57 protein-coding genes and 3 pseudogenes (1 of these 60 running past the window's edge) are annotated in these 55247 nt (G+C 57.9%); 40 read left to right on the top strand and 20 right to left on the bottom strand.

Annotated features, from left to right (window positions below):
- The 6 genes from AS026_RS13510 to AS026_RS13485 form a co-directional block, all read left to right on the top strand.
- A protein-coding gene (locus AS026_RS13510; protein WP_062369911.1) for an ABC transporter substrate-binding protein crosses the window boundary here: on the top strand, positions 1-1503 show its 3' portion. 438 nt of this gene lie to the left of the window's left edge; the window shows 1503 of its 1941 coding nt (coding positions 439-1941); the start codon falls outside the window, past its left edge; the stop codon is at positions 1501-1503.
- A gap of 66 nt (positions 1504-1569) precedes the next feature.
- On the top strand, positions 1570-2556 hold the full coding sequence (locus AS026_RS13505) for an ABC transporter permease (RefSeq protein WP_018855673.1): 987 nt from the start codon (positions 1570-1572) through the stop codon (positions 2554-2556).
- Positions 2553-3707, top strand: a complete 1155-nt coding sequence (locus AS026_RS13500) for an ABC transporter permease subunit (protein ID WP_062369908.1) — start codon at positions 2553-2555, stop codon at positions 3705-3707. Before AS026_RS13505 ends, AS026_RS13500 begins: the two co-directional genes overlap by 4 nt.
- A complete protein-coding gene (locus tag AS026_RS13495) occupies positions 3704-5404 on the top strand; it encodes an ABC transporter ATP-binding protein (protein WP_062369906.1) in 1701 nt (566 codons plus the stop codon). Before AS026_RS13500 ends, AS026_RS13495 begins: the two co-directional genes overlap by 4 nt.
- Before the next feature lie 3 nt (positions 5405-5407).
- A complete protein-coding gene (gene manD / locus AS026_RS13490; protein WP_062369903.1) occupies positions 5408-6616 on the top strand; it encodes a D-mannonate dehydratase ManD in 1209 nt (402 codons plus the stop codon).
- Between the two features lie 13 nt (positions 6617-6629).
- Positions 6630-7784, top strand: coding sequence for a mandelate racemase/muconate lactonizing enzyme family protein (locus AS026_RS13485; RefSeq protein WP_025658560.1), 1155 nt, complete (start codon positions 6630-6632; stop codon positions 7782-7784).
- Positions 7785-8065: 281 nt separating this feature from the next.
- Here the strand turns inward: AS026_RS13485 and AS026_RS13480 are convergent, their stop codons facing one another.
- From AS026_RS13480 to AS026_RS13470, 3 genes are read right to left on the bottom strand one after another with little or no spacing between them, the layout of a single operon-like run.
- Entirely contained in the window at positions 8066-9220 is a 1155-nt protein-coding gene (locus AS026_RS13480) for a M20 aminoacylase family protein (RefSeq protein WP_062369901.1), read from the bottom strand.
- Positions 9221-9224: 4 nt separating this feature from the next.
- Positions 9225-10469 (bottom strand): Zn-dependent hydrolase, encoded by a 1245-nt coding sequence (locus AS026_RS13475; protein ID WP_062369898.1) that lies wholly within the window; start codon positions 10467-10469, stop codon positions 9225-9227.
- Positions 10466-11674, bottom strand: coding sequence for a diaminopropionate ammonia-lyase (locus AS026_RS13470; RefSeq protein ID WP_062369947.1), 1209 nt, complete (start codon positions 11672-11674; stop codon positions 10466-10468). The genes AS026_RS13475 and AS026_RS13470 overlap by 4 nt, the downstream gene beginning before the upstream one ends.
- A gap of 113 nt (positions 11675-11787) precedes the next feature.
- Here AS026_RS13470 and AS026_RS13465 point away from each other — a divergent pair, with 113 nt between their 5' ends.
- The 3 genes from AS026_RS13465 to AS026_RS13455 all read left to right on the top strand — a co-directional run bounded on the left by AS026_RS13465 (position 11788) and on the right by AS026_RS13455 (position 14980).
- Positions 11788-12270 carry an Lrp/AsnC family transcriptional regulator gene (locus AS026_RS13465; RefSeq protein ID WP_062369896.1) on the top strand — a complete coding sequence of 161 codons (483 nt, stop codon included), beginning with the start codon at positions 11788-11790 and terminating at the stop codon, positions 12268-12270.
- A gap of 354 nt (positions 12271-12624) precedes the next feature.
- Positions 12625-13440 carry a PDZ domain-containing protein gene (locus tag AS026_RS13460; protein WP_245307487.1) on the top strand — a complete coding sequence of 272 codons (816 nt, stop codon included), beginning with the start codon at positions 12625-12627 and terminating at the stop codon, positions 13438-13440.
- Positions 13441-13768: 328 nt separating this feature from the next.
- Positions 13769-14980: an adenylate/guanylate cyclase domain-containing protein gene (locus AS026_RS13455; RefSeq protein WP_245307484.1), complete on the top strand. Its 1212-nt coding sequence runs from the start codon at positions 13769-13771 to the stop codon at positions 14978-14980.
- A 28-nt stretch (positions 14981-15008) separates the two neighbouring features.
- Here AS026_RS13455 and AS026_RS13450 read toward each other — a convergent pair whose 3' ends face one another.
- Positions 15009-15425 (bottom strand): hypothetical protein, encoded by a 417-nt coding sequence (locus tag AS026_RS13450; RefSeq protein WP_062369894.1) that lies wholly within the window; start codon positions 15423-15425, stop codon positions 15009-15011.
- A gap of 330 nt (positions 15426-15755) precedes the next feature.
- Positions 15756-16628, bottom strand: a complete 873-nt coding sequence (locus AS026_RS13445) for a LysR family transcriptional regulator (protein WP_062369946.1) — start codon at positions 16626-16628, stop codon at positions 15756-15758.
- Between AS026_RS13445 and AS026_RS13440 the strand changes: the two genes are divergently transcribed.
- The 5 genes from AS026_RS13440 (at position 16567) to pmtA (ending at position 19973) form a co-directional block, all read left to right on the top strand.
- The gene (locus AS026_RS13440; protein WP_245307492.1) at positions 16567-17625 is read left to right on the top strand and encodes a DMT family transporter; all 1059 of its coding nucleotides are present in this window, start codon (positions 16567-16569) and stop codon (positions 17623-17625) included. The genes AS026_RS13445 and AS026_RS13440 overlap by 62 nt on opposite strands.
- 166 nt (positions 17626-17791) lie before the next feature.
- Complete coding sequence (locus AS026_RS41700) at positions 17792-17989, top strand: hypothetical protein (RefSeq protein WP_131815317.1); 198 nt, start codon at positions 17792-17794, stop codon at positions 17987-17989.
- Between the two features lie 35 nt (positions 17990-18024).
- Positions 18025-18378 (top strand): hypothetical protein, encoded by a 354-nt coding sequence (locus AS026_RS39890; protein ID WP_082728523.1) that lies wholly within the window; start codon positions 18025-18027, stop codon positions 18376-18378.
- 491 nt (positions 18379-18869) lie between these two features.
- On the top strand, positions 18870-19325 hold the full coding sequence (panD, locus tag AS026_RS13430) for an aspartate 1-decarboxylase (RefSeq protein ID WP_062369891.1): 456 nt from the start codon (positions 18870-18872) through the stop codon (positions 19323-19325).
- 57 nt (positions 19326-19382) lie between these two features.
- Positions 19383-19973 (top strand): phospholipid N-methyltransferase PmtA, encoded by a 591-nt coding sequence (pmtA, locus tag AS026_RS13425; protein ID WP_062369890.1) that lies wholly within the window; start codon positions 19383-19385, stop codon positions 19971-19973.
- 96 nt (positions 19974-20069) lie between these two features.
- Here the strand turns inward: pmtA and AS026_RS13420 are convergent, their stop codons facing one another.
- Both AS026_RS13420 and AS026_RS42025 read right to left on the bottom strand, forming a co-directional pair.
- Complete coding sequence (locus AS026_RS13420) at positions 20070-20402, bottom strand: DUF982 domain-containing protein (RefSeq protein ID WP_062369889.1); 333 nt, start codon at positions 20400-20402, stop codon at positions 20070-20072.
- A gap of 805 nt (positions 20403-21207) precedes the next feature.
- A complete protein-coding gene (locus AS026_RS42025) occupies positions 21208-21357 on the bottom strand; it encodes a hypothetical protein (RefSeq protein WP_160330112.1) in 150 nt (49 codons plus the stop codon).
- 104 nt (positions 21358-21461) lie between these two features.
- Here AS026_RS42025 and AS026_RS13410 point away from each other — a divergent pair, with 104 nt between their 5' ends.
- Complete coding sequence (locus AS026_RS13410) at positions 21462-21734, top strand: hypothetical protein (protein WP_018855691.1); 273 nt, start codon at positions 21462-21464, stop codon at positions 21732-21734.
- A gap of 372 nt (positions 21735-22106) precedes the next feature.
- Here AS026_RS13410 and AS026_RS13405 read toward each other — a convergent pair whose 3' ends face one another.
- Positions 22107-22643: an Lrp/AsnC family transcriptional regulator gene (locus AS026_RS13405; RefSeq protein ID WP_062369887.1), complete on the bottom strand. Its 537-nt coding sequence runs from the start codon at positions 22641-22643 to the stop codon at positions 22107-22109.
- Positions 22644-22744: 101 nt separating this feature from the next.
- Here AS026_RS13405 and AS026_RS13400 point away from each other — a divergent pair, with 101 nt between their 5' ends.
- The 4 genes from AS026_RS13400 (at position 22745) to AS026_RS13385 (ending at position 26656) form a co-directional block, all read left to right on the top strand.
- Positions 22745-24244, top strand: a complete 1500-nt coding sequence (locus AS026_RS13400; RefSeq protein WP_082728526.1) for an aminotransferase class V-fold PLP-dependent enzyme — start codon at positions 22745-22747, stop codon at positions 24242-24244.
- On the top strand, positions 24231-25109 hold the full coding sequence (locus AS026_RS13395; protein WP_062369886.1) for an MBL fold metallo-hydrolase: 879 nt from the start codon (positions 24231-24233) through the stop codon (positions 25107-25109). The genes AS026_RS13400 and AS026_RS13395 overlap by 14 nt, the downstream gene beginning before the upstream one ends.
- 28 nt (positions 25110-25137) lie before the next feature.
- Complete coding sequence (locus tag AS026_RS13390) at positions 25138-25896, top strand: sulfite exporter TauE/SafE family protein (protein ID WP_245307491.1); 759 nt, start codon at positions 25138-25140, stop codon at positions 25894-25896.
- Positions 25897-26443: 547 nt separating this feature from the next.
- A complete protein-coding gene (locus AS026_RS13385; RefSeq protein WP_062369884.1) occupies positions 26444-26656 on the top strand; it encodes a DUF982 domain-containing protein in 213 nt (70 codons plus the stop codon).
- 128 nt (positions 26657-26784) lie between these two features.
- Here the strand turns inward: AS026_RS13385 and AS026_RS13380 are convergent, their stop codons facing one another.
- On the bottom strand, positions 26785-27273 hold the full coding sequence (locus tag AS026_RS13380; RefSeq protein ID WP_205634467.1) for an SRPBCC family protein: 489 nt from the start codon (positions 27271-27273) through the stop codon (positions 26785-26787).
- Positions 27273-27608 carry an ArsR/SmtB family transcription factor gene (locus tag AS026_RS13375; RefSeq protein WP_025662250.1) on the bottom strand — a complete coding sequence of 112 codons (336 nt, stop codon included), beginning with the start codon at positions 27606-27608 and terminating at the stop codon, positions 27273-27275. The genes AS026_RS13380 and AS026_RS13375 overlap by 1 nt, the downstream gene beginning before the upstream one ends.
- 146 nt (positions 27609-27754) lie before the next feature.
- Here AS026_RS13375 and AS026_RS13370 point away from each other — a divergent pair, with 146 nt between their 5' ends.
- Positions 27755-28396: a dihydrofolate reductase family protein gene (locus AS026_RS13370; protein ID WP_062369883.1), complete on the top strand. Its 642-nt coding sequence runs from the start codon at positions 27755-27757 to the stop codon at positions 28394-28396.
- A gap of 159 nt (positions 28397-28555) precedes the next feature.
- On the opposite strand, the gene AS026_RS13365 is transcribed toward AS026_RS13370, so the two are convergent.
- Complete coding sequence (locus AS026_RS13365) at positions 28556-29551, bottom strand: Lnb N-terminal periplasmic domain-containing protein (protein ID WP_425349795.1); 996 nt, start codon at positions 29549-29551, stop codon at positions 28556-28558.
- A 387-nt stretch (positions 29552-29938) separates the two neighbouring features.
- Complete coding sequence (locus tag AS026_RS13360; RefSeq protein ID WP_062369881.1) at positions 29939-31021, bottom strand: LacI family DNA-binding transcriptional regulator; 1083 nt, start codon at positions 31019-31021, stop codon at positions 29939-29941.
- Positions 31022-31270: 249 nt separating this feature from the next.
- On the opposite strand from AS026_RS13360, the gene AS026_RS13355 reads away from it, so the two are divergent.
- The 7 genes from AS026_RS13355 (at position 31271) to AS026_RS13325 (ending at position 38379) form a co-directional block, all read left to right on the top strand.
- Positions 31271-32245, top strand: a complete 975-nt coding sequence (locus tag AS026_RS13355) for a substrate-binding domain-containing protein (RefSeq protein WP_062369880.1) — start codon at positions 31271-31273, stop codon at positions 32243-32245.
- A 115-nt stretch (positions 32246-32360) separates the two neighbouring features.
- The gene (locus tag AS026_RS13350) at positions 32361-33851 is read left to right on the top strand and encodes a sugar ABC transporter ATP-binding protein (RefSeq protein WP_062369879.1); all 1491 of its coding nucleotides are present in this window, start codon (positions 32361-32363) and stop codon (positions 33849-33851) included.
- Entirely contained in the window at positions 33844-34860 is a 1017-nt protein-coding gene (locus tag AS026_RS13345) for an ABC transporter permease (protein ID WP_062369878.1), read from the top strand. The genes AS026_RS13350 and AS026_RS13345 overlap by 8 nt, the downstream gene beginning before the upstream one ends.
- Complete coding sequence (locus tag AS026_RS13340; RefSeq protein ID WP_062369877.1) at positions 34857-35852, top strand: ABC transporter permease; 996 nt, start codon at positions 34857-34859, stop codon at positions 35850-35852. The genes AS026_RS13345 and AS026_RS13340 overlap by 4 nt, the downstream gene beginning before the upstream one ends.
- 2 nt (positions 35853-35854) lie before the next feature.
- Positions 35855-36703, top strand: a complete 849-nt coding sequence (locus tag AS026_RS13335) for a sugar phosphate isomerase/epimerase family protein (protein WP_062369937.1) — start codon at positions 35855-35857, stop codon at positions 36701-36703.
- Positions 36704-36772: 69 nt separating this feature from the next.
- Positions 36773-37420: a nucleoside triphosphate hydrolase gene (locus AS026_RS13330; RefSeq protein ID WP_062369876.1), complete on the top strand. Its 648-nt coding sequence runs from the start codon at positions 36773-36775 to the stop codon at positions 37418-37420.
- A gap of 89 nt (positions 37421-37509) precedes the next feature.
- Entirely contained in the window at positions 37510-38379 is an 870-nt protein-coding gene (locus tag AS026_RS13325) for a D-psicose 3-epimerase (RefSeq protein ID WP_062369875.1), read from the top strand.
- Positions 38380-38727: 348 nt separating this feature from the next.
- Here AS026_RS13325 and AS026_RS13320 read toward each other — a convergent pair whose 3' ends face one another.
- A complete protein-coding gene (locus AS026_RS13320) occupies positions 38728-40665 on the bottom strand; it encodes an elongation factor G (protein ID WP_062369874.1) in 1938 nt (645 codons plus the stop codon).
- Between the two features lie 449 nt (positions 40666-41114).
- Between AS026_RS13320 and AS026_RS13315 the strand changes: the two genes are divergently transcribed.
- From AS026_RS13315 to AS026_RS13290, 7 genes and pseudogenes are all read left to right on the top strand, one after another.
- Positions 41115-42218, top strand: coding sequence for an NADH:flavin oxidoreductase/NADH oxidase (locus AS026_RS13315; protein WP_062369873.1), 1104 nt, complete (start codon positions 41115-41117; stop codon positions 42216-42218).
- 113 nt (positions 42219-42331) lie between these two features.
- Positions 42332-42610, top strand: a pseudogene (locus tag AS026_RS13310) (ATP-binding cassette domain-containing protein); the annotation flags it as partial.
- A gap of 85 nt (positions 42611-42695) precedes the next feature.
- Positions 42696-43127 (top strand): hypothetical protein, encoded by a 432-nt coding sequence (locus tag AS026_RS13305; protein ID WP_062369871.1) that lies wholly within the window; start codon positions 42696-42698, stop codon positions 43125-43127.
- 129 nt (positions 43128-43256) lie between these two features.
- A complete protein-coding gene (locus AS026_RS13300) occupies positions 43257-43598 on the top strand; it encodes a hypothetical protein (RefSeq protein WP_062369870.1) in 342 nt (113 codons plus the stop codon).
- Positions 43583-43723 carry a PAN domain-containing protein gene (locus tag AS026_RS44530; RefSeq protein WP_425349793.1) on the top strand — a complete coding sequence of 47 codons (141 nt, stop codon included), beginning with the start codon at positions 43583-43585 and terminating at the stop codon, positions 43721-43723. Before AS026_RS13300 ends, AS026_RS44530 begins: the two co-directional genes overlap by 16 nt.
- Before the next feature lie 261 nt (positions 43724-43984).
- A complete protein-coding gene (tkt, locus tag AS026_RS13295) occupies positions 43985-46018 on the top strand; it encodes a transketolase (protein WP_062369869.1) in 2034 nt (677 codons plus the stop codon).
- Between the two features lie 193 nt (positions 46019-46211).
- Complete coding sequence (locus AS026_RS13290) at positions 46212-47261, top strand: LLM class flavin-dependent oxidoreductase (RefSeq protein ID WP_062369868.1); 1050 nt, start codon at positions 46212-46214, stop codon at positions 47259-47261.
- Between the two features lie 501 nt (positions 47262-47762).
- Here the strand turns inward: AS026_RS13290 and AS026_RS13285 are convergent.
- Complete coding sequence (locus AS026_RS13285) at positions 47763-48401, bottom strand: DUF1684 domain-containing protein (protein WP_062369867.1); 639 nt, start codon at positions 48399-48401, stop codon at positions 47763-47765.
- A 208-nt stretch (positions 48402-48609) separates the two neighbouring features.
- Here AS026_RS13285 and AS026_RS41205 point away from each other — a divergent pair.
- Positions 48610-48863, top strand: a pseudogene (locus AS026_RS41205) (oxidoreductase); the annotation flags it as partial.
- Here AS026_RS41205 and AS026_RS13280 read toward each other — a convergent pair.
- Positions 48820-49152 (bottom strand): nickel-binding protein, encoded by a 333-nt coding sequence (locus AS026_RS13280; protein WP_280950884.1) that lies wholly within the window; start codon positions 49150-49152, stop codon positions 48820-48822. The pseudogene AS026_RS41205 and the gene AS026_RS13280 overlap by 44 nt on opposite strands.
- 57 nt (positions 49153-49209) lie before the next feature.
- Between AS026_RS13280 and AS026_RS13275 the strand changes: the two genes are divergently transcribed.
- Positions 49210-50196 carry an MBL fold metallo-hydrolase gene (locus tag AS026_RS13275; protein WP_062369866.1) on the top strand — a complete coding sequence of 329 codons (987 nt, stop codon included), beginning with the start codon at positions 49210-49212 and terminating at the stop codon, positions 50194-50196.
- An 18-nt stretch (positions 50197-50214) separates the two neighbouring features.
- Here AS026_RS13275 and AS026_RS43345 read toward each other — a convergent pair whose 3' ends face one another.
- Positions 50215-50502, bottom strand: a complete 288-nt coding sequence (locus AS026_RS43345) for an ankyrin repeat domain-containing protein (RefSeq protein ID WP_342587563.1) — start codon at positions 50500-50502, stop codon at positions 50215-50217.
- Between AS026_RS43345 and AS026_RS43340 the strand changes: the two genes are divergently transcribed.
- The 3 genes from AS026_RS43340 (at position 50425) to AS026_RS13260 (ending at position 51414) form a co-directional block, all read left to right on the top strand.
- The gene (locus AS026_RS43340; RefSeq protein WP_245307494.1) at positions 50425-50589 is read left to right on the top strand and encodes a hypothetical protein; all 165 of its coding nucleotides are present in this window, start codon (positions 50425-50427) and stop codon (positions 50587-50589) included. The genes AS026_RS43345 and AS026_RS43340 overlap by 78 nt on opposite strands.
- A 277-nt stretch (positions 50590-50866) precedes the next feature.
- Complete coding sequence (locus tag AS026_RS13265; protein WP_062369864.1) at positions 50867-51127, top strand: CopG family ribbon-helix-helix protein; 261 nt, start codon at positions 50867-50869, stop codon at positions 51125-51127.
- On the top strand, positions 51124-51414 hold the full coding sequence (locus AS026_RS13260; protein ID WP_062369863.1) for a type II toxin-antitoxin system RelE/ParE family toxin: 291 nt from the start codon (positions 51124-51126) through the stop codon (positions 51412-51414). The genes AS026_RS13265 and AS026_RS13260 overlap by 4 nt, the downstream gene beginning before the upstream one ends.
- 222 nt (positions 51415-51636) lie before the next feature.
- Here the strand turns inward: AS026_RS13260 and AS026_RS44525 are convergent.
- From AS026_RS44525 to AS026_RS13250, 3 genes and pseudogenes are all read right to left on the bottom strand, one after another.
- Positions 51637-51993, bottom strand: a pseudogene (locus tag AS026_RS44525) (hypothetical protein); the annotation flags it as partial.
- A gap of 80 nt (positions 51994-52073) precedes the next feature.
- Positions 52074-52433, bottom strand: coding sequence for an HVO_A0114 family putative DNA-binding protein (locus tag AS026_RS13255; protein ID WP_062369862.1), 360 nt, complete (start codon positions 52431-52433; stop codon positions 52074-52076).
- Positions 52430-52678: a toxin-antitoxin system TumE family protein gene (locus AS026_RS13250; protein ID WP_425349792.1), complete on the bottom strand. Its 249-nt coding sequence runs from the start codon at positions 52676-52678 to the stop codon at positions 52430-52432. Before AS026_RS13250 ends, AS026_RS13255 begins: the two co-directional genes overlap by 4 nt.
- A 521-nt stretch (positions 52679-53199) precedes the next feature.
- Here AS026_RS13250 and AS026_RS13245 point away from each other — a divergent pair.
- Positions 53200-54195, top strand: coding sequence for an IS30 family transposase (locus AS026_RS13245; RefSeq protein WP_028744438.1), 996 nt, complete (start codon positions 53200-53202; stop codon positions 54193-54195).
- Positions 54196-54294: 99 nt separating this feature from the next.
- Here AS026_RS13245 and AS026_RS13240 read toward each other — a convergent pair whose 3' ends face one another.
- Positions 54295-55032, bottom strand: a complete 738-nt coding sequence (locus AS026_RS13240; protein ID WP_028744439.1) for a hypothetical protein — start codon at positions 55030-55032, stop codon at positions 54295-54297.
- Between the last annotated feature and the right edge of the window lie 215 nt (positions 55033-55247).

Here is a 55247-nt window from a genome sequence, read left to right as displayed (position 1 = left end):
TTCTGGTATGAAGACGTGTTCATGAACGACGCGCTTTCGCCGGCCAAGAACCCGACCTTTACGGTCGCGGGCAAACCGGTAAAAGTGCGCAAGATCGACGACCTGACAGTCGAATTCAAATTCGACAGCCCCTATGGCCTGTTCCTGCAGCAGCTCGCCTACGGCCAGGGTCATCTGCCGGTCATCTACCCCAAGCACTACCTCAGCCAGTTCCACGAGAAGTATAACAAGGACGGCATCCCCGCTCTGCTGAAAGCCAATCCGGCTGCAGGCGATTGGGTGGCGCTGTTCAACTCGAAGGTCTCTCTGACCTTCCAGCCGCCATACTGGCAAAACCTTGAGCTGCCAACGATGAACCCGTGGATCCTGACGGTACCCTATGCCGACAGCGAGCGCGTCGTCGCGACCCGCAATCCCTACTATTGGAAGGTGGATCCTGAGGGCAACCAGCTGCCTTATATTGACGGCGTCACTTGGGCAAAGCTCGACGACCCACAGCTGATGGCGCTGAAGATGACATCAGGCGAGTTCGATTTCGCGTTCCGCCACATCAATAATTCGACCTTCAAGTCGGTGCTCTTCGACGGCCAGGAAAGCGGCAATTATCGCTTTGTCGACGTGAAGGACCTGCCGGCGAATGATGCCGTCATCCTGCTCAATCTCAACTCGACCGACGATACCAAGCGCAAGCTTTTCCAGAACAAGGATTTCCGCATCGCGCTCAGCCACGCGATCAACCGGCAGGAGATCATCGATCTCGTCTATGTCGGCCAGGGCGCCCCGGCGCAGGTGGCGACGCAGCCCGAGCACGAGCTTTTCAACGAGCGTGAAGCCAAGCAATACACGGAATTTGATCCGAAGCTTGCCAACGACATGCTCGACAAGATCATGCCCAAGAAAGACGCGGAAGGTTTCCGTCTCGACGACAGCGGCAAGCGCTTCACCATCAACTTCATGGTGGCGGACGTTTTCGGGCTCTCCTATCCCGACGTGATGCAGATGGTGCAGAAATACGCCAAGGACGTCGGGATCGACATCCAGCTGCGGACCACGGATCGCGCTCGCTTGAACACCATGTGGGCAGCAAACGAGCAGGACGCCTATATCTGGAACTGCGTTGGCGGCCTGTCTGAAGTCTATACCGACCCGCGTTGTTACATGCCGTTCCAGAAGGCAGACATCTTCTTCGCGATGAAGTGGAGCGAATGGTATTCGAACCACGCCACGGGCGAGGAACCTCCAGCCGAGATCAAGGCTCTCATGGCAGCCTACGACAAGGTCAACGCTGCCGTAGGCGACAACGATCGTCGCGAGAAGATGAAGGAATTCCTCAATCTTTCCGCTGACAACTTCCTCAACATCGGCATTTCGCGCCCCATGCCGAAATACATGATGGTGTCGAAGAATCTGAAGAATGTCGTCAACGGCATTCCGATCACCGGCAATCTCTGGCATCCGGCCCCGACGCTGACCCAGTGGTACTTCGACAAGCCGGCTAACTAAACTCCTCCGGGCCGGCGGGAAACTTCCCCCGGTCCGCCCTTCGATCCTATCGAGCGGTCAGAAATCATGCTCCGTTATATCGCCAAACGGCTGGTGTTCGCGATACCGACACTCCTTGCCGTTTCCATCATAGCCTTCATCATCATCCAACTCCCGCCTGGTGATTATCTCACGACTCTGATGGCCGACTGGGCAAGCCAGGGTGGGGCGGTCGAAGAGGGCACGGTTGCCGCCATGCGCGAGCGCTACGGTCTCGATCAACCGATGTATTTCCAATATTACAAATGGATGGCCGGGATCCTCATGCATGGCGATTTCGGGATTTCATTCGAACTCGGCAAGCCGGTTACCGAATTGATCTGGGGCCGCCTTGGCTTCTCGCTCCTCCTGTCCTTCCTGACGCTTTGCTTCGTATGGGCGATCGCCATTCCGATCGGCATCCTGTCGGCCGTGCGCCAGTATTCGATCTCCGACTATTCAGCGACCTTCCTTGCCTTCTTCTTTCTCGCCGTGCCTGACTTCCTGATGGCGCTTTCGGCGATGTACGTCATGTCGGCCTATTTCGGCCAAAGTGTCGGCGGCCTGTTTTCGCCCGCTTTCGTCGACGCGGCCTGGAGTTTTGCCAAGCTTGGCGACTTTGCCAAACACGTCTGGCTGCCCGTGCTCGTCATCGGCCTCGGCTCGCTTGCAGCGCTCGTTCGCATCATGCGCGCCAACCTGCTCGACGAATTGTCCAAACCCTATGTGACGACCGCCCGCGCCAAGGGCATGTCCGAATTCGAGCTTCTCATTCGCTACCCGGTGCGCCTTGCACTCAATCCGCTGATCTCGACGCTCGGCTGGATCCTGCCCGCCGTTATTTCGGGTGAGATCATTGTCTCGGTTGTCATGAGCTTGCCGACGACGGGACCGCTGTTGCTGCGCGCCTTGCTTGCACAAGACATGTATCTCGCTGGCTCGCTCATCCTGTTGATTTCGGTGCTTACCATTATCGGCACGCTGATTTCCGACATCCTGCTCGCCATCACTGACCCGCGGATCCGGTTCCAATGACAGACATCACTCACCTCCCGCCGGAGACCGGCACATCGATCGACCTTCACCGCAGTGATATTGCCGTTGCCGGCCAATGGCGGCTCTTCTGGCTAAAATTCAAGAAGCACAAGATCGCGCTGGCAAGCCTTGTCGTCATCGTGTTCATGTATCTCGTCGCTGCCTTCGCGGATTTCATCGCACCGTTCGATCCCAACGCGACCAATGCGCGTTTCACCTACGCCCCTCCACAGGGCATATCGCTTCTGCTGGACGGCTCCTTGCGCCCGCACGTCAATCAGCTGAAGATGACGCTGAACACAGAATCCATGCGGCGTGAGTTCACCCCGGATCCTGCCAAGCCGATCCCGGTCGGCTTTTTCGTACCTGCGGCGCAACCATACACTCTTCTTGGCTTCATCCCTATGAGGACCAAGCTCTTTGGCCTCACCAACCCGATGCCGGGAGACAGCATGTACATCTTTGGCGCAGATCGCCTCGGACGAGACATCTTCTCGCGCGTGGTCCACGGTGCCAAGATCTCCCTCTCGATCGGCCTTGTCGGGGTCTTCATGAGTCTCATCCTTGGCGTCACGATCGGCGGCATATCCGGATTTTTCGGGGGCTGGGCCGATATCGCCATCCAGCGTTTCATCGAGCTTTTGCGCTCGATCCCGACGATCCCGCTATGGATGGGGCTGGCGGCAGCAATCCCCGTTGGCTGGCCACCGCTCAGGACGTATTTCGTCATCACCCTGATCGTTTCACTGATTGGCTGGACGAGCCTGGCGCGGGAGGTGCGTGGCAAGTTTCTCTCTCTGCGCAATGAGGACTTCGTGATTGCCGCACGTCTCGACGGCATGAGCGAGCTCGGCATCATCTTCCACCATCTGGTGCCGTCCTTCATGAGCCACATCATCGCCACACTGACGCTGGCGATCCCCTCGATGATCCTGGCTGAAACCGCACTCTCGTTCCTCGGCGTCGGTCTACAGCCGCCGATCATTTCCTGGGGCGTGCTCCTTCAGGAGGCGCAGAACATCCGCGCGGTCGCTCAAGCGCCCTGGCTCCTGTTCACGCCGGCTGCCGCAATTGTCATCTCGGTGCTTTCCCTCAACTTCCTCGGCGACGGCCTCCGCGATGCCGCAGATCCCTACGAGTCGGTGTCATGACCATGAACAACGATACACTCCTCAAGGTCGATAACCTGAAAACCTACTTCCCGACGCGCACGGGTCTGTTCAAAGCGGTCGACGACGTGTCCTTCGAGCTGAAGCGCGGAAAGACACTCTGTGTTGTCGGCGAATCCGGATCCGGGAAGTCGGTTACGGCGCGCTCCATCCTGCAGATCGTCGATAAACCCGGTCGTATCGAGGATGGTTCGATCGTATTGACGCGGGGAGACGGCTCATCGGTCGATCTCGCCAAGCTCGACCCGCGCGGCAAGGAAATTCGCGGCGTTCGCGGCAAGGAGATCGCCATGATTTTCCAGGAGCCGATGAGTTCACTGTCGCCCGTCCATCGTATCGGCGCGCAGATCGGCGAAGCGCTGCGCATTCATTTCGGCATTCGCGGCAAGGCGCAGCGCGACCGCGTTCTCGAGCTGCTTCGCCAGGTCGAAATACCGCGCCCTGAAACCGCAATCGACCGCTACACTTTCGAATTCTCCGGAGGCATGCGCCAGCGGGTCATGATCGCCATGGCGCTCGCCTGCAATCCCCAGGTTCTGATCGCCGATGAGCCGACGACAGCACTGGACGTCACGACCCAGGCCGAAATTCTCGATCTGATCAAACGGCTGCAGCACAGCCACGGCATGGCCGTGCTCTTCATTACCCACGACATGGGTGTCGTTGCCGAAATCGCCGACGAAGTCTTGGTGATGTATCGGGGCAAGGTGATGGAGCGTGGCTCCGTGGAGCAGATTTTCCACGCTCCAAAGGACGACTATACGCGCCGCCTGATCGGTTCGGTCGTCAAGTTGGAGAAGAAGGCGGAAGTTCGGCTGACACGATCCGAAATCCCCGTTGGCGCGCCACCGCTACTCGCGGTCAAGAACCTCTCGCTGACTTTCCCATCCGGCCTGAAGGCAGTGGACGACGTGTCGCTGATCGTTCGTGCCGGTGAAACCCTCGGCATCGTCGGTGAATCCGGCTCGGGCAAGACGACAATGGGACGTTGCTTGCTGCGCATTTACGATCCGCAAGCCGGCGCTATGAATTACCGCCGCGCTGACGGCAGCACGGTCGATCTTTGCTCGGCCGACAAAACGACATTGAAGGATGTTCGCCACGATATCCGGATGATCTTCCAGGATCCGGTCGGTTCGCTAAGCCCACGCAAGACGGTCGGCCAGATCATTGCCGAGCCGTTGAAGCTCGCTGGCGTGAAGGGCAGATCCCTCGATGATCGGGTCTCGGAACTCATGCAGCAGGTCGGCCTCGAACCGGCTTGGCGTGAACGCTACCCGCATGCTTTTTCCGGCGGTCAGCGACAGCGTATCGGTATTGCGCGGGCAATTGCGCTCAAGCCGCGGCTGATCGTTGCCGATGAGGCAACCTCGGCACTCGATGTGTCGTTGCGCTCACAAATGCTTGACCTCATGATGAAGTTGCAGGACGAGCTCGGTCTCTCCTACGTCTTCATCTCGCACGATATATCGGTTATCCGCTACATGTGCGACCGCGTTGCTGTGATGTATCGCGGCAAGATCGTCGAGGCGGGCGAGACCGATCAGGTCGTCAACAATCCGGCGCATGACTACACCCGCGCGCTGCTCTCCGCCATTCCTCATCCCGACCCGCGCAACCGGCGCATTCACAACCGGTTCCGCTACGACCCCGCACGTACAGTTTCAGCCAACGGATAAGTCATGAAAATTACCGACGTCAAAATCATTGTCTGCTCGCCCGGGCGCAATTTCGTCACCGTCAAGATCTTCACCGACGAGGGCCTGACAGGGGTCGGCGACGCAACCCTGAACGGTCGTGAAAAGGCCGTCGTAGCCTATCTTCAGGATCATCTTGCACCATTACTCATCGGCCGCGATCCAAGCCGCATCGAGGATATCTGGCAGTATTTCTACAAGGGAGCCTATTGGCGCCGCGGTCCTGTGACGATGGCGGCGATCGCCGGTATCGATACCGCACTTTGGGACATCAAGGCGAAAGCCGCCAACATGCCGCTTTACCAGCTGCTGGGCGGCGCCAGTCGCGAGAAGGTGCTGTGCTACACACACGCGCAGGGCACTGATATTGCCGAAGCGGTCGAAGCGGTCGGCAAGCGAATTAAGCAGGGCTACAAGGCGATCCGCGTTCAGGTCGGCATTCCCGGTCTGCCTGACGTCTATGGCACCGGCAAGAAGTCGGTCACCAACAACGCTGCAGACGATGCCATTCCTCACGAGGAAACATGGTCCACGTCGAAATATCTGCGCTATGTTCCCGAACTCTTCAAGGCGGTCCGCGAGGCGCATGGCTGGGACATTGAGCTCCTGCATGACAGCCACCACCGCCTCACGCCGATCGAAGCAGCGCGGTTGGGTAAAGATCTCGAATTTGCACGGCTCTTCTGGTTGGAAGACACGGTGGCGGCCGAGTATCAGGAGGGCTTCCGTCTGATCCGCAAACACACCACGACACCGCTCGCCGTGGGGGAAGTCTTCAACACCATCTGGGACGCGCGGCTGTTGATGGAAGAGCAGCTGATCGACTACATCAGGACGACCACGGTACATGCCGGCGGTGTGACCGCCCAAAGGCGCATCATGGATTTCGCCAGCGTCTACAATGTCCGCACTGCCTGCCACGGCGCAATGGACATGTCGCCGATCTGCCTCGGCGCCAACCTGCATCTCGACCTCTGGGTGCCGAATTTCGGCATCCAGGAATATTCGGGCTACCTGCCGGAAATCCTTGAGGTGTTCCCGAGTGCCTGGAGCCTGGATGACGGTTATCTCCATCCGGGCGATGCGATCGGCCACGGTGTCGATATCGATGAAAAGCTTGCCGAGAAATATCCATATCAGCGCGCCTATCTGCCTGTGAACCGTCTCGAAGACGGCACGCTCTGGCACTGGTAACCGGAGAACGGACATGAAGATCACAGCAATCAAGAGCTACGCCGTCAAGGTTGGCATTCGCAACCAGCTTCTGGTGAAGGTCGAGACCGATGACGGGATTTTCGGCTGGGGCGAAAGTGGACTCTCGGGCCGCGAGAAGGCGGTCGTCGGTGCGCTGGAACATTATGCGGAATTCTTGCGTGGCCGCGACCCGTTCAAGATCGGAGCGCTCTGGCAGGAGATGTATCGCAGCCAGTATTTCGAGGGCGGTCGCGTATTGCAGGCCGCGATCTCGGCGATCGACATCGCGCTCCACGACATCAAGGGCAAAGCGCTTGGCGTGCCCGTCTACGAGTTGCTCGGCGGCAAGCAGCGCGACCGGATACCGACCTTTGCGACGACCTTCGCGGAGCCGGGGCCAGCGATGATCGAGCAGGCACAGATGCTGGTCGAGCATGGATGGAGGGCCATGCGACTTTCACCCTCGGGTCACGAGCACAAGGAGATTTACGAGCCCCGCGAACATATCGCGATGACAGCGAAATGGTGCGTCAAAGCTCGGGAAACACTGGGCGAGGAAATCGTGCTGGGCATCGACTATCACCACCGCCTGACGGTCGCTGAAGCGGCAAGCTTCTGCCAGAAGATGCCGAAGGGCACACTCGACTTCCTCGAGGAGCCGATCCGCGACGAAACACCGGGCGCCTACGAGGCGCTGCGTCGAATGACCGATGTTCCGTTTGCGATCGGCGAGGAGTTCTCGTCGAAGTGGCAGTTCCTGCCCTTCATCGAGCGCGACATTCACCAGTTCAATCGCCTTGATGTCTGTAATGTCGGCGGTCTGACTGAATCGATGAAGGTCGCCGGCTGGAGCGAGGCTCACTATGTCGACATGATGCCGCACAATCCACTCGGCCCGGTTTGCACGGCTGCCACGATCCACTTCTGCGCCGCTGTTGCGAATTTTGCCTGGTTGGAAACGCGGGCGAGCCCCGCGGAGACGCATCTGGGCTTTGACAATTCTGACTTCTTTCCGGTCCAGCCACGGCTTGAGGCTGCCTGCTATCCAGTTTCCGATGCGCCAGGCCTCGGGGTCGAAGTGAACGAGGAGTTGATTGCCAGGCAGAGTTTTGAATTCTGGGAGGCGCCTCATCTGAAACGCCGGGATGGCTCGGTGACGAATTGGTGAGAAAGGGAAGCGAGCCGACTTGAACGGGCTAGAAATTGCGCGCTGGGTTCATCGTTCCTCGCACATGGCGCAAAGCGCACTTTTCACCGATCCTTTCTCGGTCCAGGCAGAGAACGACCGCAGGGCATTTGGCTCGATTTTTGGGATTGAGGTCGCCCGTGTTGGGCTCGGAAAGACCAGCGGGCCAACGTCACTTCGTCGCACGTTGCGATGATCGTCTAGTGTGGCAAGGCGCTAGATCCTGGATGGCGAAAATTTGCCTGCAACTGCCGTCGCTTTGGTCAATTTGCCAGGCGTCGACGCGTTATTGCCACATGAAATCGCATGCCATGGACAAGGCCGTTGTCATTGAAGTCATAATTCGGATTGTGGAGAGGAGCCGATGTCTCGCCATTGCCGAGGAAGACGAAGCACCCAGGCACCCGGCTGAGGAACTGTGCGAAATCTTCTGATCCCGTCATCGGTTTTGATGCGACCCTTGCATTCGACGCGCCATATAATTCCACCGCCACGGCCATGGCTTCGTCAGCCAAGGCGGTGTCGTTCATGAGTGGAACGAATTCACGCGTGTAACGGACATCGGCCTCGACATTATAGGCAAGCGCAGTGCCTTGCGCGATAATCCGCATCTGCTGCTCGATGCGCTCGCTGATCTCCCTGCGGAAGCTGCGGGCATCACCGAGAATGCGTGCCATGCCGGGCAGGGCATTCCTGGTACCGTCGGTGATGAGCTCAGTGACGGATACGACGCCGATGTCGGCCGGGTCGATGCGGCGCGCGACGATCGTCTGCAGATTGGTGACGATGGCGCAGGCGGCGACCAGGACTTCGCTGCCCCAGTGCGGTCGGGCGGCGTGTCCCCCGACGCCCTTGAGCGTGATCTCGAAATTGTCCTCCGCCGACATGAATTCTTCGGGTTTTGTCTCGAAATAACCAACAGGAAGACCCGGCATATTGTGGATGCCATAGATTTCATCAAACGGATATTTCTCGAAAAGACCATCGGACATCATCGCGAGTGCGCCTTTACCCCATTCCTCGGCCGGCTGGAAAATGAAGCGGACCGTTCCGTCGAAACCGCCTTCTGCGGCAAGCATCTTCGCGGCTCCGAGGAGCATAGCGGTGTGACCGTCGTGACCACAGGCGTGCATGAGCCCACAGTTGCGGGATTTATGTTGCATGTCACCCTGCTCGGTGATGCGCAGGGCGTCCATGTCGGCTCGCAAGGCGATGGCGCGGTTGCCGGTCCCTCGCTTGAGGGTTCCGACAACCCCGGTACCACCGACGCCTTCGGCGACCTCATCGAGGCCAAATGTTCTAAGTTTGTCGGCGACAAACGCAGCCGTGGCTTGCTCCGCAAAACCGAATTCTGGATTGGCATGGAGGTGTCGCCGCCACTCACTCATTTCGGCATGGAGCGTCTCAATGTCGGTCATCAGATCAGTTCTCCGGTGCGGTGAGATTGCGGACCACGTCAAGCAACACATTGGCTCCTGCCACCAGATCGGTGTCGGGCGTGAATTCCTTGGGATTATGGCTGATGCCGCCGATACTGGGTACGAAAATCATCCCCGAGGGTGCGATCCTGGCGATCATCTGAGCATCGTGCCCTGCACCGGAAGTCATCCTTTTCGATTTCAATCCGCGGGCCGTCGCAGCCTCCACGACCGCCGCCACAATGCCGCTGTCGAAAGTCACCGGCTGAAATCTTGCCAGACATTTCGTGGTGATTGTAACCTGCTCATCGTCTGCAATCGTATCGAGGTATGTTGCCAAGGCAGCTTCTTCCGCCAACAATTTCTCCTCATCGGGATCGCGCAGGTCAACCGTGAATGTCGCTTTCGAGGGGATCACGTTGATTGCGTTTGGCTCGAACTCCATGCACCCGACTGTGGCGACGGTAGGGGTATTCGAGGCCGTCGCCCGGTCGCGCAGAAAGGTGATGACACGCGCTGCTGCCAAGCCGGCATCGCGGCGCATGGAAATGGGTGTCGTGCCGGCATGGTTGGCATCTCCTTCGATGGTTACTCGCTGCCAGGAAATGCCCTGCAGGTTCTCGACGGCCCCCACCGGGGTCTCCTCGCGCTCGAGGATCGGCCCTTGTTCAATGTGGAGTTCGATATAGGCGTGCGGTTGCAGGAAGCCGGGCTGATGTGGTCCGGCATAGCCAATTCTGGCAAGCTCCTCGCCAAGGACAGATCCATCGGTGCCCACGGTGGCAAGCGCTTCATCGGCATCAAGTCCGCCGACATGGACCAGCGACCCCATCATGTCAGGCGCATAGCGCACGCCTTCTTCGTTGGTAAATGCAGCAATCGCGATAGGTCGGCTTGGATTGAAGCCCTCTGATTTCAGAGTTTCTACGACTTCCAGTCCCGAAAGGACACCGTAACAGCCGTCAAGCACCCCTGCATTGATCACAGTATCGATATGAGACCCCAGCATCAGCGGTTTTGCTGTATCGTCGGCCTGTATCGGCGCCCAGATGCCGAAGATGTTGCCGATGCGATCGACTGCGACATCGAGCCCGGCTTCCTGCATCCAGGCGATCAAGCGATCCCGGCCGTCCTTGTCCGCGTCGGACGCCGCAAGCCTGACAAGGCGGCCATCCTTGTCCCTGCCGATGGAGCCGAGTTCACGCAGACGTCCGAGCAAGCGTTCCTCGTTTACCGATGATCCAGTCATGCCGCCGCCCCTGCGTTTCTCGACAAAACTGATCCGGGTGCTTCCCCGACAATCGCCTCATACTTGAGCGGATCGGTCGCTCCTTCGGTGTTGATCACAAGGACGCGCGATTGATCTCCAAGCCGCAAATGAGCCTTGATATGCCGATCACCGATGGCCCTGATCAATCCCGCCAGGCCAACGCCACCGCTTTCGCCCGCCACGACGGCGGGGTCTCCCCCGACCGGATGGGCCAGCCTCTTCATGACGGTGACTGCGTCCTGTTCGTCTACGGTCATGAACGCGTCTGCCACACGCGAGAGGATGCGCCAGGCTACCAGGGACGGCTGGTAGCATTCGAGCATGGCCATGATTGTCGGCTCACCGTGGTCGACCGTCACCGGATGCCCGGCCCTGGCGCTCTCGACAATGCATGCTGCACGTTCGGGATCAACAACTGTGAAGATCGGGCGTGTGTCCCCCATGACAAGCGCGAGATGGCCGGCTGCTGCAGCAGCGATGCCGCCAACCCCTGACTGAACGAAAACATGGGTCGGTGGATCCTGCAACTCCCGGAGCGCCTCGCGGAATATCGCGGTGTAGCCCTGCATTACAAGGCTTGGAATGCGCTCATAGCCAGGCCATGACGTATCCGACACGATTGTCCAGCCACGCTCGATCGCAACCCTGGATGCTTCCCTGACAGAGTCGTCGTAGGTTCCCTCGACGCGGCGCACGTCGGCGCCAAATCCTGCGATAGCCGCCACCCGTTGGTCGCTGACGCCCGAGTGAACGAAAATCACGGCACGTGCGCCGACGGTCTGCGCCCCCTGGGCCACGGAACGTCCGTGGTTGCCGTCGGTGGCACAGGCAACCGTCATGGTTTTTGCCAGGGCCAGGACCTCCGGTGAACGAAGTTCAGTTACATCGACTTGCCTGGAAAGGCGTTTGCTTGCCTCCTCGAGCACAAGACGCATCACCGCGTAGGCACCGCCAAGCGCCTTGAAGCTGCCAAGGCCGAGCCGGAAGCCTTCGTCCTTCATATGGATGCTCGACACCCCGAGTTTGCGGGCAAGGCCGCCGAGGGACACCAAGGGCGTCTTCGCGTTGTTTTGGCGGTGCGACAGGAACCTCTCGACCTCCGCGGCAGCCACCGGGCCAAGAGCTTCCGCGTCCCGTGGGTCCAGTGGAGACTTGTAGGCGCTATTCGAATTTATGAGAAACATGGGGGCCTCGCTCGGGTTCGAGGTGAAAATATATTGCATTGCCTCCGCATCGTGCGCTGAATATTGGGGTCTGATTTGCAAGTTTGTTTCGTCCAAGGGGAGAGCGAAGAAGTATGGGTGCGTTGTCGCAGAAGATCATTTTGGATGACTTCGACCGCAAAATCCTCGCCCTCCTCCAGAGGGACAACCTCACGCCGCAGAGGATGATCGGCGAAGCCGTCAATCTGTCGGCTCCAGCCGTTCAGCGCCGGATCAAGAAGATGACGGAAGCCGGTGTGATCAAGGCAAATGTTGCGATCGTCGATCCCGCAGCGCTGGGGCATCCGATCACAATCTTCGTTGAAGTGGAGGTGATCAGCGAGACCGCGGAGCAAATCGAAAGCGCCAAGCGGGAATTCGCGGCGACCCCCGAAATCCAGCAATGCTACTATGTGACGGGCGAAGCGGATTTTGTCCTCGTCGTCGTCGTACCATCCATGAAGGAATATGAATCCCTGACCCGGCGGCTCTTTTTCGGAAACAATAACGTCAAACGTTTCCGGACGTTTGTCGCGATGGACCGCATCAAGGCTGGACTGGAAGTCCCGGTTCCGTGAATTCGGCAAAACTCGTGCAGCGGGGATCAGGACAACGAGGCAGTCGGAGGTCGTCTGGCTTGGCTGTGGGCGGTCAACGGCGACCGCACCGTCTTGGAGGTGACCGCCCCTTGTGGCGAAAACCTTGCGACCGGGGCGGATGGTGAAGCACCAGATTCCTAAAGGCTAATACATCGCTCCAGTTGCAAAAGCTTTCCATCAAGTAATAAACTATTTTGGTACATTACTTATTGGCAATGAAATTGTAATATACTTTTAATTTGCAAACATAATTGGCTGGCTTCATATCCTGACCAAGCGTTGAGCTTCACTGAGAGGCTTTACGCGGTGAAGCAATTTAATAGGACTAGAATCGTGACAAGCATTGTCAATCGCCGCAGAACTGCGGCTCTTCTGGGCGTGGCCATTATGATCGGCGCGGCCTCCATTTCCCTCGAAACGTCATCTGCATTTGCCGCATCCGCAATTCCCGCCGATCAGGCGAAGGTGGTTGTCGCAAATTCTCAGAACGCCGGTTCCGTCGATCACGGCTACCTCGGTGTCCAGATCCAGCCGGTGACGCAGGAAGTTGCGAACGCGATCGATCTGGCAAATCCGGCTGGTGCGCTTGTTGCAAACGTCTCGAAAGACTCGCCCGCCGCTCGGGCCGGTATCAAGCAGGGCGACGCCATTACTGCGGTTGGCGAAAAGCCGGTGTCGACACCGAAGGACCTGTCGCAGCTCGTGGCGGATCTTACCCCTGGTGACAAGAAAACCGTTACGGTCTGGCGTTTTGGCAAGAGCGTCGACCTCACGGTCGAGATCGGCAGCAGCGATGACGGAATGGCTAAGCTTGCTGCTCCCAAAGGCTCAGAACAGGCAATCCCAGCCGGTCCGCGGATTGGTGTCGCACTTGTCGACCTGACGCCGGAAGTTCGTGAGCGGCTGGACCTCTCCCAGGACGTCCAAGGTGCGGTCGTTGCCAATGTATCGCCTGACAAACCGGCAGCCTCGGCGGGGCTGAAAGCCGGTGACGTCATTCTGTCGGTCAATGACAAGACAATCCAGAATGCCAGTGGAGCCAAGAACGCAGTTGCGGATGTTGCGAAGGCCAAGAAGAAGTCAGTGCTGCTGCTGATACAGCGCGGCAATAACACGACCTTCGTAGCCGTGCCGTTCACGACGGCTTAACCGGCAGACTGGGGCCGACGCGACAGACGCGTCGGCCTTTTTGCTTTGGCCGACCGCGCAGCCATTAGCAAACCGCGCGACCCGCCAATCAATCTCGCGAAGAGACGCGCATCCCTATGAGGCGGAAGCAATAGGCGAGGAAACCTGGTTCTAGCCTTCCACGACTGTAAACCAAGGGCCCGCACGCGCGGAGAACTTTCGAAGGGTGGCTTCTATGACCACCCGCCTCGTCGGAAAGCCTCCTTTTTTTCCTTTGGATTTCGTTTGCCTTCTCGACCGGGCATCCAGTGCCAGCCTATGGTGGATGCGCGATGATGGAGGATTTTTAGTGCAGGGTTTGCAGGAGCTGATCGACTGGATCATCGGGGAGGGCCTATCCAGCCGGAGCGTCGAGCAGATCATGGAGGGACTTGGGCCAAGATTGGTCGCTTTAGGTTTTCCGATTGTCCGCGCCTCGATTGCAATGCCATCCATCGACCCGATGCAGAAGGGATTTTCGGTCGCTTGGTCGCCACACTCGGTCATGTCCGTTGACATCCAAGGGCATGATGACGCGGGACAGGAGATGTTCGAGCGCTCACCGATCTTCCATCTGCTGTCGAATAACCTTCTCTACGGCCGGTGGAGCCTGCCGCCGAACGAAACCAATAGCTTTCCGTTGTTCGACGAATTGGCACAGCTCGGCGCGACTGAGTACTTGATCAAGCTTGCGGAGTTTCCTGGAGAGACTGCCCTTGGTGGCGTGGGCTTCTCGATAGCAGTCGATGGACCCGGCGGATTTTCAGAACAGCAAATTGCAGACGTCGAACGCCTGATGCCCGCGTTGGCACTGACTTGCTGCCGAGTTGCAACCACCCGCGTTGCGACCGACATGCTTGCCGTCTACACCGGGACGCGAACCAGTGGCCGCATTCTCAGCGGACAGACCCGTCGGGGAGATGGCGCCTCGATATACGCAGCAATCCTGCTCGCCGATCTAAAAGACTTCACGTCCTTGAACGAACGGTGGCCACCGGAGCGGATCGTCGGCTGGCTGAACGAACACTTTGAGGCGATCGCCGGGCCGGTGGAGGAGAATGGTGGCGAGATCCTCAAGTTTATGGGTGATAGCCTGCTGGCGATTTTCCCTGCTGACATCGACGATCCCTCCGAGGCTTGTGGCCGTGCTTTGTCGTCGGCTCGGATGGCCGTGAAAGCCAATCAATTGCTGAATGCAAGGCGCAACGATGAAGAGGAGCCGCAGCTGTTGGTCGATATCGCTCTGCACGTTGGCGAGGTTTTCTACGGCAACATAGGCGCCTCCCGCCGCCTCGATTTCACGGCGATCGGCCGCGCAGTCAACGAAGCGGCCCGGATCGAGAAAGTTGCAGATACGGTCGGCTACAGCCTTCTGGCATCAAGGCCATTCGCAGCACAGGTACCGAAAGGGTTTAGGAATGTTGGTTCATTCGTGCTTAAGGGGTGTAGCAGAGCCAGCGGACGTATACGCATGGACGGGCTGATAGGCCTGACAGTTTATCGCCCATCTTCCGCGGTATGACGATTAACTTCCAAGTGTGAGAGCCACCCTAGATTGGCGGATGGATGACGTTCACACCGGGCCTGCCTTTAGGCCCGTTCAGTAGGCTGTCTGCTGGGTGTCGCCCCCCATTGGTCTGCTGAAGCACGAGTATCGCCTCACCGAAAACCTCCCGGCGCCGGAGTGTTCGCGCGTTTGCCGCGCGTGTCCTTTCCACCTCTGACATTGTGGTTGCGTCGGCTAGCGAAGCCTCGTTTTCCACCATGTCGATCAGCAGGTTGCGCATCACTCCGTTCTCTTCCCGCAGGCGGTGCAGCTCGGCGCTTATTGGGGATGTCGACAGCTTACGCTCAATCGTTTCCTCAATTGCCTTTTCGACCAACCGGGTCTTTGCGGCGTAGAAACGTCCGACGAAGTATGTGCTGGTCAAAATGCAAAAGGTGAGGGCGAGAGTTAGGTATAGCATCCGTCAGGCTCCAATCATCACTTTGAGATTGTGATTTTGAACGCCGTTTTCAATAAGGCGTGGCAATCGCTGGAAGGCAATCGGTGCTCTGACCTGACGATGACCGGGTGGTCACCGGTCATCACAAAAGTTGCGCCGAAGCGACCATGTCTCACACGCTTCTTGAGGCTTTGGTCAAAAGGCAGGCGGGTCCATCATGTCATGGTTATCGATGGTCCTTCGATCACGTTGTGGTTAAACACTCCAGCCCCATCGGAAAAAGCCGCCATCGAGCCACAGCACCTCTCGGGGGCGTCATCCCGGCGCCATGCTGCCAACGGACAAGGAAAATCAAGGCTGGAAATTCAACACTTGAAGGACCTCGCTGTGCATAGCGTCGACCGCCGCAGAGCGCTTAGAGTCTTTGCTGCGAACCAAGGCTACCTCCATTTTAGGCAGCTCCGGCAGACCATGGCGAGTATCCAGTAACTTCAAATGACTGGGAACGCTGGATCGTGCGAGCGCGGCAACGGCCAAACCTGCCTCTACTACCGCCAACTGCCCCGTCAGGTTATGTGAACTATAGACGACACGGTAGTCACGCCCAAGTGCCGCGATGCCTGCCAAAACTTCGCCACGGAAGCGGTTTCCCAGTTCGTGCAAAGCCAAGGGCAGTGGGTTTTTCCGCCACGCCTCATGTTGGTCTGACGCAACCCACACCAAGGGTTCGTAGAAAAGGAATATGCCGCGATTTGGCTCCCCTCGGGTCGCCATATCGCGTGTCACGAGTGCCAAATCCAAATCACCACGGTCGATCCTTGGCAATAGCGAACTCGACGGCTCGCAAACGACTGATATTTCAACCTCAGCGAAACGGTTGGCGAAGGTCCGCAAAATTGGCGCGAAGTAACTCGCGACGTAGTCGTCGGGGACACCGACGGCGACCTTCCCAGAAACCGTTGATCCGCGCATCGCGATCTGGGCGCGGCCGTGCAATTCGATCAGTTGGCGGGCGTAAGCGAGTAAATCGAACCCGGGAGGCGTCAGAGACAGGTGGCGTGGCCCCCGGTTTAGCAAAGAACTCCCTACGCATTCCTCGAGCTTCTTGAGTTGCATACTAACTGCCGACTGGGAACGGGAAACCTGACGGGATGCTGCCGTGATGGAGCCCGTGTCGACAACCGCCACGAAGGTTCTAAGCCAATCAATCTGGAGATCGTTCATCTCACCGACCATTCGATTATCGAATGATGCTTGTAACAGATATTCGCTTTTCTGGATATCGATCCAGCGCCATTATTTTCCAATGAACACACGGGGTCTCACATCACTTGCAACATCTGCCGGTCTGGCCGTCCCGGGTGACGCGCAGGAACGCCAGGGCACGATCCTTATGGTCCTCGGCGGGCTGATCCTTGGGACGGTCGGCATCTTCGTGCTCCAGGCGAACCAAGACCCGCTCACTACGGTAGCATTCCGATGCTTTTTTGGGTTTCTTGCTCTGCTTTCCTGGGGCGTGTTGAGTGGGCGGTTGGCTGAAATCAGGCTGCAGGCACGGGACCTACTCGGCGCTGTCGCGACGGGCGTTCTGATGATAATTAGCTGGGCGCTCCATTTCGCCGCGATTCCACGTACGTCGATCGGCGTTTCCACTGTCGTATTCCACATCCAGCCATTCTGGACGATGGCGCTCGGTGTGTGGCTTCTTCGGGAAAAGGTGTCCCGAAAGCAGGTGGGCGCGGCGCTCCTGGCATTCGCGGGATTGGTGCTGACGACCGACGTGATGGGTACGGGCGCGCGGCATCAAGAGTATTTCTATGGTTTGCTGATGAGCCTGTCGGGCTCGTTTGTCTACGCCTGGGTTCCATTGCTGACGAAGGTGATGAGATCCGTAAGTTCATTCGCCCTCGCTTGGTGGCAGTGTCTAGTTGGCACTGTCCTTACATTTTGGTGGCCAGTTCTACACGGGTGGCCCAGCCATTGGGACACAATTGCCTGGCTAGCAGGGCTAGGTGCGATCCATACGGGTCTTGCCTATGTCGTAATGTTTGCCGGGTTTGCTCGCCTAAGCACCGGTCGAACTGCCGCACTGCAGTTTGTATATCCCATGACGGCTTTTGTGATCGATTGGAAGATTTACGGCCATTCGCTTTCACTCGTTCAAATGACCGGACTTGCTTTGATGGCTATTGCAATCTGGTCTGTCAAAAGCAGCCGCTAGGTCGAGAGGTCGGTTGGTGCTTGCATCGTTTCGACATCGGGATGCGGCGGAGCGGTGGATCACGGCCCACAGCAGGCGGGAGAGGGTAGTTGCGATCACACGCAGCTAATACTCCGCTCACCTCATAGAGCCTGCGTTTGGAATCGCCCCACTCGGACCGGAATTCATGCTGGAATACCCGCCGCTCTCCACCGCGAACGAGCAGATGCTGCCGGAAGCCCTTTCTCTGTTCGTCGACCGCTTAGAGGGTGGCGAAAACCTCTCGTCGGGGTGGAGCAAGCTTATTCCGCCCGGCTGGTCCAACCGGATCCCGGAGCTCTTGCGCACAGGATATGGAATTGTTCGTTCTCCATCTTGGGCGTAAAATGCGATGTTCTGAACGATCGGGGGGAGGGTCAGATGACCGCGTCGTCGTTCACAATGATAGCTGCAACCATCCTCATCGGTGCAACGTCGAGTATTTCTTCCGACGCGCACGACGCCGTGTCCGGCTGGACCTACCCTCCAGCTTGCTGCAGGGGGCGTGGCCAGGGTGGCGACTGCGATGCTATTCCGCGCGAACGCGTTCGAAAGATGCGCGGTGGCTTCTCAATTATCCTGCATCCGGGCGACCACTTCCTCGCCAAACGACCACACACGTTTTTCGTGCCCTACGGCGACGAGTTGCCTTCGGGAGACGGGGAGTTTCATGTCTGTCTTCACCCTAACGAAGATTACCTCAACTGCTTCTTCGCACCACCCCAGAGCATCTAGCAAAGCGCACCTCTGCTTGCTGAGGGAGGGCACCCGAGCCTCATGGTGGTCGGGTGCGTTCATCCTTAGACACCTCGAAGAACAAATCCTTCAAGAGCCCTCCAGATGGCTTCTTTGGCCTCCCCTGAATTTGCGATAGGTGGATCCATAGTAGCGCCCAGTTACGCGGGATCTTGCGCATGTCTCGATGAGGGCGTGAGGCGAGGTCAACGATCATCGCTCAAACGGAAAGTGTTTCGAGTTGCTGAGCGGCAAGCAAACTGGCGCCCGCCGACTAAGCGCGTTGGTATGCGCAATAATTACCCAACCGTACCCAAACGACATATTCTGGCCTGTTAACGACGCCTCCAATCCGATAGCACCCACTTAATTAGCTGGTGGAAGTTATTTCTTGAGTCTCTGACGCGAGCCTCCAAATTCCGACGGCTGCTTTACAGTGCCGGACTGCCGACAGCGGTCGGAGCGGGCAAGACCGATAGCGAGGGCGCAAAATGCGAAAATTGGTGGCCGGGAAGCTCCATGGGATCCACGTGACCGAGGCAAATCTCAATTACCACGGATCGATCACACTCGACCCCGCTCACTGCGAAGAGGCCGGGATCCTTCCGATGGAGTTTGTTGAAATCTGGAACAAGAACTCCGGCGCCCGCATCTCCACATACGTCATATTAGGTGTGCGCGGATCCAGATGCTGCGTGCTAAACGGTGCCGCCGCCCGCACATGCCAGCCTGGGGACCAGATTATCATCTGCAATTCGATCTATCTCGCCGAGCACAAGATCACGGAACTCAAGCCCAAGGTTCTCACCTTTGACGCCCAAAACAACGTCGTCGACAGGCTGACCTACTCCGTATCGTGCGACGAAGACAATCGTTACCGGTTCGAAATTCTTGACGACAACGCGAAGCCCCTCTCCGTGCCACTGCTCGTGTCCGGCGCTTCTTAAAGATTTTCGCAAGCGCATTTTCGCCTCAGGCTTCGTAATGAATGAAGGGACAGTTCAATGAGTATGCGGAAACGTGTCGGACTTAAGTTCAGGGATGAAATTGCTTTCTTAAAGGGCTGGAAACGTGATCGAACTTCTGTCGGTGCAATTGCGCCGACCTCCACCGTGACAGCTCGAAAGATGGCTAGCGTTGTGCATCCCGGTTCTGGGCTACCCGTACTTGAACTCGGTCCAGGCACAGGCGTGATTACCAAGGCAATTCTGGCACGCGGTATCGCACCACAAGACCTTACCTCCATCGAGTACTCGCCTGAGTTCTGTCAGCATCTGCGAAGTCTTTTCCCACAGGTCGATATTCGATGCGGCGACGCTTTTGCACTCGACCTTACGCTGGGTGAGAAACGAGCCGCCAAGTTTGATTGCGTCATCTCCGCGATCCCGCTTTTGCACCTGCCCGTCGATCGGAGGCTAGCACTCGTCCTCGACCTGTTGGAACGCGTTCCCGTCGGGAGACCGGTTCTTCAAATAACCTACGGCCTGTTGTCTCCGGTCGTGGCACTTCCCGCCGGCTATGAGGTACGCCATTTGGCGTTCATGGTACGAAATATCCCTCCGGCCCAGCTTTGGATTTATCGGAAGATTCCTTAGGCTTGTGGCGTTGTCCGGCGATTTATGACCTGCAGTTGTAGCGTGCACAGAGCAACGGAGCGTACCGTCGGGGCCAAGCCGGATCGTGGTTCAATCTTATGCGGAATGAACCCCTTTCACTAACGAAGCGCCGCCTTCCACAATTGAAGACTGCTCGTCGCAGATTGCTGGCACGACGGTGATGACCGGAATATTTGCTTCTGCGGCAGCACGAATCAACGCGATCCGTGCCTCGTTCACCGAGCAGGTGCCAAGGTGCGCATCCAGGCAAATTTTCGCAGCCGTCAGGTATTCCTCACCGTCAAAGGAGGGCCAGGCGGCAATAAGAACTTCAGCCATTTGCCGAAGCGAACGGATCTGCCTGTATTTTTGTTGACCATGGAACACGAGGATCAGTGGTGCGAAATTATCGGATCTGTGCCAGTTCATTACACCCAGCCTCCCAACCGCAAATTATATTAGAGACCATGCAATTGCTGTTCCGGCAGGCCCGGGGGAGCGGCATATAGAATCCGAGAGGAGCAAAGATCGACGTCACCATGTAACTCGGCTTTTGCGGTATACGCGGCTCGACGCTAGACTAGTCATCTACTTTCCTCCTTAAGAGATCGGAAGGTCCCAAAGCGCTTCCCCACCGTTGCATCGACACATGGATAGTCGAAACAGCACCAGCAAGATGGCTGGCGGCTAGAAGCAAATCTCTGGCAGCAAGGAGCAATAGTTGAAGACGCACCATCCGGCTCTTGGTTCCGACCTCTGGCGCTTTGTTCAGACCTGCAAGTTCGCGCGCCAGACCGCGGTTGGCAAGGAGGGCCAGCATATGGTTGTGAGCCAACTCGATGAAAGCGGCGGTCACCTCTTCAAGATTCCATCCTTGTCAGGATCGCGGCGTCGGACAGGGCCGAAAACGCAGCTTCCATGTGCTCCTGGCAATGCCGGAAACGGTCTGGATTGCTTTCGGAAGATCAGGGCACCTCTCTTCGCGAAGACAATGGAGTCGGTCGGCTCGTCGTCAAGGTTACCGTGGCCGGTTGGTCTCTCCAATGGAGACACCAACGGCATCCGACAGCAGCCTCTTCCATGGCGGGTATAGAGAAAGGCTGGTATTATCTGACCTTGTCGTTGCGGGGTCGGGAGGACAGTGCGTTGAAAGATCCGAAATCGAAGGACCTTGGCGAGCCGGGCGACGATCCTGCCTATCGCCCGATCGGATTTAGGGCGATAGCCGCCGCGTTCAGCGTTCGCCGACCATCCGCTTCGTCTCGGAAAGATATCGAAGTCCCCCCGGCTGGATCCTTCCTGCCATCTGGATTTCATTCGCCACCAGACGACTGATCCTGCGCGTGGCTTTCATCACGAACTCTATGACCTGGAACTCCGTCATCCCACCGCCACCAATTCACACCAAAGCAAAAACAGGGCACAGTAGCTTTGCGCGATGGAGCGCGGCCGTTGTCCGGCCGCTGTCGTCGTCGCAGGGAGGATGCCATGCCGACGATTATTGGCTATCACAACATCACAAAGGGCGCGAAACACTGGCTCACCTCACCAAAGCGCGAGGAGTTTTTTGGTCCGCTCGGGGTTACCAACATCCGAACGTTTGTTGATCCTCAGGATCCCACTCGCGTGGCGTTGATGATGGACGTTGCGGATATGGATGGCTTGCAGGCGGCGATGCAGAGCAAGGCCGCCGCCGATGCGATGGCCTTCGACGGGGTGGTGCCGGAGTCTCTGGTGATCCTCGTCGAATCGAAGGGGTAATCGCTTCGCCGGAACAGGCTCTCCTTCGGTGCCTGTTCAACTTCGCTCACCGCCTGACGTCCAACCGACGGCTGGCGGACGCCGCCGTTCTGGCAACGCCTTGTCCCTAGCCGCGGCAGGCGAGGCAGCCCAGGGTGTGCGACTGAGTTTGGCGAGACCCGGGACGGGCGGGGACGTTGGGCGGCACCTTCCTGCCATTTTCTGCAAGGCGGTCAGTGTTGAAGGAGAAGCAGGTTGAGCCTGCGTCGCTGCCTTGCCCCCCCAGAATGGAGTTCCTTTTGCGGTCGAAAATGTTGATCGTTTTCTTCCTCCACGGGATGTTTGCGGTGAGAAAACAACACCGGCGGAAGAATTCAGTCCGTTGCTGAGGCACTAGAGGCGGTCACGCGTCGGGGTAACTTTCGGCGGGGTGGATCCCGCGGCCTTGGAGGTCAGTTTTCTCAACTCGACCGGCCGATTGTTGATGATCGCTTCCATGGAAAAGAAGCCTGTTACCGTTGCAAGGTCGAAGTTCGTGATCAGTTTCTGATAAAATGCGTCGTAGCCGGACATGCCTTTGGTGATGACCTTGATCAGATAGTCCCAATCCCCGCCGATCCGATAAAAGTCGATCACCTCCGGCAGGCCCTCGACATGCGCACGGAATCCTTCGCTCCATTCCTTCGAATGGTGACGCGTCCGGATCATCACGAAAACAGTCAGGTCTAACCCCAGCGCCTGGAGATCGATATCGCAGTGTGCGCCTTTGATCAGGCCGATTGAATGAAGACGTTGCAGCCGCCGCCAGCAGGCATTTTGAGACAAGCCGATCTTCTCCGCGAGATCGCGCTGCGAGAGATTGGCATCGTGCTGCATCGCACTCAGTATCTTCATATCAAAATCGTCTATTTTTGCGGCTTCTTCGTTCATTTGATACGTCTTTTGCCGAAATTAGCGAAAATTAGGTGACTTTTTTGAGCCTGAAGCAGGATACGATCGGTGTCAACGTCCCGAGCCGAAGGAGAACGATCGTGGACTTTTCACAAGCTGCGGCACGACAGACCGAATCCCCAATTTCCAGATTTCGCCGAAGTTTGAAACGCAACGGCCTCGTGGACAACCTCCGGGAAGGACTGGTCGGATCGCATGCGACGATCGACGGGCCTTACGGGCCGAAGGAACTGGTCTACGCAGACTACGTTGCATCCGGTCGTGCGCTCCACCAAATCGAGCGTTTCATCCTGGAAGACATCCTTCCCTACTATGCCAACAGTCACACGGAGGCTTCCTACTGCGGAGGGTTCATGACCCGTATGCGCCGGGAAGCACGCGCGATGATCGGGGAATTCTGCGGGGCGAGTGAACAACATGCGGTAATTTTCACGGGCTCAGGCGCGACGTCTGGCATCAATCGCCTCGTCAAGCTGTATGGCATTGCCGAGGCGGTTTCGGCTGGTAAGCACGTTCGCGTTGTTGTCGGCCCTTACGAGCATCACTCCAACATCCTGCCCTGGCGGGAAAGTGGTGCGGAGGTTGTCGAGATCGCCGAGAGTCCAGCAGGCGGACCTGACCTGTCGCTGCTGACAGATGCCCTCACGCAAGGTGACGCCGATTTGGTTGTGTGCACGCTATCTGCTGCCTCAAACATCACCGGCATCACCAGCAACGTCGCGGCGATTACTGCGATGGTCAAGGCTGCTGGCGCAAAGATGATTTGGGACTATGCGGGGGCCGGTCCCTATGTGCCGATTTCCATGTCACCTGCCGCCGATGCGGATATCGACGCGATCGTTGTTTCGCCGCACAAGTTCATCGGTGGCCCAGGTGCCTCCGGAATCCTGATCCTTCGGCGCGACGGGCTTTCGACGAAGAAACCGACCTGGCCGGGTGGTGGCACGGTAAAGTTCGTCTCGCCGCAGACGCATGATTATAGCGACAGTCTCGAATCGCGCGAAGAAGCCGGTACACCGAATGTGGTCGGTGATATCCGTGCGGCCCTCGCATTCATCGTCAAGGATGCGATCGGGGCTGATGCGATGACGATGCGCAATCGCGAGCTTGCACGACGTGCACTCCAAGCCTGGAAGGACGTCCCGCAACTGGAGTTGCTCGGTCTGTCCAATGCCGATCGGCTGCCGATCTTTTCCTTCAGAGTGAGGAACGGGAAGGGTGGCTACGTCCACCAGCAACTGGTGACGCGAATGCTCAGTGACCGCTTCGGAATCCAGGGGCGCGGTGGCTGCGCTTGTGCGGGGCCCTATGTCCACCGACTGCTGTCGATCGATGAACAGCAGAGCGAGGAGATCAGACAGGCCATTCTCTCGGGAGATGAACTAAAGAAGCCCGGTTTTGTCCGGCTGAACTTTAGTGTGCTGCTACCAGACGAGAAGGTGCAGTTCATTCTCGATTCAGTGGCAACAATCGCAACTGACGCGACGACCTTCGAAATGGATTACGACGTCGATCCGAGCCGAGCGATCTTCTTTGCGCGTGGAGCAGCACCAAAGGGCAGCCCCCATGCAAAAACCTGAGGTCGCCGGATTTTACGACCCGCGTACTGGCAGCATCCAGTATGTCGTCTCGTGCCGCAAAACACGAAACTGCGCCATCATCGACCCGGTACTGGATTTCGATGAGAAGTCCGGCACGACCGCTTCGATCAATGCGACCATCATCCTCGATTACATCGAGGTCAACGACCTGAAGCTTGAGTGGATCTTGGACACTCATCCTCATGCGGACCACTTTTCGGCAGCCAGTTATCTCAAGGCAAAGACCGGAGCGCCGACGGCGATCGGTGAGCATGTGACGGCAGTGCAGCAGATCTGGAAAGATATCTACAACTGGCATGATTTCGCATGCGATGGTTCGCAATGGGATCGGCTCTTTCGTGATGGTGACACATTCAACATCGGCGAGCTCGAGGTCCGCGTCATGCATTCGCCCGGCCATACCCTGGCGTCTATTACCTACGTCGTGGGCGACGCAGCCTTCATCCACGATACACTGTTCATGCCCGATAGCGGCTCCGCCCGCGCTGATTTTCCAGGCGGCAGCGCAGCCAGCCTTTGGCAGTCAATCCAGGACATCCTGAGCCTGCCCGAGGAGACGCGCCTCTTCACCGGCCATGACTACATGCCGCAAGGACGTCAGGCCCTTTGGGAAAGCTCGGTTGCGGAGCAGCGTAGGAAGAACCCGCATGTCGCCGGCCAATCGCGAAGCGACTTCATCACCTTGCGGGAAGCCCGCGACAGGATCCTGCCCATGCCGAAGCTAATCTTGCACGCGCTGCAGGTGAATATACGGGGAGGGGAACTGCCTCCCGTCGAGGAGAACGGCCGTCGTTATCTAAAAATTCCCCTCGATGCATTGTCGGGATCGGCGTGGGGCGCGTAACAACGTGGATGGCAGTCTCTTGCAGCTTATGCTTGCTCTCGGCTCAGGATCGTTGATCGGCTGTATTCTCGGTTTGATTGGCGGAGGCGGATCAATCCTCGCCACGCCGCTGCTGGTGTATGTTGTCGGAATGCGCGATGTGCACACGGCGATTGGCACAGGGGCTCTCGCTGTTTCGGCCAATGCGTATCTCAACCTGGCCGGCCATGCGGTGAAGGGTCATGTCTGGTGGCGATGCGCCTTGATCTTTGCGATCGCCGGATGTCTCGGTGCCTACCTGGGTTCCAGTCTGGGGAAGCTCATCGACGGCAAGAATTTGCTTTTCATGTTTGGCCTCCTGATGATGCTCGTCAGTTTCATGATGCGAGGGACGCGGAGCCGAGCGGATGTTACCGCGCAGTCGCTGACGATACGGACACACGGGAAGACAAGCCTGATTGCGCTTTTTGCCGGCGGATGTTCCGGCCTTTTCGGAATAGGGGGCGGTTTCCTTATTGTGCCGGGTCTCCTCGTCGCAACGGGCATGCCTCTCATAAACGCGATTGGAACCTCGCTGCTCGCGGTCGGCACCTTCGGATTGGCGACGGCCGTGAACTATGCCGCGTCGGGCTTTGTCGATTGGCTTACTGCGGGCTATTTCATTCTAGGTGGCATCGGTGGCGGTATCATCGGCACGATTGCCGCCACGCGACTGGCGAACTACAGGAACATCCTCGCGCAGGTCTTCAGGTGGGTGATATTTTGCGTGAGCCTGTATGTTCTCTGGCGAAGCTACGCGGCATTCTAGCAACGAACAACCAAGATACTTCAGTCCCACAAAGGCGCGAACCGCCGGGCGTGGCGTCGAACAGCCTTTCGCTCCTGCGTCAGCATGTTTGATGACGACAGTTGAATGCAAGGCGCCAACGCCGGATGGCTGCTCACGGGCCAGAAGCTCACTCTGGACGGGCGCGAGAACTTGCTACCGGGCACGCGCTAAGGCGTCCCCCCCGCAGCGCCATGTCGACAACCGGCGCGTGGGCAGTTTCGGGTAGCAGCAGACGATCCACCGCCTATCAACAGGATAACCACAGCCTAACCAATTCAACAGGCAGGAGACTCTCTCCTTTTGAACCACTGCTACCTGGACCACGTAGGGAGAAGACCGGGAACAGGTTAGCATCTGCTGATCATTGGATGGGGCTGGGTAGCACACGAGGCGTGGGCGGTCGGCGATACTTCTCGTCGGCTGTCCGCGCCTTCGCAGAGGCAGCATACGTGACCGCTCTAGGGGTCACGGAACTCTTCCAAGAATTGCACGTTTGCCCGTCGCTAGAGCCAGTAGGGAGATCGTCATGTCAATCGTCAAGTGGGAGAAGCCCGTTCAAATCTCGGTGGGCTCGCGAGGTAGCGAATTCGTATCGAGCGCCTTCGACGCCGTCCTGTTTCTGAAAGATAGCTGGGAGGACTGTGAAACGGTGTCCTTCCTGCAGGCGCGAAATGCCTGCCGGGGCGCCCTTGCCGGTCGCGTCGACGCCGAAGTAGCGCGTGCACTAGCAAAGGATTGACGTGAGGGCTCCCGTCAAACAGGCCCTCCGTGGCTGATTTCCTTCCGGGCCCATTGTGGTCATTGTCTCCGGGCAAAGCTTGTAGCAGCCTCAGTCAATGGCGATCTAGGGACCGATAGGCCAAACGCTCAGCGGTCGAGCCAGGCTGCAAGGCCATCCAGGGTCTGCAGTCCGTATTCGACTGCGCCAAAGCCGATGACGATCCGACGCCGTGCGGGGCTGGGGTGGAGCTGGCGCAAGGTCAGCACTGTTTTGCCGTCGGCCTGCTCATCGAAGGTCACCGTGACGCGGAAGCGGTCGGGGTCGTCCGGGTCGGGTGTGCCATAGTCCATCACGATCCGCTCGTTCGGCACGATCTCCAGAAAGCGCATCAGATTCGGGAAGCGCTGCTCCTGGCCCTCGAACACGCCCACCATGTCGAACCGCCAGAGCCCACCCTCACGGATATCGGCCTCATGGCTCTCGATCCCAAGGCCGGCCGGACCGTACCATTCGGCAAGCGCCGTGGGGTCCATCCAGGCGGCAAAGACCTTGTCACGCGAGTGATTGAGCAGCTTCACCAGCACAATTTCCCGATCAAGCGACCAGGTGTCAAACAGGGTTGCCATGGTCTTCATCAATCATCCTCTCCCGCTTTGTCCAGGTAGACCTCCAGACGATCCAACCGCTCGGTCCAGCGCCTGCGCTCCGCTATCATCCAGTCCGCCGCCTCATCGAAGCGCGCCTGTACCAAACGGCACCAGCGGCTGCGCCCGCGCTTCTCGCTGGCGATCAGTCCGCAATCTTCCAGTACCTTGAGATGCTGGGCGAAGGAGGGCAGCGCCATGTCGAATGGCTCGGCCAGAACGCTGACCGGCACCTCGCCATCAGCCAGCCGTGATACGACCGCGCGACGCGTCGGATCGCTGAGAGCGTGAAAGGCAAGGTCGAGTGGGGTCGAATGATAGGGCATGCGAATTGTTAAAACGCATTGGAGTGGTGGTCAAGGACAATAAGGCACTTGCCTTAGTATAAAGATCAATTATAAAGGCATCTGCCTTAGTATCAATGCCCTGGCTTGGGGCGACTAGGGCGCAACCACTCGCAAGGAGAGCTCCCATGGCAGTTCGTGTCGATCTCATGATCTCGCTCGATGGTTTCGCGACCACGACGGATCAAACGCCCGAAGTCCCGTTCGGGGACGACTGGCCGCGCCTGGTCGGCGCATATGTGGCAACGCGAACTTTCCGTGAGCGCGTGCTCAAGGATACCAGTGGAGCCGGGACCACCGGCGTCGATGACGACTACGCGAAGGAATATTTCGCCAACGTGGGCGCCGAGATCATGGGCGCCGGCATGTTCGGGCTCCACAACTTCCCCGACGATCCGACCTGGCGTGGTTGGTGGGGCGAGGAGCCGCCCTTCCGAGTTCCGGTCTTCGTTCTCACACACAAGCCTCGCCCCTCCGTAGAGATGGCTGGTGGTACCACTTTCCATTTCCTCAATACCGATCCGGTTGATGCGCTCCAGCAGGCTGTTGCGGCGGCGCGCGGCAAGGATGTGCGGATCGGCGGTGGGCCGACTGTTGTTCGTGACTTTCTGAGAGCAGGTTTTGTCGATCGCCTTCATGTTGCAATTGCGCCGATCCTGCTCGGTCGCGGCGTACGCTTATGGGACGAGCTGCGCGGTCTGGAGACTGGCTACGACGTCAAAGCTGAAACGGCGCCGAGCGGAACCATACATCTTACCTTCCAACGCTGACCGCTAGCCTGTAACTTGGGAGGTCACAGCCTCAAGCATTCTTCCAAGCCAGGAGTGTTGTCTCGCTGGCCAACCTGCGTCACCGCGACGTGAAGCTCTTCCTCCTTCCGAGGTTTCGGCAGCTTCCAGGCGCGATCGAAGCAATGGCACGTCTCTCGCTTATTGCGGATCCGCCGGCGGTGGCGAAGGTACGCCGACGCGTATCGACTTTGAGAAGTGCGGCGACAATGCGTCGACCCGCGCCCGCTGGTCAATATGAGCGGCGGTCCTGAGTTCAGCGAGTGACGCTTCCATATCCAACGCCCCATGATCGTAGGCGTAGTCCGGGAGATAGCCATTGACGATGAGACGCCAGTCGAAGGGAACGGTGCCTCCAACCACGCGCATCATCTTGACGACCGTCGTCGTGCAATTGCTCGTAAGCGAGTTGTAGAAAGCCGGCGTCGCGGCTAGGGCATTGGCGTCGGCAACATACTCGCGCAGGAGCGCACGTGCCTGTTCGGGGGATGCTTTCAGGCGGTAGATTTGCACATCTTCGCGACGGACGTTCGAACGGACGCCCACAACATCCCGCTCGTCTGCTGCGATGATCACCAGGGGATTGCTCTTGAACAAATCGGCGACGGGCGAGAATGCACCTCCAACCCGGCGACGGACTTCGATCGACCACGCAAGCTGCTCGCCACCTTCAAAACCAAAGCTGAAAATCACGTGGGCAATTTCTGGCCCCGCCCAATAGGACATGAACAGGTCGATCGTCCGAAGCTTGCTCATGTCGTAGGTGCGCGTCGTCCATCGCTCGATGAAGTCAGTACTGCCATGCCACTCGAAGTCCCGCACATTTGTCAGTGTCAGCAGGTCGCCGTTGAATTCGCCTGTGACCTGTCGAGCGACATCGGGTGCCCAGGATGCATTCTCGAGGGGCTTGATCGTATGCCACCAGACCAGGACAAGTGCGAACGCCGCTGTGAATGCGAGGATGGCTTTGAAACGCCACGGGCCAAACAATGTCGTGATTGTGAACACCCCAAAAAGAGCGAATAGCCCGGCAGCAAAGCCTCTGGCGAACTGCGAGGCGGGAAGGCGATACCACAATGCAAGTGATGCCCATGTAACGGCTATCGCTATGAGGATTGCGAGTAGAACAGCGAGTATCGCCCACCCTGAACGACGCAATTTAGTCTCCTCCTGTCCGTTTCAATTCGTGCAGAGAAACACGCTGCAGCACACTGGGCGGCAAGATCAACAAGACGCCACAGAGAGCTTATTGCGACCGCAATTCATACAGGTCTTACCACATGCTTCGGTATTCGATTGTTCAAGTGCTTTCTGGTATGGCACCGTGCGAGACGTTGCATCGCCTGGTAGCGACGTCGTTCATCTCAGTGCATTAGCCCCCATGGCGGCAATTGTCGAAAGCCAGCCACGGCCTTTGTCTGCATCTCTCGAACGGCGGTTTCGCACCAAACGTGGCCTTTGAAGGCGACACCCATCCGCAAAGCGTGGCGATTTCTCACCTACGGATCGAGACGTTTCACCACGTCATCGACGCGCGAGGTCATGTACCGCAATCGGATCCTTCAAAGCGTCGAGCGGCCCTTCCAACGCTGTTCGCGGCGGAACCAACTGTGGCTCGATCATCACGAGCTGTGGGTCCGTGTCCTGCTCTTCTAAAAGCTCGAAGCCTCTTTCGAGCATATCAGCTGTGTTCGGCCTGATCATATAGACCGGAAACGGCAAAAATGAACCGAACGGGTCATAGTCGAAACATCCGACCACGATATCTTCGAATGCTACCCCGTCGTGGCGGCTCATGAAGCGCAGCAACCCCTCGAAATTTATGGACGAGTTGATGAAGAAGCAGCGCGGCAGCCTGCCATGGCGTTCGAAGAACCGCTCGAAGGCAAGCTGCGTCATGCCCGGCGAGTATCCCGTGGTCTCGATATCGCCCTCGGTATCCACTCCAAAAATAGATCGCTTCACCGCATGAAAGCCCAGGATGCGATCGCGGCTGGCATGGTCGTCGCGGCCGCCAAACATGAATACGTCCTCAGCACCGAGTGGCCCCATTCCTTCAGCGTGGCGGATAATTGCCGAGGTCAGCGCTTCTGCACCCCGTCGGTTGTCCGAGATCACCGACGGTGCGTACTTGCCGGGAAGGTCGATATTCACGTGCGGCAATCCCGCACGGGCGCACACCTGATGGACGCCGTCCGGATCAGTGGCGCCTGCGATAAATAGCGAATCAATCGAATACGCGATCAACGACTCTACGGTGCGCCGCTCTTCCTCAGGATCGCGCCGGCCGGAGACGACCACCGGCAGTAATCCGCGCTTGCGTGCCTGCGCCTCGAAGGTCTGAGCCATCGAGGAAAAGAAGCGGGTGTCGTAAACAGGCAAGAGCAGTCCAGCCAGTCCCGAGCGGGAACTTCTCAACGCCCGAGCCTGGCGATTGGCGGTGTAGCGATGCGCTTTTGCGAGCGACAGGATCTTTTCGGCTGTTTCTTCCGAGATCCGCCGCTTCCGCCACGTGCCATTGAGGACGGAGGCTACAGTCGAGGCGGTTACGCCCGAGATCACCGAAAGATCGTAAATTGTTGCTTTCTTTTGCTCTTTTTCCGTCATTCGCAGACTCCTCCAGCGCTCCGTTTCTCTAGATCAATGGTCCTCTTGACGAAAGTCCGTTCCGTGTTAATGTTATTGCACCATCGATGGTGCTCAATTGCAAGAGCGATTGTGCACGATGGCAAGTCACTTAGAGGAGGTGACAGGGAGGAGGTTCCGATGGTCGGAGCCGAAACGTTCAACGCGGGAGCGCTACCGTTCCTGTGAACGGATCTTGCTTGTCAGCACTATTGGAGGAGGAAAGATCCAATGAGAAAAATGCTCGCCGCGACCCTTGGTCTGTCGCTTGTACTTCTGGCGTCCACCGCCTTCGCTGGTCCGAAGATCGGCGTCGTCGTTAAAATCGGCGGCATCCCGTGGTTCAATGCCATGGAAGCTGGGATCAAGGAACAAAGTGCCAAGCTCGGCGTCGAAGGCTTTATGGTTGGCCCGACCAGTGCCGACCCGGCACTCCAGGTCCGTGCCATCGAAGATCTGATCGCGCAGAAGGTTGATTACATCGGCGTGGTGCCGAATGACGCGAAGGTACTGGAGCCGGTTCTCAAGAAGGCGCAGGAGGCCGGTATCAAGGTCATCACGCATGAATCGCCCAAGCAGGTCGGTGCCGACTGGGATTTTGAACTCGCTTCGGCCAAGGGCTTCGGCGAAGCACATGGCAAGCTCCTCGCCGAGAAGATGGGCGGCAAGGGATCCTATGCGGTGTTCGTCGGATCCTTGACCGTTCCGCTGCACAACGCTTGGGCCGACGCGGCGATCGCTTATATCAAGGCCAACTATCCCGACATGAAGCTGGTGGGCGACCGCTATGGTGTTGCCGAAGACGTCGACAAGAGTCGCTCGACCGCTCTCGACCTTATGGCGGCCAATGCCGAACTCACGGGCTTCCTGGCATTCGGTTCGCAGGGTCCGATTGGCGCAGGTCGCGCAGTGGAAGAGCGCCGTAAGGACGGAAAGGTATTCGTCATCGGTCCGTTCTCTCCAGGGCAGGGAGCAAAGCTCATCAAATCAGGCGCTTTGACTGGCGGCTTCATGTGGAACCCGAAGCAGGCTGGCGAGGTCTTCGTGACGCTTGCCGACCGGATTTCCAAGGGCGAGACGCCGAAAGCTGGCGACGACATTGAGGGCCTTGGAAAGATCACTCCCGAGGGCAACACCATCATCGTCGACCAACTGCTGGCCATCAACAAGGACAGCATCGACAAGCTCGTTGGCATGGGCCTTTAGTCCTCCCGGGACCCACGCCCTGGGGTCGCGGGGACATATTCCCCGCGACCTCCTTACGGACAATGCAAAACCTGGGGCCGACCGCTGAAGCAGCGGTTGAACAGGAGGATATTCCATGAGCGTCGAACCGCTGCTTTCACTCAAGAACATCAAGGTCACCTTTGGCGGCGTACGCGCGCTGAAGGGTGTGTCCTTCGAGGTCAACCCCGGAGAAGTCCACTGTCTTGCTGGCGAGAATGGATGTGGCAAGAGCACGCTCATCAAGGTGATTACCGGCGTCTACAAGCCACAGGACGGTGCTGAATTTTATTTCGACGGCAACCCGATCTCGACCATGACACCCACTCTGGCGCAATCGCTCGGGATTCAAGTGATCTGGCAAGACTTGGCGCTGTTCGGCGAAATGAGCGTCGCCGAAAACATCGGCTTCCAGTACGCAGTCAACGGCAAATATGGGCTTGTCGACAAGCGTGCCATCGAGAACGCGGCTGAAAAGGCACTCGCTCGCCTTGGCGTGAGCATCGACATTCATCTCCCCCTCAAGGAGTTGCCGATCGCGCAGCGCCAGATCGTTGCGATAGCGCGCGCCCTTGTGGGTGAAGCCCGGCTCGTCTTCATGGATGAGCCAACGGCGTCGCTGACCCAATCGGAAACGGACTATCTCATTGACATCGTCCGCAACCTTTCCGCTTCAGGAGTGGCGGTGGTCTTCGTGTCGCACCGTCTTGCGGAAGTCCTCGAAATATCCGACCGAATGACCGTGCTCCGCGACGGGGCCCTCGTTGGTGTCTTCCCGGTCGAGGGGATGACGCAGTCACGAGTAACCGAACTGATGACCGGCAGGAACTTCGACAGTTCCGTGATCGCTACCGATCACGACAACGAGGCGGTCGTGCTCTCCGTGCGGGGACTGACGCGAGCCGGCGAGTTCGAGGATATTTCGTTCGATCTTCGCCGAGGAGAGACGCTCGGGATCACCGGCCTTCTCGGAGCAGGGCGCACCGAGCTAGCTCTTACGCTCTTCGGGATGCACCGCCCACAGGCAGGCGAGGTCACAATCGAAGGAGAGCGGGTCAGGTTCGGTTCCAATCGAGACGCCATTCGTGCTGGTGTTGCCTACCTTTCGGAAGACCGCTTGTCGCTTGGCCTCAATCAGCCACAGTCGATCGCCGACAACCTTGTTATGGCATCGCTTGACAAGCTGCTGTCCGGCGGGATGATCTCGCCGGCCAAGAAGGCGAGCGTTGTCAGCCATTGGATCTCGGCGCTCGGCGTCAAGATTGGAACGCCAGACGACCCCATCCGGACTTTGTCAGGCGGCAACCAACAACGCGTGGCGATCGCCAAGTGGCTCGCGATCGGCCCGAAAATTCTCATCCTGGACGCCCCAACCGTAGGGGTCGACGTCGGCGCGCGAGCGGGCATCTTCGACATTGTGCGCAAGCTTGCGGCTCAGGGGCTGGCGATCATTCTGATCTCCGACGAGCCGCCCGAGGTCTACTTCAATGCCGACCGCATCATTCACATGGTCGAGGGCAAGATCCACGCGACCTATGATCCGCGACAGTTGTCGCTCAGCGAACTGGAGTCTGCCGTCTATGCGTAGGCTGATCCTTGGACACACAACCGAATTCACACTTCTGGCGGTCATGGTCGTGCTTTGCATCGGGCTGTCTTTTGGCACCGACCGTTTTCTTACGATCTCGAACGCTTTTGATGTGCTGAACGTCTCGGCCGTCAACATCATCTTTGCCGTCGGACTTCTAGTCGTCTTGATTTCTGGCGGGATCGACATCTCCTTCGCCGTTGCCGCATCGGTGGTCCAATACGTCACGGCGCTGGCGCTTGGCGCGCTGGGTGGCGGCAACTGGGCGGAAGGCTTCATCATCGCGGGGGCGGTTGGGATCGGCCTCGGGCTGATCAATGCCGCATTGGTCTACCGGCTTCACATCATCTCGATCGTAGCGACGATTTCGACCTTCAACATCTTCTTCGGACTGCTGATGTTCTTCACCAAGGGCGTGTCGATCTACGATCTGCCGGAATGGCTGACGACGCGCGTCGTGTTCTTTGAACACGAGATGGCCGATGGATCGTGGGTCGAACTCACACTTCCGGTGGTGGTGATGATCCTCTGCTGCTTTGCGACCTGGTTTATGATCTCGAGGACGACGATCGGCCGCCAACTTTACGCTTTCGGAGACAATCCCGAAGGAGCACGCCGCTTCGGGATCAACATCGGCGCCATGCACTACATCTCGTTTGGATGGCTTGGCCTGATGGCTGGCATCGCCGGCCTGATGCAGGCTCACTACGCCGAGGAAGTTGTTCCGAATGCGCTTTATGGTCGCGAACTCGACGTCCTCGCCGCCACGGTTCTCGGTGGTGCGCGGCTGGGTGGCGGCAAGGGATCCGTTATTGGCTGCGTCCTCGGCGTCTTGATGGTTTCGATCACGCAAAACGGGCTCAACCTGATGGGCGTGTCGCCCTTCGCGTTCAAGATGATCGTCGGCGCAATCATCCTCATCGCCATCACGCTCTCTTCCGCGCGCATCGACAAGCTTCTGCCATTCCTCGCGAAAAGTAACGACAAAAGGGGGAGCTCGCACTCATGAAAGCCATCGCTCAAAAGTTCAACGCCACCTTCGGCGCGGATATGACCGGCCCGGCGATCGCATTCTTAGCAGTGATGGTGATCTTCGGACTGGCCGCCAACAACTTCATTTCGTCGGCAACCTTCGGATCGGTGGCATTCCAGCTTCCCGAACTCGGGCTTCTGACGCTCGCGATGCTGCTGCCACTTTTGACCGGCGGGATCAACCTTTCGGTGACGTTCACCGCAAACCTATCTGGACTGGCCGCCGCCTGGGTCATGCAATCGTACGGCGGCGTAGATGCCTCGCCGGCTGCATTCCTGCTGGGCGTCCTTGCTGCGCTGGCGACGGGCGGCGCCGCAGGCCTCATGACCGGCGCAGCCATTGCCTACACGCGGGCCCACCCGATCCTTGTCACGCTGTCGATGATGATCTTCTTGCGCGGGCTTGGCGAGTTCCTCACCCGAGGCGGCGACGTGTCCGGGTTTCCGAGCTTCATCGCTCCTATCGGACACGGGTCGATCTTCGGATTTCCTATTCCGCTCTTGATTTTCATAGCCTGCGTCGGGATCTGGCAGCTTCTGCTGACGCGCTTCAAGCTCGGCTTCGGCCTGCTGATGATCGGCTCGAACATCGAGGCGGCTCGATACTCCGGCCTGAATACGCGTCGCATACTGGTGCTGGTCTACACGCTGTCGGGTCTGATGTGCGCCGTCGCAGGTGTGATAATGCTCGCCCGCTTCAACTCGGTCCGCGTCGGCCACGGCGAGTCCTATCTGCTGATCACCGTGCTCGCCGCGTTTCTCGGCGGCATCGACCCGTTCGGCGGTTTCGGTCGCGTATTGCCGGTCTTTGTCGCTCTCATCGTGCTCCAGCTCCTCTCGTCGGGTCTGAACCTGATGGGTGCAAACCAGCATCTGGCAACGGCGCTCTGGGGCGTGCTGATGATCGTCGTCATGGCCGCAAGAACTATCGTTTCAACGTACATCGCATCACGCAGAAAGAAGGGATGACCGTGCAAGGTTTTGGAATTCACGCGAGCATGTGGACTATGAACTGGGACCGCGCAGGCGCGGAGCGGGCCATTGCAGGTGCTACCAAGTACAAGATGGAATTTATCGAAATTCCCCTTGCTGACGCGCCGTCGGTCGATGCCAAGCACACTCGCGACCTTTTGGAAAAACATGGCCTGCGTGCAGCATGCTCGCTCGTGCTGCCGGAAGCGGCATGGGCCTCGGCACGGCCGGACGCCGCCATCCAGCACCTGAAGGTGGCGATAGACAAGGCGGCCGAGATGGGCGCCGAGGCACTTACCGGCGTCACCTACGGCGGTACCAACGAACGCACTGGAGCTCCTCCGACACAGGCGGAGTACGACAACGTCACGCGTGCGCTCGAGGCGGCCGCGAAGCATGCCAAATCCCAGGGCATCCAGTTCGGCGTTGAAGCCGTGAACAGGTACGAAAACCATCTGGTCAACTCGGCCGAACAAGCCGTGGCTTTGGTCGAACGCATCGGTGTGGACAACGTGTTCGTCCATCTCGACACGTTCCACATGAACATCGAGGAGAAGGGGGCCGCAAACGGCATCCTGGCCGCGCGCGATCACCTCAAATACATGCATCTTTCGGAAAGCGATCGCGGGACCCCCGGTGCAGGCAACGTGCCTTGGGATCCGATCTTCGCCGCTTTGTCGGCGATCGGCTTCAAGGGCGCGCTTACCCTGGAGAGTTTCGTCAGCATGCCGCCGGAGATGGCCGGCGACATATCGACCTGGCGGCCGGTTGCGCGTGACGAGGAGGAAGTCATGGGCAATGGCCTCTCTTTCCTGCGCAACAAAGCCGCACAATACCAACTGGCATGACGTCGCAATGGTCAGCGCCCCCAACGGCGTTGGCAGTGGAAAGTGCGACGTGGCAATGGGAGGAAATCCTTGAGCAAGATTGAAGGAAACGCGCGTGAGATCGCGAAGATCGCGGTCCAACGCTTCAACGAAAGCAACAGTCGGAGAGTTCTGATAGCCGTAGCGGGCGCACCCGGTTCAGGTAAATCCACGCTCGCGGAGCGCGCCGTGGAGATCATCAACAAGGATCATCACCTCAACGCAGCCCTGTTTCCGATGGACGGATACCACTATGACGATGTCGTCCTGGAGCAGATGGGGCGCCGGCCTTACAAGGGGGCAATCGACACCTTCGATGCCCATGGTCTGCGTCACATGCTCAAGCGCTTGAAGGCCAACGAGGACGACGTCGTTGCCGTTCCGGTATTCGACCGCTCTATCGAGATCGCGCGGGCTGGCGGCAATCTAATTCCCCAGTCGACGAACATCATTGTCTGCGAAGGCAACTACCTGCTGGCGCGGCAGTCGCCCTGGGACATGTTGAAGGAGATTTTCGACTTCACGGTATTCGTCGACGTGGACGAGGATCACCTGCGGCAGAGACTTCAGAACCGCTGGCGGAACTACGGCCTCGATCCGAAGGAGATCAATCGGAAGGTCGAAGAGAACGATCTGCCGAACGGACTTGCGATCGTAGCGGGAAGCGCCGAGCCGGACCTCCGCATCGAGAACAACTGATCCGTAAAGGTCGACCGGAGGTAGCTGCGGTCCGTCACTGCCAACCCCGCCAGGGACATTCGGCGGGATCTACTACATTGGAGACTCCTATGAAACACGGAATTTACTACTCTTACTGGGAACACGAGTGGAGCGCAAAATTCGGCCCTTACGTCGAGAAGGTAGCCAAACTCGGCTTCGACGTCATCGAGGTAGCTGCACACCATATCAATGAATACAGCGACGCCGAACTGGCAGAAATCAGACATACCGCCACGGACAATAACATCGTCCTCACGGCCGGGATCGGTCCTTCGAAATCCAAGAACCTTTCATCACCGGACATTGCGGTACGCCAGGCGGGAAAGGCATTCTTCGAGCAAACGCTTACAAACGTCGCAAAGCTTGACATCAAGACGATCGGCGGCGCGCTGCATTCCTACTGGCCGGTGGACTACTCGGAGCCAGTCGACAAAAAGGGCGACCGGGCTCGCGGCGTCGAGGGTATTCACGGCATTGCGGATTTCGCCGCCAACTTGGGAATTAACCTCTGCATCGAAGTCCTGAACCGCTTCGAGAACCACGTTCTCAACACCGCCGCAGAGGGTGTCGCATTCGTGAGGGATGTCGGGAAGCCGAATGTTAAAGTGATGCTCGATACCTTCCACATGAACATTGAGGAGGACAGCTTCGGCGAGGCGATCCGCATCGCCGGCCCGCTGCTCGGACATTTCCATACGGGTGAAAGCAACCGTCGAGTGCCCGGTAAAGGAAGAATTCCTTGGCACGAGGTCGGCCTGGCACTTCGCGAGATCAACTATACCGGCGCTGTGGTCATGGAGCCTTTCGTAAAGACCGGTGGAACGATCGGATCTGATATCAGGGTCTGGCGCGACCTCACCGACGGCGCAGACGAAACGAAAATGGACGAGGATGCTCGAAACTCTCTGGCATTTTCTCGATTTGTACTCGGCGGCTGATCTTGGCGGTGCGTTTAGCCCCTTGGATCACTTTGCCATAGATGCAAGAGGGATCCGAATCGGAGACCTCAGAAGATTGGCGAACTCAGGCCACAAGGGCCGCCGTGCGGCGTCATCACAAACCAATACCCCTGCGCGCGAGCGCAGGGCAGCTTTGAGCATGTTATATGGTTATACCGCTCCCGGTTTCCACCACACGCATTTGGCAAATAGCGCGTCCAAGTTTTTGATCCTGCTTCGTTGTGTGGGGATCGCTACCCCTTCCCTGGCAAGGTGGACCATATTGGTCGTCACCAGTTGGCTGTTTCCAGTACTCTGATAACAGAACTGTCCGCTCCCGCGAGTGTCTCAATGGATCGCCCGAAGATAGTTGATGCGATCAAAGGGGTTTGCGCCCGTGCGAGCGCGAGCACGAGGCCGGACCGCTATGGGGCTGTGATGATCGAACGCGCTCTCCAAAACCCCGGCACCGCCGGATAATCCGGGCAGGACCCGTCGCATAGCCTGCACCTGAGCGGAGGTAACCATGCCTCGCAATTGGGCGATGCCACGTTCAATCAGCGTTTCCTCGGTCGATGCTCCTGATTTTGCGAGTGCGACCTGCACCTTGGGTAATGCGGTTACAGGGACCTCAAGCCGAAAACGCTCTATGGGCTCGCAGATGATCGTTCGCGCGGAAGTAAGAGCTGCCGCCAAAACGAGTGGTGTAAGCCCTCGGAAATCAGCCGCAGTGCTCGACGGCGAGTGATGTCGGACCGAAGTTAGCGCGACATGACAGTCGATTACCTGCCACCCATGGATGCCAGCCTTTAGGGTCTCGGATACCGTCTCCTCGATGGCTCGGTAAAACGCGGCGGGCATTTGTCCCACATCCACCTCCATCGCGAAACTGTTGCCTGTCCCTTCCGGGCGTGGCTCGACCCGTAGGCCAATCGTTGCAAGAAAGGGGTTGGGCTCCTTGAAGATGACTTCAAGTCCGCTTCCAGTCCCAATCACCCGCTCGACAAGGATGACCGTACTTTCCTGAAACACCGCGTTAATTCCGTAGTCTGCAAGTAACGTTGCCTGGATGACTTCCTTCTGCACCTCGCCATAAAGCGACAGATACATTTCACTCGCATCTTCATTTGTGCGCAGGTTGATCAATGGGTCTTGTTCCGACAGGTGTTGCAGGGCAACCCATAAGGCGCGGTTTTCCGACGGTTGTTGCGGTGAGACCTGGGTCTCCAGTGTCGGTGGCGCGAATTGCCCTTCGAGATAAGAGCGACCGTCTGCTCCAACTTCATCCCCGATCCGCGCGTCGGTTAGTCCCCCAATCTTGGCGATCTGACCGGCGCATGCATATTCATGTCTATGCAGGTTTCCTTCGCCAAAAACCTGGATGCTCGTTACCTTGGCGTTGCCAGTTGGCAGTTGAAGATGTCCACGCGCGGTTACCGTGCCTGAAGTCAGGTTGAGGTAGGCGAGCTTCTCTCCGCCCCAACCGCGCTCGATTTTAAAGATGCTTCCCTTTACCGGGCCGTCAGGAGAAGGGGTTCTGCTGGGCAAAAGTGTCTCGATTCCTGAGAGGAGTTCCGACACGCCGGTGCCGGTCATTGCGACCCCGCAGTACACCGGATGAATTAGGCCATTGGCGACCTGATCTGCCAGTGCTTTGGTAAGCCGCGCTGGCGTCAACCGCTCCGGAGCAGCAACGAAGTCACGAAGCAGGCAGTCGTCATTGACAGTGAGCATCTCGCAAAGGGCCGAAAAACCCGGATCGTGGCTGACATCGATTGATTCAGCGGACGCAACGCGGCTTCCGATATCCCTCGCTTCCATCATCGCTATCGGCCGCACTGCCAATTGCTTGGCGATGTCTGCAACGACGTCGAGGTAACGCGCTCCCATCCGGTCGATCTTGTTAACAAAGACAAGGAACGGAATGCCAAGTCGCTGCAGGGCGCGTACCAGCACTCGCGTCTGAGCTTGTACGCCTTCGACGGCCGATACGACCACAATGGCCGCATCGAGCAACCGCAATATTCGCTCGACTTCAGCGATGAAATCTGGGTGACCGGGAGTGTCGATCAGGTTGACGTCGAGGTCGTTCATCCGGAACGACACTACAGCCGCAGCGATGGTTATCCCGCGTTGTCGTTCTATGGCGAGGCTGTCTGTTTGGGTGTTGCCGCCATCGACACTGCCGAGTTTGGCGATTGCACCTGTATCGAAAAGGAGGCGTTCCGTAAGGCTAGTTTTGCCTGCATCCACATGAGCTAGGATGCCCAAATTTAATGTGCGCATGATCCATCAACTTCTCAAAATTTCGGGTTTGAACTTTTTGAGAAGTCACTCGGCGCATTGGGGCCTCCAGGATAGAGAACTATCTGTATCTCAAGTTGGCGATACCCTTAGAACTTGTAGTGATGCTGAGAAATTTCGTCAAGCGAGAGGCAGTCGATGGTGGCCTCTTCAGCGGAAGCTCATCGTGGAAGGTCCGCAGTGTGTGGATCGTCAAGAAATGATTAGCAAGCGGTGGAGCTGTCGAACAGCGGCAGACCGATCGCAGGGATAGCGTCGGAGCGGCGAGATATATGAATGCCATGAGCCAAGCGCCAGCGTCGACTCTGGAGTGCCATTTCTGCGGCCGGGAAGTGGCAACTCAAAGACAATATGTTATTGAAAAGCCCGCTCAACGGAAGCCGTTGAAATTAGACCTCTTGAAATGGAATTTCCCTGATCAAGGAGACCCAATGCCAAACCCTGTTCTGTTTTCCCCTTTCCGGGTTGCCGGGCTGGAGCTTGCGAACCGCATCGTCATCGCGCCCATGTGTCAATACTCAGCGGAGAATGGATGCACTACTGACTGGCACCTTATCCACTTGGGGCAGCTTGCGCTCTCCGGCGCGGGTTTGCTGACCATCGAGGCTACCGCTGTAGTGCCAGAAGGGCGGATCACATTCGCGGATGTCGGTCTCTACGATGACGCAACCGAAGCTGCCCTAGCTCGGACGCTGGATGGAGTGCGCCGATATTCGGATGTGCCGATTGCTATTCAGCTTGCCCACGCCGGTCGCAAGGCGTCGACAGATATCCCATGGCTGGGAGGCAAGCAGATCCCGCCAAGCCACTATAATGGTTGGCAAACTGAAGCGCCTTCTGGCGTGGCATTCCTTCAGGAGTACGTGCCGCCTACGGCGCTCGATCAGGAGGGACTAAAGCGTGTTCGCGACGCATTCGTCGCGTCGGCAAAACGTGCTGCCAGTATCGGCATCGACGCTGTCCAGATCCACGGTGCGCATGGCTATCTTCTGCATCAATTCCTTTCACCGTTGTCCAATCGGCGAACCGACGACTATGGCGGGTCGATCGAAAATCGAATGCGCTTTCCTTTGGAAGTCTTCGATGCCGTTAGGACTGCATTTCCGGCGGGCAGGCCCGTGACGATGAGGGTTTCGGCGACGGATTGGGTCGAAGGGGGTCTGGAACTGGCGGAGGTGATCGTCTTTGCAAAGGAGCTTGAGACGAGGGGATGCGACGCGATCCACGTGTCGAGCGGCGGGCTGGATGCCAAGCAAGCCATTCCCGTGGGACCAAGCTATCAGGTCCCACTTGCGCGGGCGATCAAGAATGAAATCAAGATCCCGGTCGTGGCGGTTGGTTTGATAACTGAGCCTGTGCAAGCTGAGGCGATCGTAGCCACCGGTGACGCGGATCTGGTCGCAATTGCACGGGCCGCACTCTACGACCCTCGTTGGCCTTGGCATGCAGCCGCAGAGCTGGGAGGTCAGGTATCCGCGCCTCCGCAATATCTACGGTCGCAACCTTCACAGTACAAAAACCTATTCCGACCCTAGAGTTATACAGAAGTCTTAACCAATATGGTCAGCCGGTTGACGCGCGTTAGGGCGAGTTCAACTCGGGCTCGGGATCAGAGAGCTGGATGCGCGGCGAATGACGCCGAGGTCGAGCCTCCGACCTGTCGGGCGGCAATCAACAAAAAATCGTCATCGCAAAATGGTTGATGCGCGATCCGAAGGTCGTTGTCCTCGACGAACCCACCCGGGGCATCGATGTCGGCGCGCGCGAGGGTATCGACGACATCATTGCAGATCTCGCCAAACAGAGTGTTGCGGTCATCGTCGTGAGCTCGGACCTCGAGGAAGTTCTCGGAGTATCGAACCGCATCTTGGTCCTCGCGCAGGGCAAGCAGGCAGGAATTCTCAACCGTGACGAAGCGAATGATGTCTTTGAACTATCCGCTCAAGACTCCAGCTTTACCGCCGCTCATGTTCACTTTATGTTCTGCTTCAGCATAGCGAGGTGGACGTGAAGTGAAAATCGATAACCGATTGCATCGAGATAAAAAGCGCTTAGCGCAAACAAAGCTGACTTCGTTGGCCGACGACCATCCTTTGCGGGAGAAATATTACCTATGGATACAAGAACTCGATGACCTGATGGCCGGAAGCGAGGCTAGGTTCTCTGAAAGTGACTCTCGGAAGCATAACGCCGTCGTGCAAGCCGAACCGAGGGGAGTGGATGATGGTGATGAAGTCCTTGGTGAAGAAATAGATAGAAGGGGAATCAATTTGCCTGTCGGCCCGGGCGTTGCTTGCGATGACAAGCGCCCAGTTCATTCTAGGCAGGCAGACCGGTTGAAATGCTCGGCGGGCGTTGACGAGCGAAGAAAAGAACTAATGGCCGAAAACCAATGGCTTCGTGACATGCTTGGGCGATATGGCAATGCAGTCGACGACGGGTGAAGGCACCGCGCCCTAGCGGGGGGCAGCCAGCAAACGATGCCTCTGACGGGCCGGTTGTCGCGCTTCTCGATAAGCCACTATCGAATAAACGTTGAGTGTTCTACCATACAAAGCTCCGAGAAGCTTCGGTTGACCGAGATGAGTTTGGAAAAGGGCAGAACCTACCACATCAATGGCGAAGGCACGAAGCGGCAGGATGCAACCCTACGTCAACGCCTTCGGCTCAAGTGGCTGCCTTTTGGAGACGGCGCCAAACCCGAGGCGATTGATCAATACGAGAGGTTTCTTGCTCTGGCGGATGATGAACAGCGCGTGTTTATAGCGACCCTCGACGCCGATGAAGCCGAACTTTACATCGCATTGATGGCCGCCAGGGCGATGTATGTCGATCCCACCGATCGGAAAGATGGAAGCATTACGGAAGCCAAGGTTAAGGCCCATCCCGAACGGTATCAATGGAAGCCGGAGTAACGCGCCGCCGGGGCAGTCTCGGTGCCTGTCAGGACCAGTGCGTCGCCACCTCATCCTGCCAAGCATTCAATTTTTACGGGAACGGCATATGCATGATGCTTAGCGTTCGCAAGCCGACGAGCTGAAATTTGCCTTCCGTGGCGGGTGCTCGGTCAAACTGAGAGGCGTCGCGTTGGTTGTGAACAGCAAGCCCGCGAAGATGCGTAAGTAGATTGAGAATGCTTTTCCGAGCGGCTGTTCCCGTAGCTTCCAGCTTTCACATTACGGGGACAGCCAGTCCACTTTCTGATGTGTGACCCATAGTCGCTGACGCGTCACCATTCTGTCGCTCCTTCGTCCTCGCCCTATCTCCAAGCGAGATACTCGGTCTGAACTAGGAGATAGCCATGCCCGATACGACCGCATCTGTTCCCGCGCCCAAAGACGCCCACCTCCGCAAGCTCGCCAACTGCATTCGGTTCCTTTCCATGGATGCGGTCCAGAGGGCCAAAAGCGGTCACCCCGGCATGCCGATGGGCATGGCAGACATCGCGGCCGTGCTTTTCTCTGAATTCATGAAGTTCGATAGCAACGACCCTCACTGGTACGACCGTGACCGGTTCCTGATCTCGAACGGTCATGGCTCGATGCTGCTCTACAGCCTTCTGTATCTGACCGGCTACGAGGATATGACCATCGATGAGATCAAGAACTTTCGCCAAATCGGTTCGCGAACGGCAGGACACCCAGAATACCATCACGCGACAGGCATCGAAACAACGACCGGTCCACTGGGGCAGGGGCTTGCCAACGGGGTCGGCATGGCCCTGGCCGAGCGGATCATGAACGCAAAGTTCGGCGACGATCTTTCGAACCATTACACCTACGTCTTCCATGGCGACGGTTGCCTAATGGAAGGTATCAGCCAAGAAGCCATCGCGCTCGCAGGTCACCTGAAACTCGGGAAGCTCATCTATTTCTGGGATGACAACTCGATTTCCATCGACGGCGCGACCAGCCTCGCCGAGTCCGATGACCATCAGGCGCGTTTCCGTTCGGCCAACTGGCATGTCCTGCAGATCGACGGACACGATACCGATGCTATCAGGGCAGCGATCATCGAGGCGCGGAAGGTCACCGACAGACCCTCGATGATCGCCTGCAAGACGATCATTGGCTTTGGCTTCCCGACAAAGGCCGGAACCCAGAAGGCACACAGCGATGCACCGGGGGAGGAAGAGATTGCGGGGGCACGAAAGCTCCTGAACTGGTCTTCGCCTCCGTTCGAGATTCCAAATGACCTGCTTGAGGCGTGGCGCTCCATTGGCTCAAAGGGGCAAAACGCGCGGATGGCGTGGGCAGTACGCGTTCAAACCGCGAACGGTGAGATCCGCGCGGAATTCGAGCGCCGGATGAAAGGTGCGTTGCCGCACGACTGGCGCAAGGCGCTCGAGGCGGCCAAAAGTGAGTTGCTGGCAAGCGAGAAGGATATGGCCACTCGCCAAGCCAGTGGTACCGTCCTTAATCACTTGGCCGAGGCCGTACCGGAGCTGATCGGAGGTTCAGCCGATCTAACGCCATCCAACAACACGAAAGCCAAGTCCCAGGTCGAGATCGCCCCCGGTCGGTATGCGGGCTCCTACATCCATTATGGCGTCCGCGAGCATGGTATGGCCGCCACGATCAATGGCATCGCCCTTCACGGGGGATTGATTCCGTACGGCGGCACGTTCCTGACGTTCTCTGATTACGCGCGACCTGCCATTCGCCTCGCCGCCATGATGGAAATCCGCTCGATCTTTGTGATGACGCACGATTCTATCGGCTTGGGCGAAGATGGGCCGACTCATCAGCCAGTCGAGCATCTGTCCGCACTTCGGGCAATCCCAGGGCTCGCTGTTTACCGTCCGGGTGATCCGATTGAAACGGCAGAATGCTGGGAAGTAATTCTCGACGCTCCCCGCAGAGCTGCTCTCATCGCCCTGTCCCGGCAGCCAATGCCATTGCTGCGCAGGGACCCTGGAAGCGAAAACCTGTCAGCCAAAGGCGGGTACGTGCTGCTGGAAGCGGAAGGCGGCGAGCGTCAGCTGACTATCATGGCGACCGGCTCAGAACTCCATCTGGCGGTTCAAGCTCGGGATCGGCTGCAGGCCGGAGGTATTCGGACCGCCGTCGTCTCGATGCCATGCCGACTATTGTTCGAGGCTCAGACGCCCGAGTACAAGATGAAGGTACTCGGAGGCGCGGGATCTGCGAGGGTCGCTGTAGAGGCTGCCGTCCAGGATAGCTGGGACCGATATCTCGGATTCAATGGTCGGTTCGTAGGTATGCATAGCTTCGGTGCATCCGGAAAGATCGCCGACGTCTACAACAAGTTCGGCATCACAGTAGATGCCGTGGTGAAAGCCAGCGAGGAAGCTCTGGCCGCCGGTTCGGCTTGAAGGCTGTCTATCGTGTACCCCAAGGTGCTAAGCGCACCTTGGGGGCTGCCGCATAGCCTGTTCTATATCTTCGATGATAACGATCTAGTTTTTCGCCATTCCGCTTTACTAGGCGGCACCCCAACTAAGACCCCAAAATCCAAACGATTGGGCGTCGGCGGTTACCGTCGGCTTGGCCTGTGGGACAACAAGCATGACAAAGTCAAATGTAGAATTCGGCCTCGATACCTTTGGAGACGTGACACACGACGCCAACGGCCAGCCTGAAACGTATGCGCAGGTCATCCGGAATGTCATCAAGGAGGCCGTGGCTGCCGACCAGGTTGGGATCGATTTCTTCGGGATTGGCGAACACCATCGTGAGGATTTCGCGGTATCCAGCCCGGAAACTGTTCTTGCGGCCGTTGCGACGGTGACCGAAAGGATCAAGCTGGGTTCGGCCGTAACGGTGCTGAGTTCGGACGACCCCGTGCGCGTTTATCAGCGGTTCGCAACTGTCGACGCAGCGTCCAACGGCCGCGCAGAGGTCATCCTGGGCAGGGGGTCTTTCACTGAGTCTTTCCCGCTCTTTGGATATTCGTTGTCCGACTACGACAAGCTGTTTGAGGAGAAGGTCGAGCTTTTCGCCCAGCTCCTTGAGCAGAAGCCACTTAGCTGGACGGGGATGACGCGGCCGCCTTTGAATGGTCAGCGCGTGTTTCCCCTTGTCGAGAAAGGCCCGCTGAAGACATGGCTAGGCGTTGGCGGAAGCCCAGATTCCGTCATTCGTGCTGCGCAGTATGGACTTCCGATGATGCTAGCCATCATCGGCGGGAGCCCTTATCGTTTCAAGCCATTCGTCGATCTATATCGTAACGCCAATGAGCAGCTAAAGCATCCGGCAATTCCCGTTGGTGTTCATTCCCCGGGCTATATCGCCGAGACCGATGCCGCTGCAAAAGCGGAGTTCTGGCCGCATTTCCGCGCCATGCGCGATCGTATTGGCCGTGAACGGGGCTGGGGTCCGGTCAGCGAGAGAGACTACGAAGCCGAAATCGATCAGGGCTCGCTGTATGTCGGCTCACCGGAGAGCGTGGCCGCAAAGCTTGCGCCGGTTATCGAGAACCTTGGCATTCAGAGGTTCCAGCTGAAATACAGCATCGGAACGATGCCGCATGAGAAATTGGTCCAGAGCATCAGGCTATTCGGGGAAGAAGTGGTCCCAAGGGTGAAGACGACGCTTGCCAAGGAAGTGGCAGCGTGACCCCAACAGCCGGAGGTCGATCGCTTCCGAGAAAGCTCTCGCTGCTCTCTTTGCCAGTATGGGTGAGGTTAGGGGCAGGCTGGAATTCCAGCTTGCCTCTTCCCCTTTGGGAAACAAAAAATACCGTTCCGGCGGTCAATTCGTGGGATAACTGAGGCGAGGGGCTTCCAATCAGCTGTCCATATCGTCGGGTTCTACGTCAACTACCTCGGGCTCACCACGGATTGTGAAATCGATAAGCTCGATTGTAGGTTTCCTCCAATCTGGAGCCATGGTTCCTCCATGGTCGTGATCACGTACAGCGCGCTGCCCCTCGGGATACAAACTCATCACTTAACGACGACGTTCTCCTGAAGTCTCGCCTCAAACCGGCTCATACAGTTCTTTGCGTTGCGCGTGAAAGATCTCTGTCACAACGGTTTTATTCGAAACGGAAATACGCCCACGGTCACGACTTCTGAATGCCCGGCTACGGAGATTCAAGGCCTCTAACCCCGGCGCTTATCGTTTCGAGACAGGTAGCCGTTCACCGGCTCTCACCGCGCCTTTCAGTCGATTGCCCGATGGCGCTAATGGACAGACATAGCGGGAAGAATAGGCGCACGAAGGAAAATAGGAGAAATTGAAATCGAGTATCAATGCGCCGTCTGGACGGACAACTCCAAGATCCGCTCCCTTGATGGTGTCGAGGAGATATCGGCCACCGCCATATGTCTCGGTCCCTGAGGTCGCGTCGACAAACGGCAGGAACACGCCACCGCCGTACCCCTCAATCCAGTAAAGGGTTAATTCGCCGCCCAATCTGGCCTCCAGCCCCGTTGTACGAGAGAACGCATGCATCGACAGGTCACCATCCACTCCTGTTGCGACGGTTATCCGTTCCGGAGTGACTGGGACAAGCTTTACCGTCAAGCGCAACGAGGGATCATAAGAAAATGTCGTCGGCCCTTCGAACGTCTTGCGGTCCGCCAACTCAATTGGCGACTGAGGATGGTCGCGAAACAGGGTCGAACGGGTGTCGCACCAAAGCCTCCAGGCAGCAACCACGTCCGGGCTAGAACGTACCTCGTAGTAGAGATTTGCGATCTTCTCGCGCCATTCCCACAGGTGTTGAGTCTCGTTCAAATCATATCCTCCCATGCCGGAAATTTCGCCGCTCTCGTCATCGAAACGCTCGCCCAATCATCGCGGCGTAACTTTAAGCAATCACGCACTGATCCGAAAGATGCGGTCTAAACACAGCCTACAAACGAAAGTCTGTACAGAAATTTTCTTCAACGATCGGGGCGCTGGCGATCCCATCGGGTTCAGCCACGGCTGGCCGCTGAGTTCGGACGCCTGGGAAGATCAGGTTCCGCTTGCACGGCCATCAAGAATGAGATTGAGATCCCGGTTGTCGCCGTAGGGTTGATAACGGAGCCTGCTCGGGCTGAGGAGATTGGGTCTACTGGAGACGCGGATCTCATCGCAATAGCAAGTGCCGCGCTCTACGACCCTCGTTGGCCTTGGCACGCAGTAGCCGTTCTTGGAGGGCAGGTGTCGGCGCCTCCGCAATATCTCAGATCTCAGCCCGCACAGTACAAAAATCTGTCTCGATCCTAAAGCATCCGCCTATGCGCACTGGTGAAGTCCTGCGCGTCAGCGACGAGACGTCTTCCGCCGTGATGTGCTTCCCCTCAGTAATTCGGACCAAGGGTATTTCAGCGAGCCTGTTCGCTTCCTCGACATCACGCTTTGTCGGCGCGTCGAAGAGACAGAAGGATCTTTCCTCCGATGGAACGAACGTCGAGCGTAGATAGCGCACTGGCGTTCCTTGGTCGGTCATTGCGGCCGCCGCGCCGGCGTCATCGCGGGCGTGACGCCTTGTTTGGGAGACCGCGCATTCGGTGATAAAATCGCAGACAGTTGGTAACCAGTCCCACAGACATTTCGAGGCACGGAGGGTCTGATGAACGGGCTAATGGCGGTTGACAGCGTCGAGGTTCGGGTGCTTGTCGACAATCTCACAGACAATCTTTCCACGGTGCCTTCATTTGTGGAGACGGAGGTCGCGGCCATAGAGCGGCGGCGTCGTGGGATGTGGATCATGGGCGGCAAATGCCTATGTTGCGCGGCCCACGGTCTGGCTTGTCTCGTTACCATTCATCACGGAGGCGTCACGAGAACAATCCTATTCGACACCGGTCCCGAAGACCGCGTCCTCGAGCAGAACGTCGCGCGGCTTGGCGTCGAGCTTGGTCGTGTTGAGGCAATCGTTCTATCGCACGGCCACTGGGATCATTGCGGAGCGATGCTTTGTGCCTTGCAACTCATCCGGGACCGCAATGGGGGCAATCCAGTCGCCTGCTACGTCCATCCGGACATGTTCGGGAAACGAGCCCTCAAGCGGCAAGATGGGTCGTTGCGCCTCATGGAAGACGTGGCCAGCTTGGAAGAACTTGCCTCCTTCGGCGCAGCCACGGTCAATACGAGGGAGCCGCAGCTGTTATTGGAAGGATCGGCCTACGTGAGCGGCGAGATACGCCGTGTGACCGCTTTCGAACGGGGATTTCCCGGCCAGTATCGGCAGTCAACGGACGGCAGCGAATGGGTGCAGGATGAGCTGATGATGGATGAGCGCTTCCTGGCCGTGAACGTTGCCGGGAAAGGCCTGGTCATTTTCAGCGCCTGCTCACATGCGGGCGTGATCAATGTACTGACGCACGCAAAGTCGAGTCTACCCGGTGTGCCGCTCCATGCCGTCGTGGGCGGGCTGCATCTTGTCGGACAGAACGAGCGGATCATCCCGGCGACGGTCGAAGCGTTGGCGTCATTCGACCTTGTCACCATCGCTGCGGGCCATTGCACCGGGTGGCGAGCCATGAATGCGCTGGCGAACGCTTTTGGCGACAGCAAGATCGTCCCATTATCTGTTGGAAAGCGGATCTCGTTTTGATGCGGTAACCGTGTCGCCTCAGCGCATGCCCGCGAGCAGTAGTCCCTCGGGGCGAGGGTGCCATCGATCTTTCGAGATAGCGAGCGAACGTTTACCGTCTGATGCAGGGCAATTTCGCGCTCTACGGCGTTGAGACGCCGTCAGAACGGCAGCGGTAAGAGGCAATCCAAGTGCGGACTCCTTGTTCACGTCGGCCCCGCGCTTGATCAGAATTTCTGCTGCATCGGCATGGCCGCTACGCACCGCGACAACGAGAGGCGTGGCTCCTTTGTCCTGTTCCTGAATGTCTGTTCCAGCATCGAGCAATGCCGCGAGCGCGACCAAATCACCGATCTTGGCGACATCGGCGTCCGACCACCGGAGTTCGAACCTGTTGTTGCAGCTCTTTTGTAGGCGTTTGTTGCTATTTGTCCGAGAAGAAGCTGCAACATCTTTGCCAGTGTTGCAGCGGCGAGAGAGCCGAGTGTTGCTTTTTATACCTCGCTGAACTGGGGGGCAGCCCGCCTCTCTAGGCTCGCGCATGCGAGGCCGGTCACGCGCAGGTCGTCGCCGAAGTGCTGACAGGACGCCAATGCGATGGCTGTCATCAGGGGAACGCCAGCCAAGCCTTGACCCCCAACCGGCATGCCGTACTATAGTGTGTACATGTAAACACAACGGAGAGTGTAGCATGAGTGCGACGATGACGATCCGTGTTTCGGAAGACACCTTGGCCAAGCTGACAAAGATCGCCGAAGGGACGAAGCGCAGCAAATCCTTCCTCGCGGGGGAGGCGGTCTCGGCCTATGTCGAACGCGAGCTTGCCATTATTGAAGGCATCCAGCGCGGGCTGGCCGACGTGAAGGCTGGCCGCGTCGTCCCGCACGAGCAAGCGATAGCTGAAGCCCGCCAGATAATTGCGGAAGCACGGCGCAAGAAAGCGCAAGGATGAGAAGAGTTGTCTGGTCGGCTGACGCACACCGCGACTATCTCGACATCCTCGCCTACATCGCCGACGATAATCCGGATGCAGCCGAGCGGGTCGTTGACGCCGTCGAGGACGCGGGCAGCAGGCTCAGTGAGTTCGCCACCGGTAGGCCGGGGCGCGTGACTGGCACTTACGAGAAGGTAGTGACGGGCTTGCCTTACGTCATCGCTTACACGCTCACGGACGAGGCAGTAGTGATCGTCCGCGTCATCCATGCGGCCCGCGACTGGCAGGAGGAGGAGTGGCCGTAACCTCAGAAGGGATGCCAGATGCCTGATCCCGACGACATGGACATCCGCGAACGAACGCTATGTTGCTTTTTGGAACCGCGCACAGCGTAACCGGCGGTTTGACAAAAAAAGCAACACCGGCGAAACCGCGTTCCTGTTCCAAAGAGTACAATTTCGGCTCCTGTAGCTGAGTGAGTGAGTGGATGAATGCTCGCCAGGGCAGGGCTGAAGACGTCACGCCCTCTATCTCGGTGTTGCTGTACCGATTTTGAGGCGTTTGTTGCTCTTGTTGCGGAGACGATTCGCAACAGTGAACGGCACTGTAGCGCGGCCGTGCCAAGGCCATTGTTCCTTTTTTACGGCGTTTCGAAGTTCGGGGCACTGTTCCGTTCCAGGCTCCTCGGAGCCATGGAGACGACCTCGTTGAGGAGGTCCGGATCCCCGACCAAAACCACGGTCTCGACGGCCCGAGTGACGGAGGTGTAAAGGATGGTCCTGTCCAAGAGGCTGGATCGGACCAGGAGCATGATGACCGGGCGGCGGCCGATCGTGGTTCGCGCCCGAGGCGGTTTCCTCGAAGATGCGGATACACTCGAACTTGCGTAGCGCGTCGAGCTGTGCGGCGACGGTTTGTTCGCGGGTGGAAACGCGCGTAGCCGATCAGTGCCAACACTTCCTCATCACTCTGCGGCGCTCACATCGTATTCAAAATGAATGCGATCATAGGGAAACTCGATTCCATTCTCTGTCCGGTTGATGACACCAGCATTGACGAGCGTCGTCACGTCACGATGAACGGCCTGCACATCGCGGTTGACCCGACGCGCGACCTCGCGGATCGACAACGCCCCGTGTCCCGCGAGCGCCTTGACGATAGCGAGGCGGGAAGGCGCGAGCACCCGGTGCATGTCATCGTAGGAGGTAAAGTTGACCGAAGGTACGGCCTCTGCTGTCTGCCCTGCAAGCGCCCGCCTTCCGGCCTCGACAAAGCGAGCCTTGGCATCCGCTATGGCACTCAAGCGCACAGTCAAAGTTGTCATCTGAGCATCCTTTCCATGTCAGCTTGGAAGGCATCGTAAAGTGCTTCAAGGGACGTAAATTCGATGGGTTCTTCGCGGTTACCTAAGTGCCGGTGATCGCCTTTCCCGCGCTCATTGTCGTAGCGGAGAACGCACTCACCGTTCACAACGAAGGCCAGCCAATACTTGAACGGGTGCATGCTGCCCGGAACCGGGTTGGGTAGGTGCCATAACACGACCTCAAAATAAGTCTTGTCATTGATCACCGTTCGCAATTTCTCGATCAGTCTAGCCTATATGTTGTTATTGATAACAACACTCTGGCGTTGTTGTCAATAACAACGCTCTCAATGGATGGGCAGCGCATTCGACGATCAATCGAGTGAGTAGGACCTGCCGCCGCTTCGGTTCGGTTTTCAAGCAAAGCGTCAAGATGAGTCCGGCGTGTCGACAGTCGCAACGCCGAGGTTCCCGGACGAACCGGCGCTGATCAAACCAGCCGTCGCTGGCGGCAACGATGTCGAACTGAGATTGAGTGGCATGTTGCGGTGCAGGTGAAACGACGCGCTACACTTCGATGTAGCGCGAGAACGCAACAGCTAAATGACCGTCCACGCCGGTTTCGGACGATTGTCCTAAAAGGTCATTAGAACCGAAAAAGCAACAGCTTCAAAACCGCTCTGCTGTTCCATAAGATAGATTACGCCGCAAACGGGTGTAGCCGCGGCACATTCTATCTCGAACTGCAACAAAGGCGTTAAGCTGCCTGCTTTTCGGGAGCCATGGTTTGAGCCGTACCTTTTCGCATTTGAGTTTTGACGAACGCCGATCGATTTCCAGGATGTTGGATCAGAAGTTTAGCCAGTCTGAGATCGCCAGACGCCTCGGCCGGGACCGTGCGACCATCTCCCGGGAGATCAAACGCAACTACTGGCACGATCAGGAATTCCCCGATGCCGAGGGCTACTGGGCGATGACCGCCAACGACATGGCGCGCGAAAGGCGCCGGCGGATCGGCAAGCTCTTTCGTCGCGAGGATCTGCGGAACGAAGTGATCGGAAAGTTGGAATCCGGCTGGTCGCCGGAACAGATTGCTGGACGACTGAAGATCGAACCAGCGGCCAAGGCAAGCGTCTGTCACGAGACGATCTACCGGTATGTCTATTCACCAGAAGGACAACGGCAGCAACTCGCGCGGCTTCTCCCGGAACGGCGGAGAAAGCGCCGGCCGCGATATGCTCGCAAGCCGCAGAATCCAGTCTTTCCAGATGAGTGTTCGATCAAACATCGGCCGGAAGCCATCAACGATCGCAAGGAATTCGGTCACTGGGAAGCCGATCTCATGATCTTCGAAAGGGTTCAGGGCAATGCCAATGTGGCAACGGTTGTCGAGCGGACGAGCCGGTTCACCATGCTGTTCAAGAACAACGACCGGCAGTCCAAGCCGATCATGGAGCGGCTCATCAACGTGCTCAGCCCCCTGCCCAGGCATGCCCGGCAAAGTTTGACGTTTGATCGCGGATTTGAATTCGTCTCCTGGCGGCGACTGAAGCAAGGAATGGGAACCGATGCATGGTTCTGCGATCCGTCTGCGCCCTGGCAAAAAGGCTCCGTCGAGAACATGAATCGGCGGATTCGGCGTTACCTGCCGAGGGATACTGCTGTCCTGTCAGTTCCTGATGAATCGATACGATCACTGATCGATCAGTTGAACAATACGCCGAGAAAATGCCTTGGTTTCTGTACCCCAGCTGAAGTGTTCAGGCGTGAAGTGAACAAATGACGGCAAGTCGGGGCGGAGGACGGATTTCATGAATGATCCTAGGTGATTGCGCGGCGAGAGAAAGCGTTATTGAGGCAGCCAGCGGCGGAATAAAGATCGTCAATGCACGCCGATGTCGCTTTGCGTATCCGATTCCAACTGCAGGCAGGCTGCCCAAAGTGGCGTCTTGTGGAAGGATCCGTCCTGAAGGAGCGTGAGCCCCTCTCGTGCCTCATAGAGCAAGCCGAGCCAGCATAAGCGTTGGAAGACGCCATACTGGAGATCGGATTTCAACTCCCAGGCTTCTATGGTCATTTCGGTGTCCGAGAGAGGCGCCAGGTCTGGATAGAGGATCTTCACAACCTCCATTGGCGTGCACCCTTCTCTGGCTTTGATATTGAGGAGATTGAGGAACATGCGCCACCAGCGTAACCGCGCTTGCACCTCCTCTTCCCGTTCGGTGGCGTGGACATACGAATAGAGATAATCCGTGGCGACCAGATCGAAGAAGGCTTGCGGGTTCACCAAAAACTCCCGGCCGCGTCTGGTTGGCAGCAGCACATCCTTTTTCCGGCGAAGAAGCTTCAGATGACGGGCCATGTCGCGCACGACCCAAAGCGGCGGCATGTCGCTTTCATTGAGCACCTTGTTCATGCTGTAGAGATCTTCGGCTGTGAACCCTGGCCAGAGGAAGTGCACAGCGGCCCAATGCACGAACTTGCGGTTCATGGCGCCGGTCGCCGTCAATCCTATGCCACCCTCACCGTCAGCATAGGCAACAGCAAGAAGCATGCCGCGAAGAAGTGGTGACAGCGCGGCGATGTCGACGTCACCATGCAGGTTGATTTCCGGAAGCATCGTGCGGCTTTGATCCCACCCCGCCCCATGCAGGTGCAAGCGAGTATCAACCGGCGACGGAACAATTGCTACTGGGAAAGCTAAAGCCAAAGGGGAACGTCATCACCCGCCCCCGTTCCTCCCTTGCAACCCGGCCCAGCCGGTCGGATCGGGGGCTGATCTCTCTGCCCTGTAGCAGCCTTTAAGCCCTTGTTGCATTTACATTAGAAGTCACA

Origin of the sequence: Rhizobium altiplani (assembly GCF_001542405.1) — a bacterium.
GTDB lineage: Bacteria > Pseudomonadota > Alphaproteobacteria > Rhizobiales > Rhizobiaceae > Rhizobium > Rhizobium altiplani.
The sequence above is the reverse complement of the archived record's forward strand: the minus strand, read 5'-3'. Positions and strand labels throughout refer to the sequence as shown.

What these genes read in the sequence shown, in the direction of transcription:
- AS026_RS13505 (WP_018855673.1), top strand. Translation starts at nt 1,570, where the DNA reads ATGCTCCGTTATATCGCCAAACGGCTGGTGTTCGCGATACCGACACTC.
- AS026_RS13500 (WP_062369908.1), top strand. Translation starts at nt 2,553, where the DNA reads ATGACAGACATCACTCACCTCCCGCCGGAGACCGGCACATCGATCGAC.
- AS026_RS13495 (WP_062369906.1), top strand. Translation starts at nt 3,704, where the DNA reads ATGACCATGAACAACGATACACTCCTCAAGGTCGATAACCTGAAAACC.
- manD (WP_062369903.1), top strand. Translation starts at nt 5,408, where the DNA reads ATGAAAATTACCGACGTCAAAATCATTGTCTGCTCGCCCGGGCGCAAT.
- AS026_RS13485 (WP_025658560.1), top strand. Translation starts at nt 6,630, where the DNA reads ATGAAGATCACAGCAATCAAGAGCTACGCCGTCAAGGTTGGCATTCGC.
- AS026_RS13480 (WP_062369901.1), bottom strand. Translation starts at nt 9,220, where the DNA reads ATGACCGACATTGAGACGCTCCATGCCGAAATGAGTGAGTGGCGGCGA.
- AS026_RS13475 (WP_062369898.1), bottom strand. Translation starts at nt 10,469, where the DNA reads ATGACTGGATCATCGGTAAACGAGGAACGCTTGCTCGGACGTCTGCGT.
- AS026_RS13470 (WP_062369947.1), bottom strand. Translation starts at nt 11,674, where the DNA reads ATGTTTCTCATAAATTCGAATAGCGCCTACAAGTCTCCACTGGACCCA.
- AS026_RS13465 (WP_062369896.1), top strand. Translation starts at nt 11,788, where the DNA reads ATGGGTGCGTTGTCGCAGAAGATCATTTTGGATGACTTCGACCGCAAA.
- AS026_RS13450 (WP_062369894.1), bottom strand. Translation starts at nt 15,425, where the DNA reads ATGCTATACCTAACTCTCGCCCTCACCTTTTGCATTTTGACCAGCACA.
- AS026_RS13440 (WP_245307492.1), top strand. Translation starts at nt 16,567, where the DNA reads ATGGAGCCCGTGTCGACAACCGCCACGAAGGTTCTAAGCCAATCAATC.
- AS026_RS13445 (WP_062369946.1), bottom strand. Translation starts at nt 16,628, where the DNA reads ATGAACGATCTCCAGATTGATTGGCTTAGAACCTTCGTGGCGGTTGTC.
- AS026_RS41700 (WP_131815317.1), top strand. Translation starts at nt 17,792, where the DNA reads ATGCTGGAATACCCGCCGCTCTCCACCGCGAACGAGCAGATGCTGCCG.
- AS026_RS39890 (WP_082728523.1), top strand. Translation starts at nt 18,025, where the DNA reads ATGACCGCGTCGTCGTTCACAATGATAGCTGCAACCATCCTCATCGGT.
- panD (WP_062369891.1), top strand. Translation starts at nt 18,870, where the DNA reads ATGCGAAAATTGGTGGCCGGGAAGCTCCATGGGATCCACGTGACCGAG.
- pmtA (WP_062369890.1), top strand. Translation starts at nt 19,383, where the DNA reads ATGAGTATGCGGAAACGTGTCGGACTTAAGTTCAGGGATGAAATTGCT.
- AS026_RS13420 (WP_062369889.1), bottom strand. Translation starts at nt 20,402, where the DNA reads ATGAACTGGCACAGATCCGATAATTTCGCACCACTGATCCTCGTGTTC.
- AS026_RS42025 (WP_160330112.1), bottom strand. Translation starts at nt 21,357, where the DNA reads ATGACGGAGTTCCAGGTCATAGAGTTCGTGATGAAAGCCACGCGCAGG.
- AS026_RS13410 (WP_018855691.1), top strand. Translation starts at nt 21,462, where the DNA reads ATGCCGACGATTATTGGCTATCACAACATCACAAAGGGCGCGAAACAC.
- AS026_RS13405 (WP_062369887.1), bottom strand. Translation starts at nt 22,643, where the DNA reads ATGAACGAAGAAGCCGCAAAAATAGACGATTTTGATATGAAGATACTG.
- AS026_RS13395 (WP_062369886.1), top strand. Translation starts at nt 24,231, where the DNA reads ATGCAAAAACCTGAGGTCGCCGGATTTTACGACCCGCGTACTGGCAGC.
- AS026_RS13390 (WP_245307491.1), top strand. Translation starts at nt 25,138, where the DNA reads ATGCTTGCTCTCGGCTCAGGATCGTTGATCGGCTGTATTCTCGGTTTG.
- AS026_RS13385 (WP_062369884.1), top strand. Translation starts at nt 26,444, where the DNA reads ATGTCAATCGTCAAGTGGGAGAAGCCCGTTCAAATCTCGGTGGGCTCG.
- AS026_RS13380 (WP_205634467.1), bottom strand. Translation starts at nt 27,273, where the DNA reads ATGAAGACCATGGCAACCCTGTTTGACACCTGGTCGCTTGATCGGGAA.
- AS026_RS13375 (WP_025662250.1), bottom strand. Translation starts at nt 27,608, where the DNA reads ATGCCCTATCATTCGACCCCACTCGACCTTGCCTTTCACGCTCTCAGC.
- AS026_RS13370 (WP_062369883.1), top strand. Translation starts at nt 27,755, where the DNA reads ATGGCAGTTCGTGTCGATCTCATGATCTCGCTCGATGGTTTCGCGACC.
- AS026_RS13360 (WP_062369881.1), bottom strand. Translation starts at nt 31,021, where the DNA reads ATGACGGAAAAAGAGCAAAAGAAAGCAACAATTTACGATCTTTCGGTG.
- AS026_RS13355 (WP_062369880.1), top strand. Translation starts at nt 31,271, where the DNA reads ATGAGAAAAATGCTCGCCGCGACCCTTGGTCTGTCGCTTGTACTTCTG.
- AS026_RS13350 (WP_062369879.1), top strand. Translation starts at nt 32,361, where the DNA reads ATGAGCGTCGAACCGCTGCTTTCACTCAAGAACATCAAGGTCACCTTT.
- AS026_RS13345 (WP_062369878.1), top strand. Translation starts at nt 33,844, where the DNA reads ATGCGTAGGCTGATCCTTGGACACACAACCGAATTCACACTTCTGGCG.
- AS026_RS13340 (WP_062369877.1), top strand. Translation starts at nt 34,857, where the DNA reads ATGAAAGCCATCGCTCAAAAGTTCAACGCCACCTTCGGCGCGGATATG.
- AS026_RS13325 (WP_062369875.1), top strand. Translation starts at nt 37,510, where the DNA reads ATGAAACACGGAATTTACTACTCTTACTGGGAACACGAGTGGAGCGCA.
- AS026_RS13320 (WP_062369874.1), bottom strand. Translation starts at nt 40,665, where the DNA reads ATGCGCACATTAAATTTGGGCATCCTAGCTCATGTGGATGCAGGCAAA.
- AS026_RS13315 (WP_062369873.1), top strand. Translation starts at nt 41,115, where the DNA reads ATGCCAAACCCTGTTCTGTTTTCCCCTTTCCGGGTTGCCGGGCTGGAG.
- AS026_RS44530 (WP_425349793.1), top strand. Translation starts at nt 43,583, where the DNA reads ATGGAAGCCGGAGTAACGCGCCGCCGGGGCAGTCTCGGTGCCTGTCAG.
- tkt (WP_062369869.1), top strand. Translation starts at nt 43,985, where the DNA reads ATGCCCGATACGACCGCATCTGTTCCCGCGCCCAAAGACGCCCACCTC.
- AS026_RS13290 (WP_062369868.1), top strand. Translation starts at nt 46,212, where the DNA reads ATGACAAAGTCAAATGTAGAATTCGGCCTCGATACCTTTGGAGACGTG.
- AS026_RS13285 (WP_062369867.1), bottom strand. Translation starts at nt 48,401, where the DNA reads ATGGGAGGATATGATTTGAACGAGACTCAACACCTGTGGGAATGGCGC.
- AS026_RS13275 (WP_062369866.1), top strand. Translation starts at nt 49,210, where the DNA reads ATGAACGGGCTAATGGCGGTTGACAGCGTCGAGGTTCGGGTGCTTGTC.
- AS026_RS43340 (WP_245307494.1), top strand. Translation starts at nt 50,425, where the DNA reads ATGGCCGCTACGCACCGCGACAACGAGAGGCGTGGCTCCTTTGTCCTG.
- AS026_RS13265 (WP_062369864.1), top strand. Translation starts at nt 50,867, where the DNA reads ATGAGTGCGACGATGACGATCCGTGTTTCGGAAGACACCTTGGCCAAG.
- AS026_RS13260 (WP_062369863.1), top strand. Translation starts at nt 51,124, where the DNA reads ATGAGAAGAGTTGTCTGGTCGGCTGACGCACACCGCGACTATCTCGAC.
- AS026_RS13255 (WP_062369862.1), bottom strand. Translation starts at nt 52,433, where the DNA reads ATGACAACTTTGACTGTGCGCTTGAGTGCCATAGCGGATGCCAAGGCT.
- AS026_RS13240 (WP_028744439.1), bottom strand. Translation starts at nt 55,032, where the DNA reads ATGCTTCCGGAAATCAACCTGCATGGTGACGTCGACATCGCCGCGCTG.